The 57,671-nt window shown below is 58.1% G+C and carries 52 protein-coding genes (1 of these 52 running past the window's edge); 43 read left to right on the top strand and 9 right to left on the bottom strand.

Translation table 11 applies throughout. The features are described from left to right. Together KHU33_RS03000 and KHU33_RS02995 are read left to right on the top strand one after the other, a co-directional pair. Positions 1–430, top strand: partial view of an NAD(P)H-binding protein gene (locus KHU33_RS03000; RefSeq protein ID WP_211461027.1) — the 3' portion only. The gene continues 458 nt to the left of window position 1, outside the view; 430 of the gene's 888 nt are visible here — the last part of the coding sequence; the start codon falls outside the window, past its left edge; it ends in the stop codon at positions 428–430. Between the two features lie 44 nt (positions 431–474). Next, the gene (locus tag KHU33_RS02995; protein WP_230414017.1) at positions 475–885 is read left to right on the top strand and encodes a MoaF-related domain-containing protein; all 411 of its coding nucleotides are present in this window, start codon (positions 475–477) and stop codon (positions 883–885) included. Between the two features lie 77 nt (positions 886–962). Here KHU33_RS02995 and KHU33_RS02990 read toward each other — a convergent pair whose 3' ends face one another. Further along, entirely contained in the window at positions 963–1,592 is a 630-nt protein-coding gene (locus tag KHU33_RS02990; protein ID WP_211461026.1) for a TetR/AcrR family transcriptional regulator, read from the bottom strand. A 199-nt stretch (positions 1,593–1,791) separates the two neighbouring features. On the opposite strand from KHU33_RS02990, the gene KHU33_RS02985 reads away from it, so the two are divergent. From KHU33_RS02985 to KHU33_RS02975, 3 genes are all read left to right on the top strand, one after another. After that, positions 1,792–3,237 carry an efflux transporter outer membrane subunit gene (locus KHU33_RS02985; protein WP_230414016.1) on the top strand — a complete coding sequence of 482 codons (1,446 nt, stop codon included), beginning with the start codon at positions 1,792–1,794 and terminating at the stop codon, positions 3,235–3,237. A gap of 88 nt (positions 3,238–3,325) precedes the next feature. Continuing rightward, the gene (locus tag KHU33_RS02980) at positions 3,326–4,495 is read left to right on the top strand and encodes an efflux RND transporter periplasmic adaptor subunit (protein WP_211461024.1); all 1,170 of its coding nucleotides are present in this window, start codon (positions 3,326–3,328) and stop codon (positions 4,493–4,495) included. Continuing rightward, positions 4,492–7,557: an efflux RND transporter permease subunit gene (locus KHU33_RS02975; RefSeq protein WP_211461023.1), complete on the top strand. Its 3,066-nt coding sequence runs from the start codon at positions 4,492–4,494 to the stop codon at positions 7,555–7,557. The genes KHU33_RS02980 and KHU33_RS02975 overlap by 4 nt, the downstream gene beginning before the upstream one ends. A gap of 293 nt (positions 7,558–7,850) precedes the next feature. On the opposite strand, the gene KHU33_RS02970 is transcribed toward KHU33_RS02975, so the two are convergent. The 3 genes from KHU33_RS02970 to KHU33_RS02960 form a co-directional block, all read right to left on the bottom strand. Then, a complete protein-coding gene (locus KHU33_RS02970) occupies positions 7,851–8,897 on the bottom strand; it encodes a porin (RefSeq protein ID WP_211461022.1) in 1,047 nt (348 codons plus the stop codon). A 145-nt stretch (positions 8,898–9,042) separates the two neighbouring features. Beyond that, entirely contained in the window at positions 9,043–10,386 is a 1,344-nt protein-coding gene (locus KHU33_RS02965) for an MFS transporter (protein WP_211461021.1), read from the bottom strand. 319 nt (positions 10,387–10,705) lie between these two features. Further along, on the bottom strand, positions 10,706–11,875 hold the full coding sequence (locus KHU33_RS02960; RefSeq protein WP_211461054.1) for a 4-hydroxybenzoate 3-monooxygenase: 1,170 nt from the start codon (positions 11,873–11,875) through the stop codon (positions 10,706–10,708). A 146-nt stretch (positions 11,876–12,021) separates the two neighbouring features. On the opposite strand from KHU33_RS02960, the gene KHU33_RS02955 reads away from it, so the two are divergent. Next, positions 12,022–12,951: a helix-turn-helix domain-containing protein gene (locus tag KHU33_RS02955; RefSeq protein ID WP_211461020.1), complete on the top strand. Its 930-nt coding sequence runs from the start codon at positions 12,022–12,024 to the stop codon at positions 12,949–12,951. Between the two features lie 134 nt (positions 12,952–13,085). Beyond that, positions 13,086–14,276, top strand: a complete 1,191-nt coding sequence (locus KHU33_RS02950) for an acetyl-CoA C-acyltransferase family protein (protein ID WP_211461019.1) — start codon at positions 13,086–13,088, stop codon at positions 14,274–14,276. 121 nt (positions 14,277–14,397) lie between these two features. On the opposite strand, the gene KHU33_RS02945 is transcribed toward KHU33_RS02950, so the two are convergent. Both KHU33_RS02945 and KHU33_RS02940 read right to left on the bottom strand, forming a co-directional pair. After that, complete coding sequence (locus tag KHU33_RS02945; RefSeq protein ID WP_211461018.1) at positions 14,398–15,063, bottom strand: YcbK family protein; 666 nt, start codon at positions 15,061–15,063, stop codon at positions 14,398–14,400. A 95-nt stretch (positions 15,064–15,158) separates the two neighbouring features. Beyond that, the gene (locus KHU33_RS02940; RefSeq protein ID WP_211461017.1) at positions 15,159–15,863 is read right to left on the bottom strand and encodes a glutathione S-transferase N-terminal domain-containing protein; all 705 of its coding nucleotides are present in this window, start codon (positions 15,861–15,863) and stop codon (positions 15,159–15,161) included. 272 nt (positions 15,864–16,135) lie between these two features. Between KHU33_RS02940 and KHU33_RS02935 the strand changes: the two genes are divergently transcribed. From KHU33_RS02935 to KHU33_RS02915, 5 genes are all read left to right on the top strand, one after another. Then, positions 16,136–18,859, top strand: a complete 2,724-nt coding sequence (locus tag KHU33_RS02935; protein ID WP_230414015.1) for a TonB-dependent receptor domain-containing protein — start codon at positions 16,136–16,138, stop codon at positions 18,857–18,859. A gap of 75 nt (positions 18,860–18,934) precedes the next feature. After that, positions 18,935–20,500: a thioredoxin family protein gene (locus KHU33_RS02930; protein ID WP_211461016.1), complete on the top strand. Its 1,566-nt coding sequence runs from the start codon at positions 18,935–18,937 to the stop codon at positions 20,498–20,500. Between the two features lie 82 nt (positions 20,501–20,582). Further along, the gene (locus tag KHU33_RS02925; protein ID WP_211461015.1) at positions 20,583–21,254 is read left to right on the top strand and encodes a glutathione S-transferase; all 672 of its coding nucleotides are present in this window, start codon (positions 20,583–20,585) and stop codon (positions 21,252–21,254) included. A gap of 161 nt (positions 21,255–21,415) precedes the next feature. Next, the gene (locus KHU33_RS02920) at positions 21,416–22,909 is read left to right on the top strand and encodes an AMP nucleosidase (RefSeq protein WP_211461014.1); all 1,494 of its coding nucleotides are present in this window, start codon (positions 21,416–21,418) and stop codon (positions 22,907–22,909) included. Between the two features lie 286 nt (positions 22,910–23,195). Beyond that, on the top strand, positions 23,196–25,370 hold the full coding sequence (locus tag KHU33_RS02915) for a TonB-dependent receptor (RefSeq protein WP_211461013.1): 2,175 nt from the start codon (positions 23,196–23,198) through the stop codon (positions 25,368–25,370). 258 nt (positions 25,371–25,628) lie between these two features. Here KHU33_RS02915 and KHU33_RS02910 read toward each other — a convergent pair whose 3' ends face one another. Beyond that, positions 25,629–26,702 (bottom strand): NAD(P)H-dependent flavin oxidoreductase, encoded by a 1,074-nt coding sequence (locus KHU33_RS02910; RefSeq protein ID WP_211461012.1) that lies wholly within the window; start codon positions 26,700–26,702, stop codon positions 25,629–25,631. A 263-nt stretch (positions 26,703–26,965) separates the two neighbouring features. On the opposite strand from KHU33_RS02910, the gene KHU33_RS02905 reads away from it, so the two are divergent. The 26 genes from KHU33_RS02905 to tatC all read left to right on the top strand — a co-directional run bounded on the left by KHU33_RS02905 (position 26,966) and on the right by tatC (position 50,915). Next, positions 26,966–27,688 (top strand): transposase, encoded by a 723-nt coding sequence (locus tag KHU33_RS02905; protein WP_211461011.1) that lies wholly within the window; start codon positions 26,966–26,968, stop codon positions 27,686–27,688. Between the two features lie 178 nt (positions 27,689–27,866). Further along, positions 27,867–32,555 (top strand): glutamate synthase-related protein, encoded by a 4,689-nt coding sequence (locus KHU33_RS02900; RefSeq protein ID WP_211461052.1) that lies wholly within the window; start codon positions 27,867–27,869, stop codon positions 32,553–32,555. A 102-nt stretch (positions 32,556–32,657) separates the two neighbouring features. After that, positions 32,658–34,121 (top strand): glutamate synthase subunit beta, encoded by a 1,464-nt coding sequence (locus tag KHU33_RS02895; RefSeq protein WP_211461010.1) that lies wholly within the window; start codon positions 32,658–32,660, stop codon positions 34,119–34,121. Between the two features lie 239 nt (positions 34,122–34,360). Beyond that, entirely contained in the window at positions 34,361–35,164 is an 804-nt protein-coding gene (locus tag KHU33_RS02890; RefSeq protein ID WP_211461009.1) for an ABC transporter ATP-binding protein, read from the top strand. After that, positions 35,164–35,964, top strand: coding sequence for a lipid asymmetry maintenance ABC transporter permease subunit MlaE (gene mlaE / locus KHU33_RS02885; RefSeq protein ID WP_211461008.1), 801 nt, complete (start codon positions 35,164–35,166; stop codon positions 35,962–35,964). The genes KHU33_RS02890 and mlaE overlap by 1 nt, the downstream gene beginning before the upstream one ends. Before the next feature lie 124 nt (positions 35,965–36,088). Continuing rightward, complete coding sequence (gene mlaD, locus KHU33_RS02880) at positions 36,089–36,562, top strand: outer membrane lipid asymmetry maintenance protein MlaD (protein ID WP_211461007.1); 474 nt, start codon at positions 36,089–36,091, stop codon at positions 36,560–36,562. After that, entirely contained in the window at positions 36,559–37,290 is a 732-nt protein-coding gene (locus KHU33_RS02875; RefSeq protein WP_211461006.1) for an MlaA family lipoprotein, read from the top strand. Before mlaD ends, KHU33_RS02875 begins: the two co-directional genes overlap by 4 nt. A 105-nt stretch (positions 37,291–37,395) precedes the next feature. Further along, positions 37,396–38,025 (top strand): MlaC/ttg2D family ABC transporter substrate-binding protein, encoded by a 630-nt coding sequence (locus tag KHU33_RS02870; protein ID WP_211461005.1) that lies wholly within the window; start codon positions 37,396–37,398, stop codon positions 38,023–38,025. Between the two features lie 17 nt (positions 38,026–38,042). Next, the gene (locus tag KHU33_RS02865; protein ID WP_211461004.1) at positions 38,043–38,336 is read left to right on the top strand and encodes an STAS domain-containing protein; all 294 of its coding nucleotides are present in this window, start codon (positions 38,043–38,045) and stop codon (positions 38,334–38,336) included. 176 nt (positions 38,337–38,512) lie between these two features. Beyond that, on the top strand, positions 38,513–39,466 hold the full coding sequence (locus KHU33_RS02860; RefSeq protein ID WP_211461003.1) for an ABC transporter ATP-binding protein: 954 nt from the start codon (positions 38,513–38,515) through the stop codon (positions 39,464–39,466). Next, a complete protein-coding gene (locus KHU33_RS02855; protein WP_211461051.1) occupies positions 39,466–40,221 on the top strand; it encodes an ABC transporter permease in 756 nt (251 codons plus the stop codon). Before KHU33_RS02860 ends, KHU33_RS02855 begins: the two co-directional genes overlap by 1 nt. A 61-nt stretch (positions 40,222–40,282) precedes the next feature. Next, positions 40,283–40,534, top strand: a complete 252-nt coding sequence (locus tag KHU33_RS02850) for a BolA family protein (protein WP_211461002.1) — start codon at positions 40,283–40,285, stop codon at positions 40,532–40,534. Positions 40,535–40,616: 82 nt separating this feature from the next. Further along, positions 40,617–41,867: a UDP-N-acetylglucosamine 1-carboxyvinyltransferase gene (gene murA / locus KHU33_RS02845; RefSeq protein ID WP_211461001.1), complete on the top strand. Its 1,251-nt coding sequence runs from the start codon at positions 40,617–40,619 to the stop codon at positions 41,865–41,867. Then, complete coding sequence (gene hisG, locus KHU33_RS02840) at positions 41,864–42,511, top strand: ATP phosphoribosyltransferase (RefSeq protein WP_211461000.1); 648 nt, start codon at positions 41,864–41,866, stop codon at positions 42,509–42,511. Before murA ends, hisG begins: the two co-directional genes overlap by 4 nt. A 43-nt stretch (positions 42,512–42,554) precedes the next feature. After that, positions 42,555–43,880 carry a histidinol dehydrogenase gene (hisD, locus tag KHU33_RS02835; protein WP_211460999.1) on the top strand — a complete coding sequence of 442 codons (1,326 nt, stop codon included), beginning with the start codon at positions 42,555–42,557 and terminating at the stop codon, positions 43,878–43,880. 31 nt (positions 43,881–43,911) lie between these two features. After that, the gene (locus tag KHU33_RS02830; protein ID WP_211460998.1) at positions 43,912–44,700 is read left to right on the top strand and encodes a DNA-methyltransferase; all 789 of its coding nucleotides are present in this window, start codon (positions 43,912–43,914) and stop codon (positions 44,698–44,700) included. Between the two features lie 185 nt (positions 44,701–44,885). Next, a complete protein-coding gene (gene hisB / locus KHU33_RS02825; protein ID WP_211460997.1) occupies positions 44,886–45,482 on the top strand; it encodes an imidazoleglycerol-phosphate dehydratase HisB in 597 nt (198 codons plus the stop codon). 158 nt (positions 45,483–45,640) lie between these two features. Further along, positions 45,641–46,279 (top strand): imidazole glycerol phosphate synthase subunit HisH, encoded by a 639-nt coding sequence (gene hisH / locus KHU33_RS02820; RefSeq protein WP_211460996.1) that lies wholly within the window; start codon positions 45,641–45,643, stop codon positions 46,277–46,279. Between the two features lie 76 nt (positions 46,280–46,355). Continuing rightward, positions 46,356–47,180, top strand: coding sequence for a 1-(5-phosphoribosyl)-5-[(5-phosphoribosylamino)methylideneamino]imidazole-4-carboxamide isomerase (gene hisA, locus KHU33_RS02815; protein WP_211460995.1), 825 nt, complete (start codon positions 46,356–46,358; stop codon positions 47,178–47,180). After that, the gene (hisF, locus tag KHU33_RS02810) at positions 47,177–47,941 is read left to right on the top strand and encodes an imidazole glycerol phosphate synthase subunit HisF (protein WP_211460994.1); all 765 of its coding nucleotides are present in this window, start codon (positions 47,177–47,179) and stop codon (positions 47,939–47,941) included. The genes hisA and hisF overlap by 4 nt, the downstream gene beginning before the upstream one ends. Beyond that, the gene (gene hisI, locus KHU33_RS02805) at positions 47,938–48,336 is read left to right on the top strand and encodes a phosphoribosyl-AMP cyclohydrolase (protein WP_211460993.1); all 399 of its coding nucleotides are present in this window, start codon (positions 47,938–47,940) and stop codon (positions 48,334–48,336) included. Before hisF ends, hisI begins: the two co-directional genes overlap by 4 nt. 24 nt (positions 48,337–48,360) lie before the next feature. Then, positions 48,361–48,738, top strand: a complete 378-nt coding sequence (locus tag KHU33_RS02800) for a phosphoribosyl-ATP diphosphatase (protein ID WP_211460992.1) — start codon at positions 48,361–48,363, stop codon at positions 48,736–48,738. A gap of 45 nt (positions 48,739–48,783) precedes the next feature. Further along, the gene (locus KHU33_RS02795; protein WP_211460991.1) at positions 48,784–49,155 is read left to right on the top strand and encodes a histidine triad nucleotide-binding protein; all 372 of its coding nucleotides are present in this window, start codon (positions 48,784–48,786) and stop codon (positions 49,153–49,155) included. Positions 49,156–49,276: 121 nt separating this feature from the next. Next, entirely contained in the window at positions 49,277–49,489 is a 213-nt protein-coding gene (gene tatA, locus KHU33_RS02790) for a Sec-independent protein translocase subunit TatA (protein WP_211460990.1), read from the top strand. A gap of 61 nt (positions 49,490–49,550) precedes the next feature. Beyond that, positions 49,551–50,051, top strand: coding sequence for a Sec-independent protein translocase protein TatB (gene tatB, locus KHU33_RS02785; RefSeq protein ID WP_211460989.1), 501 nt, complete (start codon positions 49,551–49,553; stop codon positions 50,049–50,051). A 78-nt stretch (positions 50,052–50,129) separates the two neighbouring features. Then, positions 50,130–50,915: a twin-arginine translocase subunit TatC gene (tatC, locus tag KHU33_RS02780; protein ID WP_211460988.1), complete on the top strand. Its 786-nt coding sequence runs from the start codon at positions 50,130–50,132 to the stop codon at positions 50,913–50,915. Positions 50,916–50,953: 38 nt separating this feature from the next. Here the strand turns inward: tatC and KHU33_RS02775 are convergent, their stop codons facing one another. Beyond that, a complete protein-coding gene (locus tag KHU33_RS02775) occupies positions 50,954–51,640 on the bottom strand; it encodes a DUF2461 domain-containing protein (protein ID WP_211460987.1) in 687 nt (228 codons plus the stop codon). A 44-nt stretch (positions 51,641–51,684) separates the two neighbouring features. Beyond that, entirely contained in the window at positions 51,685–52,851 is a 1,167-nt protein-coding gene (locus KHU33_RS02770; protein ID WP_211460986.1) for a Do family serine endopeptidase, read from the bottom strand. Between the two features lie 109 nt (positions 52,852–52,960). On the opposite strand from KHU33_RS02770, the gene KHU33_RS02765 reads away from it, so the two are divergent. The 5 genes from KHU33_RS02765 to KHU33_RS02745 all read left to right on the top strand — a co-directional run. Continuing rightward, a complete protein-coding gene (locus tag KHU33_RS02765) occupies positions 52,961–53,713 on the top strand; it encodes a Nif3-like dinuclear metal center hexameric protein (RefSeq protein WP_329956013.1) in 753 nt (250 codons plus the stop codon). A 55-nt stretch (positions 53,714–53,768) separates the two neighbouring features. Then, positions 53,769–54,155, top strand: coding sequence for an RNA-binding S4 domain-containing protein (locus KHU33_RS02760; RefSeq protein WP_211460984.1), 387 nt, complete (start codon positions 53,769–53,771; stop codon positions 54,153–54,155). Positions 54,156–54,516: 361 nt separating this feature from the next. After that, on the top strand, positions 54,517–55,173 hold the full coding sequence (locus tag KHU33_RS02755) for a TetR/AcrR family transcriptional regulator (protein WP_211461050.1): 657 nt from the start codon (positions 54,517–54,519) through the stop codon (positions 55,171–55,173). Positions 55,174–55,212: 39 nt separating this feature from the next. Further along, positions 55,213–57,003 carry an acyl-CoA dehydrogenase C-terminal domain-containing protein gene (locus KHU33_RS02750; RefSeq protein ID WP_211460983.1) on the top strand — a complete coding sequence of 597 codons (1,791 nt, stop codon included), beginning with the start codon at positions 55,213–55,215 and terminating at the stop codon, positions 57,001–57,003. A 159-nt stretch (positions 57,004–57,162) separates the two neighbouring features. Then, the coding region (locus tag KHU33_RS02745; protein WP_211460982.1) for a 3-hydroxyacyl-CoA dehydrogenase family protein at positions 57,163–57,671 on the top strand (509 nt) is incomplete at its 3' end.

Raw genomic sequence — 57,671 nt, 5'->3', positions numbered from 1 at the left:
GATCGGCCCAATGCAGCATTTCGGCGTCTTCCCGGACATGATGGACGGCGACGTTCCATTTCCTATGGTTTGTACGGCGGATATTGCTCTCGCAGCAGCTACTGCCTTGATGCAACCGGACTTCAGCGGCAAGTCGGCGCAATACTTGCTCGGCAATCGCGATTACACCATGCGCGAGAGTGCATCGATTCTTGCTGCTGCGGTCGGGCGACCGGACATCCCCTACGTACAAGCTGCGCCGGCCGATGCCAAGGCAGCGCTGGTGGCGAATGGTTTTTCTATCGACGTGGCGAACAAGTTTGAAGAAATGGCCATGGCATTGAGCAGTCGCCGGATTCAGGATTGCGTGACCCGCACCGCCGGCAACAGTACGACGACATCGCTGGAAACCTGGTCATCCGTATTCGCTGCTGCTTATCGCAGCAGTTAAGAGTCTGTTTATACGTAATAACGCATTCAAATCGAGGATTAAACATGAAAAAAATGGCAGCCGCCGCTCTCGTGGCAGCAAGCAGCTTCTCGTTATTGCCAATGGTGCACGCACAGGTGACGGTGGATGAACATGCGGTGCCAACCGTAGCTGTTGGCGCATTTCCTGCGGTGGGGCATTCCTATGCAGTCGATTTCGGGAAGCAGAAATTTCGGCTCGATTTCAAATCCGAGACGGAGATGACGTTCACCTCGCCTGATGGAAAAAACACACAGTCGGTACAAATTGTCGTCACGCAGGTCGGTCCGAAGATGTTCATGGTGTATTGGTCGCGCCGGGCCGGTCAACATGTGGTGCATGTCGAGGATTTCGAAAACAACGTCGCGTATTCCAATATCTTTTTACCGGACGGCACTGCTGAAAGACTCAAAGGGACTTTGATCCCGATCAAGTGATTTTTGAGGCTGAGTCTCCGTGCACCTTGCCGGCGGCCTCTGCCATGCTAATCATGCGTTGCAAGGCTTTCGGTGATTTATTTACTTGAGCCGGGCGCCAGAAAGCGCTTGATCAGCGTGGTCAGCATATCCAGTTCCTTTTTCATATCGTGGCCGGGATCGCGGATCGTCATCTTGCCGACGCCTTCAAATGTGCCCAGCAAAAGGGCGGCGGCGACATCTGCATCGAGCGCCTGATCGATCTGCCCACGTTCCTGGGCAGCTCTCAGAAGAGTTGCCAGCATGCCGTTTATTTTTGCAGAATGCTTTCTTACAATTTCTGCCATTGCAGGATTGCGGCCGGCTTCGGCAAGCATGTCCAGATGCAGTTGTTTCTTGGCGCGCATGTCGGCGTGATGTCGTTGCTCGATGCAACTCTGGCTGCTGGCTTGCTCGATTTCCGCTATGACTCCTTCGATGGGATTGTCGCTTTTCATCAGATGATGAAAGCGCACTTCCGCATGTTCCAGGCCGACTTCGGCCATGGCCTCGATGATCGCTTCCTTGCTGACGAAATAATGATAGAGATGCCCGGAACTGATTTTCGCTTCAGAGCATATATTTGAAATGCTGGCGCCGCGGAACCCGTCTTTGGCAAAACAACGGCCTGCGGCTTCGAGAATATCGCGCCGCTTTTGCTCGTGTTTAACCGGGTCGATTTTACGCATGCCGTCTCCTGATAACCAAATAGATACAAAATAGAGTGATCAATCTAACATAATTTGACGGCTGCTCATTCCTGCATATAATAGATAGATTGTTCGATCTATTATATAGATCGGCATGACCGGAGCCGATTGGCTCCAGCTAAAGCGGGAATGGATTGCTACGAATATGCCGAAATTATTTGCACTACCCGGATCTCGCATGAGATTGTTCGCCGTCGCGGCGATTGCTCTGGCCTTGACGGCGTGCGCGACCCAGCCCGCGTATTCGCCGCCCAAGTCGCGGCTTCCTGCCGACTGGGAAAATATGCCGCTCCGCGGAAAGCCGGACAGTGTCGCCGCGACCGGTCAGTGGTGGACGCAATTGGGCGATCAGGCTATCGATAGCCTGATCGCATCCGCGTTTGCCGACAACCCTACATTGGCCCAGGCCGTTGCCAGGGTAGACCAGGCCAAGGCCGCAGCCGGTGTGGCAAATGCACAGCGCTTGCCTGCGGTAAATGGCAGCGCAAATGCTACGCGGGCACAAACCCAGAACACCGCGGGTGTCGGCAGCTCTACCACCATGATCGAGAGTTCCTCGTCCATCGGCGCCGACTTCAGCTGGGAGATCGACCTTTGGGGACGCATAAGGGAGTCCGTCGCCGCCGCGCAACGACGGCTGGATGCACGGACAGCGGATGCGCAAGGCGCCCGTCTTTCGCTGGCGGCACAAGTCGCCAATACCAGTCTCTCCCTGCGCGCTTGCGCCTATTCGCTGCAAGTGCGCGACGCCGACATCGCTTCGAGGGAAACCGAACTGGCCCTCACACGCAAGCGGCGTGAGGTCGGCTATATCGCACCTTCGGCGGAATTCAGCGCGCTGACCAACCTGGCCAACGCGCGTACCGCACGGATCAGCCAGCAGGAGCAGTGCACGCGCAATGTCGATGCGTTGGTGGCGCTGACCGGACAGCCGGCGGCAGCGGTGCGCGGCCTGCTGCTGCCGCCAGCGACCAGCGCCGATCCGAAGGAAAGCAGCGAGATTCTTGACGATGTCGCGCATGTCATGCCGACTCCGCCGGCAATCCAGCCGGTGCTGCCGGCAACCGTGCTGCGCGACCACCCGAGCCTGGTGTCGGCCGAACGGTCGCTGGCGGCGGCATGGTCGGATATCGCCGTGGCGAGGGCGCAGCGGCTGCCGGCAATCAGCCTCAGCGCAGCCTTGTCCGGCCAGTGGCTGCGCGCCGTCGGCAATTCCGTCGGTTTCACCAGCTGGTCGGCAGGGCCGGCGTTGACCGTTCCTTTGTTCGACGGCGGCGCCGGAGCGGCCAATGTGGATGCCGCGACCGGGCGCTACCAGGAAGCGGCCGCGACATTGCAGGCAACTTTACGCACCGTCGTGCAGAACGTGGAGGATGCGCTGGCCTTCCAGACATCGGCCGAAGAGCGCGTGAAATCGTCGCAGGATGCGGTAGACGCCGCGCAGCGCAGTTTCCGCGCCAGCCAGGCGCAGTGGCGGGCCGGGGCCATCAGCATGTTCGAGCTGGAAGACGCCAGGCGGCAGCGCCAGACTGCCGAAGAGAATTTCATTGCCGCCAAACGCGACCAGGGACAAGCCTGGATCAGCCTGATGCAGGCGACCGGACAAATCGATAACCCGAGCTAGCGTCCGGCTGTGCCTCTTCACGCGACTCATGCAACTCATGCAACCGTAATCCACAACAATACGATAGCCATACACCAGGAACTCATCCATGAATGCGTCTGAACCATCGATAGTGCAAGTCAAATCCTCCCCACGGCGCAAGAACATCGCCGTCGTCGTCGCCATCGCTTTTGCCGTTGCTGCGATCGGCGCTGGCGTGATCATGACGGTGAAGTCCGGAAAAGCCGAAGCAAAGCCGGTCCAGACCACGCCGGCACTGACAGTGACAATCGCCCGGCCGGTCCAGGTCAGCTGGGCCGAGACCCTGAACGCATCCGGCGCCGTTGCGCCCTGGCAGGAAGCGATCATAGGCAGTCAGATCGGCGGCTATCAACTGGACCAGGTACGCGTCAATGTCGGCGACCATGTCAAAAAAGGGCAGATCCTGGCACGCCTCAATCCCGATCTGCTGCGCGCCGAAGAGGCGCAACTGGTCGCCGCTTACGAGCAAGCCGAAGCCAACGCCAAACGCGCTATCTCCCTGCAGGGCAGCGGCGGCATCAGCGACCAGGATGTGCTGCAATCGACCACGCTGGCGAAGACGGCGCGCGCGCAACTTGCGTTCAAACAGTTGCAGTTGCGTTATACCGATGTGACCGCCGCCGACGACGGCGTCATCAGCGCGCGCTCCGCCACCCCCGGTTCCGTGGTGTCGACCGGACAGGAATTATTCAGGATGATCTTGAAAGGGCGCCTGGAGTGGCGCGGCGAAGTGACGGCGGAACAGCTGGCTCGCATTGCGGCCAGCCAGCGGGTGGCGCTGGCGTTGCCGGACGGCGCCACGGCGTCTGCCGTGGTGCGCCAGACGGCGCCGTCGCTGGACAGCGCATTGCGGCTCGGCACGGTCTATGCCGATATCGCCGACGGCCAGGCGGTGCGGGCCGGGATGTATGCAAACGGTTCGATTGCGCTCGATCCAACGCCGGCGCTAGTGGTTCCGGCGCAGAGCATCGTCATCCGCGACGGTCATGCTTATGTGCTCAAGCTGCGCAGCGACGGCAGCAACAAGGTGGAGCGGCTGGCGGTCGTCACCGGGCGCCGGCAAGGGACCGACATCGAGATTGTGAAAGGCGTTGCGCAAGCGGATCAGGTGGTCGTGCTCGGCGCCGGCTTCCTCAATGAGGGCGATACCGTGCGGGTTGCCAGCGCTGATCCCAGTACCGATCCAAGTACCGATCCAAGTGCCGGTGCAACGCCGGCAGCGAAGGAGACCAAATGAATTTCGCAACCTGGTCCATCCGCAATCCGATTCCGGCGATCCTGCTGTTTGCCTTGTTGACGATAGCCGGCATCATGGGTTTCCATAAACTGCCGATTCAAAATCTGCCGGACATCGATCTGCCAACCGTCAATATCACCTTGACGCAGCCGGGCGCGGCGCCGGCGCAGCTGGAAACCGAGGTGGCGCGGAAAGTAGAAAACGCGCTGGCCACCATGAGCGGGCTCAAGCATCTGCGTACCTCGATTACCGACGGCCAGGTGCAGATCACGGTGGAATTCGTGCTGGAGAAAAATATCTCGGATGCCCTGATCGACGCCAAGAACGCGGTCGACAGCGTGCGCTCCCAATTGCCGACGGATCTGCAGCAACCGACCGTCAGCGCGGTGACCGTCGGCGGCGATGCGGTGCTGGTGTATGCCATCGGCGCCGGCGATATGGACGAAGAGTCGCTGTCCTGGTTCGTCGACGATACGGTCGGCAAGGCAATCCTGGCGGTGCCAGGCGTCGGCCGCATGGACCGGGTGGGCGGCTTGACGCGTCAGGTCCGTGTCGCCGTCGATCCGGTCCGCATGGCGGCGCAGGGAGTGACTGCCGCCGACGTCTCGCAGGCGTTACGCAATATGCAGCAGGAATCGTCGGGCGGCCGCGGCCAGTTCGGCCTGGAAGAACAATCGGCGCGCGTGATCGCGACAGTGCGCCAGGCTTCCGAGCTGGCGGCATTTCCGGTGACCCTGGCCAACGGCCGCAAACTCAGGCTCGATCAAATCGCGACCATCAGCGACGCCAGCGCAGAGCGGGCCCAGATTGCATTATTGGACGGCAAGCCGGTGGTTGGCTTCAAGGTGTTCCGCGCCAAGGGCTACGACGAAACCGTGATTGCGAAAAACGTCGCCGCCGCGCTGGAAAAGCTGCAAGTCAACAACCATGCCTTGAAATTTACGCGCATTTCGGGAACCGTCGGCTATACCAAGGAGCAATATGAAGGCTCGATGGATATGCTGTACGAGGGCTCCATCCTGGCGGTGCTGGTGGTGTGGTGGTTCCTGCGCGACTGGCGCGCGACCTTGGTCGCCGCCTCGGCGCTGCCCTTGTCGATCCTGCCGGCCTTTGCCGCCATGGCATGGTTCGGTTTTTCCCTGAACACCTTGACCTTGCTGGCGCTGGCGGTGATCGTCGGCATCCTGGTCGACGATGCGATTGTCGAGGTCGAAAATATCGAGCGCCATGCGCATATGGGCAAGCCTATCCTGCAGGCTGCCGGCGATGCGGTGACGGAAATCGCACTGGCCGTGATTGCCACCACCATGACCCTGGTCGTGGTGTTTCTGCCGACGGCCATGATGAGCGGCATTCCGGGCCTGTTCTTCAAGCAGTTCGGCTGGACCGCGGTCATCGCTGTCCTGACGTCGCTGCTGGTGGCGCGTATCCTGACGCCGATGATGGCCGCCTATCTGCTGAAGGCTAAGCATGCGGTCGAGCAGCAGGACGGCAAGATCATGCGCAGGTATCTGCATGCGGTGCGCTGGTGTCTCGCACACCGCAAGACCACCATGCTGGCTGCAACGCTGTTCTTTGTCGGTTCGGTCGCGCTGATTCCCTTCATTTCCAGCGGCTTGATGCCGCCGGCCGACCGCGGGTATACGACGGTCAATGTCGAACTGCCGCCAGGCAGCTCACTGAAAAATACGCTGGCGGCTGCCGAGAGGGCGCGCGGCGCGCTGGGCAGCGTCGGCGGCATCGATAATATTTTTACGACGGTGGGCGTGTCGCAGGTGGTCGGCGGCGGCCAGCTTCAGGCCGGCGAAGTACGCAACGGATCGCTCACACTTTCCTTGGCGGATCGCGCCAAACGTCCGGTCCAGACCGAAATCGAAAGGGCTGTGCGGCGGGCCTTGCTGAATGTTCCGGGCGCCCGTTTCACGGTGGGCGCGGGCGGCCCCGGCGAGAAGATGCAGCTGATCCTTGCCGGCGACAATGAAAATGCGCTGAAGGCCACTGCCCAGGCGATGGAGCGCCAGCTGCGCGGCGTCGGCACGCTGTCGAATATCAGTTCCACCGCCAGCCTGGAACGCCCGGAAATCATCGTCCGGCCCGACCTCCAGCGCGCCAGCGAACTGGGCGTGTCGACCGCCGCCATCGGCCAGGTGGTGCGCATCGCCACAGCCGGCGATTTCTCGGCAAATCTTGCCAAGCTGAACCTGGACAACCGGCAGGTTGATATCAATGTCAGCATGCCGGACGCCGACCGCCAGAGCGTGAGTACCTTTGCCAATCTGCATGTGCTGGGCCGTAACGGCCTGGTGCCGCTGGCCTCGGTGGCAAGTTTATCGGTGGAAAGCGGGCCGTCGAAAATCGAAAGATACGACCGCCGGCGCTACGTCACGGTCAGCGCCGATCTCGGCGGCATGCCTTTGGGCGAAGCCCTGGCGGCAGCGAAGGCGCTGCCGGCGGTCAAGCAGATGCCGTCCAGCGTGCAGCTGATCCAGACCGGCGATGCGGAAATAGCGGCGGAGCTGGGCGCCGGCTTTATCATGGCGATCATTATCGGCGTGCTGTGCGTGTTCTGCGTGCTGGTGCTGCTATTCCGGGATTTCCTGCAGCCGGTCACCATTCTGTCCGCCATCCCCTTGTCGCTCGGCGGCGCCTTCCTGGCGCTGCTTATGGCGCATAGCGAACTGGATATTCCATCGATGATCGGTCTGGTCATGCTGATGGGCATCGTGACCAAGAACTCGATACTGCTGGTCGAATACACCATCGTCGGCAAGCGCGACCGCGGCTTGTCGGTGTTCGATGCATTGATGGACGCCTGTCATAAACGAGCCCGGCCGATCGTGATGACAACCGTCGCCATGATCGCCGGCATGGCGCCGATTGCCTTGGGGTTTGGCGCTGACGCAAGCTTTCGGCAACCAATGGCGGTTGCCGTCATCGGCGGTTTGCTGACTTCGACAGCCTTGAGTTTATTGGTGGTGCCGGTGGTATTTACCTATATCGATGAGTTCGAGCATTGGTTCAAAAACCTGTTTGCACGGAAGCGCGATGTCCAGGTCGTCTAGCGGCCAGTTCGCAATTTTAGTCATGCCACCCCGTTCGGCGCCAACTGTATTGCAGCGGTACGCACGGCGGTGGAAACGCTGGGTTATCCGCATCAGGATATCGTCAGCGGCGCCGGCCGCGATGTATTGCTCAATGCCGTGTTATCCCGCGCAAAACACCGCCCATCGACATCAAACCATCCGTTGGGCGGGGAAGATTTTCTATAGGAATAATCTGGTAAGTCGGATCTGTTTTTATAAAGCGCGAACAAACCGGACGGAGCCGTTGCGGCTCCGTCTTGCATAATTTCTTGCTAGAACTTGTGACGTATGCCGAACACGACGGCGCGCGGATCGGCGCCTGGATTGGCGGCTGCGACTTCGTTGCCATTTGCCGAGCCGACGCCAAAACTCGCTTTCGCATCGTTATTGACCCGAGAGTAGCCGGTGTACAAGGTAGTCCGTTTGGACAGATCGTAGTCATACACCAGGCCGTAACTGCGCGAATTGGCATTGGCAGCGCTTTTATTTTTCAGGCTGCCGTAGCTGAAATTGATCCTGCCGCCGCCCAGCGGAACATCCAGCGCCACCGACCAGAAATCGTAATCCGGAATCGCCGCACTGCTGAAATCATTGCGCACCGTTTCGAGCACCAGATACGGTTTCATGAAAGAAAAATCGTAGGACACGGCCGCCGCCAGATTTTTGGTCAGGTTATCCGGTACCGACGGCGTCTTTCTCTTGGAGGCGTAGCTGAGCGCGGCAGACAAGGGGCCGTTGTCGTAATTGGCGTGGATGTTGAACAGATTGCCGTAGGACTGGCTAACGTTCGGCACGGTCGTATTTTCGCCGAACGCATAGAACAGCGACAGCGTGACACCCGCGAAGACCGGCGATACATACTTGACCGAATTGTCCAGCCGCACATCTTCGAGCGCCGGCACGTAGGCGGCGGCGGCATCGCCGAAACCGACTGCGTGCGTGCTGAACTTGACGTGCATCGAATGCAGCGGCTCATATTGACGCCCCAGCGTGACGGCGCCGGCCGCGGAGCTCAAGCCGACGAAGGCCTGGCGGCCGAACAACAGGCCGCTCTGGGCCAACGCGCCATTGTCGACGTTGAAGCCGTTTTCAAGCGTGAATAAGGCTTTCAATCCGCCGCCCAGATCTTCAGTGCCGGTAAACCCGATCCGGCTCTGGCTCAGATTGCCGCTTTGTACGCGGTTCAATTTATCCTTGCCGTTGTTGGCGGACTCAATGGCGGCATCGACAATGCCGTAGATAGTGACGTTGCTGCTTTGGGCGCGCACCGTGCTGGTAGCTGCGGCGAGAACGGACAAGATGACAATTGCCTTTTTCATAAATATGTCTCCAGATATTTTTATAGTCAGGTGCTGCTGCGATACCTCAAGAATCGGCGGGCATGCTGCATCCCGCCATTCAATCGGCGTAAAGGGCGATACCGGGTCTTAGCGAAGCGTGATCTTCGCCGCTAGGTAGAGTTGCTCAGACTGCCATGCTGAGTTGCCCGCGCGATCTCAAATGGAGATGCTTGAATAGCAGCGCGGCGGCGGCAACGAAAGCCGGCAGCGCCAGCAGGCTGAAGATGGCGCTCAAACTCCAGCCGAATTGCAGCAGCTGGCCGCCGATGGTTGCGCCCAGGATGCCGCCGGGACGGCCGATGCCGAGCATCCAGGCGACGCCGGTAGCGCGCCCCTGGGTTGGATAAAAACCGGCGGCCAGCGCCGGCATCGAGGATTGCGCGCCGTTCATGCACAAGCCGGCAATGAACATCAACACGCCGAGCAGCACGGCGTCGCCGGTGCCGCGGCCGATGGCGTAGACAAAAATCCCGGTCAGCACATAGGTAATCGCAATCGCCTTATGCGCACTCATGCGATCCATCAGCCAGCCGACCGCCAAGGTGCCGATCACTCCGCCCAAGGGAAACAAGGCGGTGATGGTGCTGGCTTGCGACAATGAAAATCCGGCGTTCTTGATGAGTGTCGGCATCCAGCTGGTCAGCAGATAAAAAATCAGCAAACCCATGAAATACGTCAGCCACAGCATCAGCGTGCCAAACCGATAGCGCGCCGAAAAAATCACCGCCAGCGCGGTTTTTCCCGCCAGGGCGACCAGCTCAGGAACGGTAAAGCGCGTCTCGGTGGTAATCGAGCCAGGAGCAATCCGGTTCAATACGTCGGCGATTTTTTTATCCGGCCAGCGCCGCACCACCATGAACCGTGGCGATTCCGGCAGTTGCAGCAACAGTAGTGCGAGCAGCAGCGGCAAGCAGCCGCCGACGATGAACATGCTGTGCCAGCCGTAATGCGGAATCATCCAGGCCGCGACAAAGCCGCCCAGCGCCGAGCCCAGGGTGAAGCCGCAAAACATGGTATTGACGATCATCGAGCGCTTGCGTTGCGGCGCATATTCCGACATCAGCGTGACCGCATTCGGCATCGCTGCGCCCAATCCCAGGCCGGTCAGAAAGCGCAAGGCAGTGAGGATCTGGATCGAGCCGGCGAAGGCTGACATCAGCGTCCAGAAACCGAACAGCAAGACCGACGCCAGCAACACTTTCTTGCGGCCGATGCGGTCCGCCAGCGGTCCTGCCAGCAGCGCGCCGATCGCCAATCCCACCAGCGCCGCGCTCAACACCGGCACTAGAGCCGCTTTCTCGACACCCCATTCCTGGCTCAAGGCCGGCGCCAGGAAGCCGATGATTGCAGTGTCAAAACCGTCAATCGCGATGATCAGGAAACACAGCCCCAGGATCAGCCATTGATAGAGAGAAAACGGTTTGTCGTCGATGAACTGTTGTACGTCGATGGTCTGTTTGGCCGTCATGCTGGACTCCTGGCGCACGGCTGGAAAACCGTCAGGTTGCGAACAGCATGAAAGATAGGGACGGCACGCGGCCGCCGCGAACGGATGGTGGTAGGCATTGCATTGTCTCCTGATTTTATATTTTTATATTTAAGTCGCCAGAGCACGGTCGAGCGTACTACCGGTTCGCTGAATACTAGGGCTTGCACTACCTCGTAACAAGACGCCGATGTTGCGCAGTAAGCGTTTATCGCCCGTATTGTGCGATAGACGCCCAAATCCACATGTTTTTCAGGACTGCGGATCGGTGTTGATTACAGGAAATACAATAAGCTTGTCGTTAAAATTCCATGCCGACATAGTTTTCCGCCAGCGCTGTGGCGGCGGCGCGTGAAGCGACCACATATTCCAGTTCGGCCCGCTGCAACTGCTGCTGAAACGGCGAGGCGTCCGAAAAATTGTGCAGCACGCTGGTCATCCACCAGGAAAAATGTTCGGCGCGCCAGACACGCTTGAGCGCCGTTTCGGTGTAGCTGGCCAGCAAGTCCTGTTGGCCTTTTTTATAGAATTGCTCAAATCCAAGCGCTAACAGGCGCACATCCGAGACGGCAAGATTCAAGCCCTTGGCGCCGGTTGGCGGCACGATATGAGCGGCGTCGCCGGCCAGGAACAACCGTCCGTATTGCATCGGCGTCGAGACAAAGCTGCGCATGCCGATGATGTTTTTCTGGAATATTTTTCCTTCTTTCAGCGCCCAGCCGTCTTCACACGCCAAACGCGTATTCAGTTCCGACCAGATGCGGTCATCGGACCAGTTATTCACATCGTCCTTGGGATCGCATTGGAAATACAAGCGCTGCACAGTCGGCGAACGGGTGCTTACCAGGGCGAAGCCGCGTTGATGCTGGGCATAGATCAGTTCGTCCGAAGAAGGCGGCGCCTCGACCAGGATGCCGAACCAGCCGAAAGGATAGTTGCGCTGGAAATCCTGGCGCGGATTCTCGGGGATGCAGGGCCGCGAAATGCCGTGAAAGCCATCGCAGCCGATCACGAAATCTGCTTGCAGCAAAGCCGGTTCTCCCAGCTGCGTATAACGCACTGAAGGGGCTGTGCTCTGGATATCGTGCAGGCTGACATCGCTCACTTCGAATAGGATTTTTCCGTCGGCGGCGAGGCGTGCGGCAACCAGATCCTTGATCACTTCATGCTGCGCATAGACAGTGATTGAGCGTCCGGTAAGTTCGGTCAAATCGATACGATGACGGCGGCCGCCGAAAGCCAGTTCGATGCCGTGGTGCACTACGCCCTCGCGTTGCATCCTGGCGCCGACGCCGCTTTGGTTCAGGATATCCATCGTGCCCTGTTCCAGCACGCCGGCGCGGATAGTGGCTTCGATCTCGGTGCGGCTACGGCTTTCCAGTACGACAGATTCGATGCCGTTCAGATGCAGCAGATGCGATAGCAAAAGACCTGCCGGTCCGGCGCCGATAATCGCTGCTTGCGTTTTCATTGCGTGCATTTGTCTTCTCCATTTTTAATGATTTTTGTGTAACACCGATGGCTATAGATGCTAGTCCAGACGGGCTCAGTTAAAAATGGATGAAACGCAGAATAACTTGTACTATTTTGACAGTCACTTGTTTTGGGAAGCAAACCATGGGCGCTCGGCATGCAATTAAAAAAGTCATAAAAAAAGAGATTCCGCAATTCGCTTTATATGGCGAAAACACGGCGGCTGAGAACGCCGAATTTGTCCATATCGAGTTGATAGAAACGCGCAGCCGGCTGCACGACTGGCATATTCAAAGCCACACGCACCGCGGCTTGTTTCAGATCCTCTTTTTGTTCGGCGGCCACGTCCGCGCCGAGATCGACGCCGGGTTATGGGAATGCGAGGGGCCGGTGGCGCTCACCATCCACCCATCGGTAGTGCATGGTTTCGATTTCTCAAAGGAAGCACAGGGTTTTGTCTTGACGGTCGACCAGAATTTGTTGTTTGGCGACAAACTGGGCGTTGATGCAGCCTTGTTTTCCACCATCTTCGTGGAGCCGCTGGCGATAGCTCTGACTGCGGTCGATGAAAGCCGGCAACGCATCGAAATCTTGCTAAAACAACTGATGACCGAATCGTCCTGGCCGCGCGCCGGGCATACCCTTATGCTGGAATGGCTGGCGCGCAGCGTGTTGCTGCTGCTGGTGCGCCTGCATTCCGATCATCGCTCGGCGGACCGCACCGGCCGTCACGATTTCGAATTGTTCAGCCGTTTCCGGGTGTTGGTTGAAGAGCATTACAAAGAACAATGGCAGGTAGGCCGTTGTGCGGCACAGTTGCGCGTTACCGAGAGCCGCCTGAACCGCCTGTGCGTCAGGCTCACCGGTAAATCGGCGTTTGACATGATGCAGCACCGCCTGATGCTGGAAGCCAGGCGCAAACTGACTTACGTGCCGTCCGCCGTGGCCAGCATTGCGTACGAGTTAGGCTTTCAGGATCCGGCTTACTTCAGCCGTGTCTTTAAACGGCATACCGGCCTGACACCGAAGCAATTCCGTTTACAGACGACGCCTGAAGGAGGCGACTTTCACTAGATAGAGTTTGAACTTCGCAAGCGCGTCTGCGCTAATATGATTGTCTGCATTCAGCGGCGCTGTCAGGCCGCTGCAAGGTCGCCCGTACGGATTGATATCACATCGCTAAACCGCAAACCAACCAGGAGATAAACATGGCTAACATCAGAGACGTAGTAATTGTCGGCGCTGCCCGCACTGCGATTGGCGCATATGGCGGCGCATTGAAGGATCTGGCGCCAGGCGAACTGGGCGCGATTGCGGTCAAGGAAGCATTTGCGCGTGCCAGGATCGAGCCGACCCAAGCTGGACAGATCATATTCGGCAACGTCATCCACACTGAAGCGCGCGATATGTATGTGTCGCGCGTGGTCGGTCTGAATGCCGGCATGGGCAAGGATTCCACGGCGCTGACGCTGAACCGCCTGTGCGGCTCGGGCCTGCAAGCCATCATCACGGCCGCCAACGCCATCCAGCTCGAAGAGACCGATATTGCAGTCGGCGGCGGCGTCGAAAGCATGAGCCGTTCGCTGTACGCCACGCAAGCCGCTCGCTTTGGTGCGCGCATGGGCGATATCAAGATGATCGACATGATGGTCGGCGCTTTGTCGGACCCTTTCGGCGCCGGTCACATGGGTGTCACTGCTGAAAACGTGGCTGAGAAATACGGCATCTCGCGCCAAGAGCAGGACGCCTTCGCACTGGAAAGCCAGAGACGCGCGACTGCGGCCATCGCCGCCGGTTACTTCAAATCGCAGATCGTGCCGGTCGAAATCAAGACGCGTAAAGGCGTCACATTATTCGACACCGACGAATATCCGAAGGCCGACGCCACCATGGAATCGCTGGCTAAGCTGAAGCCGGCATTCAAGAAAGAGGGCGGCACGGTCACCGCCGGCAATGCCTCCGGCATCAACGACGGTGCGGCAGCCTGCGTCTTGATGGCGGCTGAGGCTGCGGCGCGCGCCGGACTGACGCCATTGGCGCGTGTGGTTTCTTATGGGGTGGCCGGGGTTGATCCAACGATTATGGGAACCGGCCCGATTCCGGCGGTTCAGCTGGCCTTGAAGCGCGCCGGTCTCAATCTTGACGATATGGATGTGATCGAATCCAACGAAGCCTTTGCCGCGCAGTCGCTGGGTGTGTGCAAAGGCTTGGGCCTTGATCCGGCGCGCACCAATGTCAACGGCGGCGCCATCGCGCTCGGCCATCCTCTGGGTGCGAGCGGCGGCATCATCGCAATCAAATGCCTGTATGAGTTGATACGCACTAATAAGCGCTATGGTTTGATCACCATGTGCATTGGCGGTGGTCAAGGCATAGCCATGATCATCGAGCGTATTTGAAGGTGATTTTTTCTCAGCAGGGAGCAACACTGTCGAGCTGAAAAAGCGCGTCAATGCGGCGAATCAATGCGGCAGACAAGCCACATTGATTCGCCTGAAATTACGCAGCGCCGAAACGCAATCACCCTTTCCAGGTGCGTTGCAGCCCCGTGTCGGCGTGAATCCAGCCGCCATTTTTCCCTGGCCGGTAATAGAAGCCGACTCCGCCCTGGCGGAAGCTGCGGATCAAGCCGCCCAGCACGTCCGCATCTAACTGCGTGAGGCGGATGTCGGCTGCGCGGCCTTCCAAATGCAAGGATTTGCGCGCCGCCGGCACGCCGGTTTCGATCAGGTGCTGGTTGGTCGCGGCGGTACGGAATCCCGACAGGATTTCCAGAGGCTGGACAATGCCGTAGCGCGCAATAAAAGCCTGGGTGCCCCACAGGGTCTCAAGCAGCTTGGGATCTATCGGCGCGGTTTGCTTGCCCTGGACATCCCGCAGCAGATGGCATAGCTGCTGATAGGCGGACTCTTGCACTTCCCCATCTTTCCAATACAGAAGCTTGGCGCGTTCGCCGCTGGCAGGGCGCGTCACTTCGATCACTCGCGGTTTGAGCCAGAATTCCATGTCGACCAGTTGCGCGTCAAAGATGTCCGGCGGCGGGTCCATCGCCGGCAAGGCGTCAGAAGAGGTGGCGGGCGCTTCCTTGGCGAGCGCTGTCTGCGCTGCAAATGGGAGCTGGCTGGAAAAGAGGCCGGAGGCGGTCAGGAACAAGCTCTTTTGCAGGAATTTTCGGCGCGAAGACATGGAGATCCAAATGTGGTGGGATGCGCAATTTTATCGCACCGTCCCCGGCTTGAGTAGCCGCCGGGAGCGGTTCCTTGATTCGGCTTATCTCAACATCAGCCGCGCTTTGGAATCGTCAGGCCTTTTGCCACCGCCGGCCGCGCAACAAACGCATCGAGCGCCCGCGTGACATGCGGGAAATCGGCAATGCCCACCAGATCGCCTGCCTCGTAGAAACCGATCAGGTTGCGTACCCAGGGGAAGGTGGCGATGTCGGCGATGGTATAGGTATCCCCCATGATCCAGTGGCTGTCCGCAAGGCGTTGGTTGAGTACCGCCAGCAGGCGCTTCGATTCTGCGACGTAGCGGTCGCGCGGGCGCTTGTCTTCGTAATCCTTGCCAGCGAATTTATTGAAAAATCCAAGCTGGCCGAACATCGGCCCGATGCCGCCCATCTGGAACATCAGCCACTGGATCGTCTGGTAGCGTCCGGCGCGGTCATGCGGCAAGAAGCGCTCGCTTTTGTCCGCCAGATAAATCAGGATCGCGCCTGATTCAAACAGCGGCAGCGGTTTGCCGTCCGGCCCATTGGGATCGAGGATGGCCGGGATCTTGTTATTCGGATTGAGCGACAGGAACTCGGGCGAGGTCTGGTCGTTGCTGTCGAAGCTGACCAGGTGCGGCTCGTAAGGCAGGCCGGTTTCCTCCAGCATGATAGATACTTTGACGCCGTTGGGAGTTGGCAAGGAATACAGCTGGATCCGTTCGGGATGGCGGGCCGGCCATTTCTTGGTGATAGGGAAGAGGGAAAGATCAGTCATGCAAGCTCCTTTTTTGTTGGTATCGGTCTGTCTGGAAATTTACTAACCGCCATTAGCAGGCGAAAAAAATACTCAGTCTAAAGCAAGCTGAGCAAGGATGCTTTGAGCGTGGCTGCTGCATTCAAGTTTGCGGAAAGTGCCTTCCAACATGTAGCGCATATAGATATGTAAAACCATCAGTTCGTATTGCCGTCTGCCTACTATATTCTCGTTCCCCATTAAAGAGCGACACAGTTCTTTACAAAAGAATATATGCGAAGGAATGGCAATACATGCTGAGATTCAAAACCCTGCCTGCGCAGACTGCGCTGTCGCTGTTGATTGCTTATGTAATACCAAACTTCTATCAAACAGCTAATGCCCAAGCCGCGGAAGATAACGCGGCAGCCGGCGACACCAAAGCGGTGGTGGTCACCGGCTCGCGGATTCCACGCGCCAGCAAGGAAGGGCCGACCAGCGTTACGGTGATCACCGGCGAGGATATCGAAAAGCAGGGTTATCGCAATGTGTTTGAAGCCCTCAGTGCGCAGACCCAGAATACCGGCATGACCCAGGGCGCCGACTACGGCAACACCTTCACGCCTGCGGCGAATACCATCAGCTTGCGCGGCCTCGGTCCGAATCACACGCTGATCCTGCTGAACGGCAGGCGGATTGCCGACTATCCGGTGGCTTATGAAGGTTCGGTCAATTTCGTCAATCTGGCGAATATTCCTTCGGCGCTGGTGGAGCGGATCGAGATATTGAACAGCGGCGCCTCGGCGGTGTATGGATCGGATGCGATTGCCGGCGTGGTCAACATCATTACGAAAAAGCAAATCAGCGGTTTCGACTTCAACATCAAGGCCGGTGGCACTAAAGACGGCGGCGCTAACCAGCGGATCCAGTTCACCGGTGGCGGCAGCAGCGGGAATTTGAGCGGGGTGTTTGGCATAGAGCTGAGCCGGACCCAGCCGATCTGGGCCCGCCAGCGCGATTTCATGTCATCGGTTTCATCCGACGGCACGACGCCGACAGCGGTATTTTCACGGCTCAATGTCGACAGCAATAAATACATCGATCCGGGCGCCGATACTTGCGGCCAGCTCGGCAACCTGTTCTACGACAGCGTGGTAAGGATGCAGGCAAAAAAAGGCGTGTATTGCGGCAGCGGCAAGGCGAGGCCGGCGTATTGGACCACCATGACTCAGAACCAAAGCGAGAATCTGTTCGGCAGCTTGAGCTATCAACTGAGCGGCAAGACCGAATTGTTCAGCGATCTGATGCTGGGATTTAACTCCACGGAAAATAATACGCGCGGCCCTAACTGGACCTCGGAAGCCGCCGGCAGCAGCTATTTCTATAACCAGAATAGCGGCCGTAACGAAAGCTGGGCACGCCGGATTTCGCCTGAAGAAATTGGCGGAGTCACTCGTTACAACAGCAAATGGCATGACGTTGCGGCTAATCTGACGCTAGGCGTACGCGGCGATGTGCCGTCGACCAGCAGCTGGAATTATGAAGCGGCTTACAATATCTCCGCCTATACCAGCCGCAGAACCACGCCTTTGCTGCTGAAGAATGTCGACAGCTTTTTCCTCGGTCCGCGTCTGGGCTACGACGCCGACGGTGTCGCCATCTATGCGCCGGATCCGAAAAGACTGTACCAGCCGCTGACCCCGGATCAGTTCAACTCCATCACCGGCGAAGCAACCAGCCGCAACAAATCCTGGACCCAGACCTTGAGCCTGAGCGCTAACGGCGATCTGTTCAATTTGCCGGCCGGGCCGGTGCGGCTGGCGGCGGTGACTGAGTTCGGCAGCCAGGGTTTCAGCAACACGCCGGACCCGCAATTCAATCAAGGCGTGTTCTTCAACCAGGCAGCTGCCGAAGGCGCTAGCGGATCGCGCAAACGCTACGCCTTGGGCGCAGAGTTGAATATTCCGATCATCAAACAGTTGATCGCCACCGTCGCCGGACGTTACGACGAGTACAGCTTTGCCGGCCGCAACGACGGCAAATTCACCTATAACACCGGGCTCGAATTCCGGCCCGCCAAGACCTTGCTGTTCCGTGGTAACTATGCGACCAGTTTCCGCGCACCCGACATGAACTACATCTATTCGAGCACCACTCGCGGCTATTATGCGTCGACCACCGACTATTACCGCTGCCAGCTGGCGGGACAGGCGTTGGCCGGCTGTGAGTTCAACAATTATTCGCCGGGCGCGAATTATATCCAGACCGGCAGCAAGGATCTGAAATCCGAAAACGGTAAATCGTGGAGTTACGGCGTGGTGTGGTCGCCAAGTTCCAACTTCGATATTTCGGCCGATTTCTGGCGGATCCAGATCGATAACCTGGTCACCAATCTCGACTCCGATATTATTTTGCACAACGAGGCCAATTGCCGCGCCGGCCAGCTCGACATCAATTCGCCGACCTGCGTCGATGCGCTGGCCCGGGTGCACCGCAATCCGGCCAATGCGCCGCTCAATCCGAACGCCATCCAGGAAATTCTTGTGAATCCGATCAATGCTGCGCAAGAACGCACCAGCGGTCTCGATGTGAGCGGCAAGTGGCGCATCAAGGCCGGCGCTATCGGCGATTTCCTGCTGAAGGCGAATTACACCAAGGTGCTCAGCCATCATTACCGGCAGTTTGCCAGCGATCCCGATCAGGACTTGTTGAATGCGCTGACCAATCCGGACTGGGGTTCCAAGGTCAACGCCAGCGTGACCTGGCTGCGCGACAAGTGGACCGGCACGGTGCAAGTCACGCGTTACGGCAGCTTGCCCAGCGCCGACCAGACCCGCCGCATCTCGCCCTTTGCACTGGTTAATCTGAGCGCCAGCTATCAGATCAACCCACGCGCATCGGTGGCGCTGATCGTCAACAATGTGTTTAACTCGGTGAAGCAAGACAATACCGGCGGCTGGCCGTATTATCCTACCGGTAACTACAATCCCTATGGCCGTCAGGGATGGCTGGAATTCAATTATCACTTTGGTTCGTAGAAGATATTTTCATGGCTGCATAGGGATGGACTTTGCCTATCCCTATGCGGTTTCAACCGTTGACGTGAGCAAAAAATGAAGACCTTATCAGCTGCCGCCGCCATGTTTGCCACGCTGATGTGCGCCACCGCGCCGGCCACGGCCCTGACCGCCACCGCCAAGCCCGCAGCGGCCGATGCGACCACAACTGCCGAGGGCATCAACTGGTATGACGGCGATGTCGACGCCGCCTTCGCTTTTGCCAAGGCGCATAACAAGCCCTTGTTCCTGTATTGGGGCGCGAGCTGGTGTCCGCCTTGCAATCAGGTAAAAGCCACGATTTTCAATCGGCAGGGATTTATCGAGCGCTCGCGTTTTTTTGTGCCGGTACACATCGACGGCGATAGCGCCGGTGCGCAAAAACTCGGCGAGCGTTTCAAGGTGCGCGGTTATCCGACCATGATCCTGTTCAAGCCGGACGGCACTGAAATCACCCGTTTGCCGGGAGAGATCGACGCCGACCGTTATCTGCAGACGCTGACGCTCGGCATCAGCGCCAACCGCCCGGTCAAGCAGACTTTGCAGGCAGCGCTGGCCGGCGCCAAGCTGACTGCGGACGAATGGCGTTTGCTGGCCTACTACTCATGGGATACGGATGAACAGCAGCTGGTCGGCAGCAAGGAATTATGGTCTACGCTGAAGCGTTTGGCGGCAGCTTGTCCGGCTGGCGATAGCGCCAATCGCCTGGCCTTAAGCGCGCTGGTAGCCGCTGCCAAGCCGGGCGAGACCGCCGGCGTTGATAAAACGTCGGCGGCAGCGCAATTGACGAAAGCAGTGGCGGATGCGCGTGTTGCGCGCGAGAACATGGATATCTTGACCAACTATCCGGCTGAACTGGTGCAACTGGCGACCTCGCCGAAATCGCCGGCCCGCGCCAAATTGATCGCGGCCTGGAATCTCGCCATGCAGCGCCTGTCCGGCGACCGCACTTTATCCAAGACTGATCGCTTGCAGGCAACGGCAGCGCAAGTATCGCTGGCGCGTATCGACACGCCGGACGGTGCGCTGGCGCCAGCCTTGCTCAAAGATGTGCGGCAAAGCGTGGCGCAAGCCGACAGTGCAACTACCGATGCCTATGAACGGCAATCGGTGATCAATGCCGGCGCCCATGCCTTGAGCGACGCCGGCTTGCTGGACGATTCGGATAGTTTGCTCAAGGCGGAGTTGAAGCGCTCGCATGCGCCTTACTATTTCATGCTCAGCCTGGCTTCGAACGCCAAGAAGCGCGGCGATAAAACCGGCGCCATCAATTGGTATGAGCAAGCTTATCAGGCGGCGCAGGGGCCGGCGACGCGCTTGCAATGGGGCGCGGCGTATTTGTCGGGCTTGCTGGAACTGACGCCGCAAGACGAAGGGCGGATAGAGAAGGTTGCGCGTACTGTGCTGCAAGAACTGGGCGGCACTCAGAATGCGTTTTACGAACGTAACCGCACGGTGCTGGAACGCCTGGCGAAAAAGCTCAACGCCTGGAATGGCGACGGCAAGCATCAAGCGGTGCTGGGGCGTTTGCGGCAGCAACTCGATACGGTGTGCGGCAAGCTGCCGGCGGCAGACGCACAGCGCGCAACTTGCCAAGGTTTGCTGAGTCCAACCCGGGTTTAGCAAAGACGGGATCATCCCCCGGTAAATCGGTTACGCTAGCAGGACTGTAATTTCTCCTGCTACCTGACCGGACTTGCCGACCATGATCATCGTTCACCATCTCAACAATTCCCGTTCGCAGCGCGTGCTGTGGCTGCTCGAAGAGCTGGGGCTGGATTATGAGATCAAGCCCTATCGGCGCGATCCAAAAACCATGCTGGCGCCGGCTGCGCTGAAGGCAGTTCATCCCCTGGGCAAAGCGCCGGTGATCACGGACGGCGATAACACGATCGCCGAATCCGGCGCGATTGTCGAATACCTGCTGCAGCAATATGGCGGCGGCCGCCTGATCCCGGCGGCGGGCAGCAAGGACCGCCGGCGCTACACCTACTGGCTGCATTACGCCGAAGGTTCGGCCATGCCGCCATTACTGATGAAGCTGATCTTCGGCCGCCTGGCGCGGCCGCCCATGCCTGCTATTCTGCGGCCGCTGGCGCGCATGATCGCTGACGGCGTGCAGCGCAACTACATCGATCCGCAACTCAAGACGCATCTGGATTTCATGGAAGGCGAGCTAGGCAAATCGACCTGGTTTGCCGGTGAAGAATTCAGCGCTGCCGACATCCAGATGAGCTTCCCGCTGGAAGCCTCGCAATCGCGCGGCGGCCTGGACGCCAGCCGGCCGCGCTTGCTTGCCTTTTTGCAGCGTATCCACGAGCGGCCGGCGTATCAGCGCGCAATCGAAAAGGGCGGCAAGTACGATTTGCTGAAGTAATGCCGTACTTGCTGCACTTGCTATAACTTGCCATAGCTTTCGGCTCCCGCTCTCGCGCCAATCCCAGTAGAATTGAACTGTAAGGTCCGGATAAAAAGTCCGGACCATGACGCCAGCGCGTCTGGCGTCCCGCTATGTGTCGATACCGCTATGGAGATTCAATGTTCCCGACTGAGCAATTTACCGATCCCCACGCCGCCGTCGTCCGCGTGCAAGAAATTTACGAACACCACACCGCCTTGTTGCGTGAAGCTTTCAAGCGCTTTGCAAATGGCGCTTCGATGCCGGAACGAGTGCGCGCCTGCTATCCGTTTGTACGCGTCACGACCGAGTTCAATACCCGGGCCGATACCCGCCATTCCTTTGGTTTTGTCTCTGGTCCCGGCGTCTACGAAACTACGCTGACCCGGCCGGAGCTGTACACCAATTACCTGGTCAGCCAGTTCAAACTGCTGCGCGATAACCACGACGTACCGCTCGAAATCGGCGTCAGCGACATGCCGATCCCGGTGCACTTCGCCTTCCCCGAAGGCATCCATGTCGAAGGTAATCTCGATCCCGATCATTTGCGTACGCTGCCGGATGTGTTCGACCTGCCCAACCTGGCGACCATGGACGACCGCATCGTCAACGGCACGTTTGAAGAGCTGCCGGGCGATCCGCATCCGCTGTCCTTGTTTACCGCGCCGCGCATCGATTATTCGCTGCACCGGCTGAAGCACTATACGGCGACCTCGCCCGATCGTTTCCAGCGCTATGTGTTGTTTACCAACTACGCGTTCTACGTCGACGAATTCATCCGCATGGGGCGCGAGCTGATGCAAGCCAGCAGCGATCCGGTGCAGCGCGAATATCGCCAGCAATACACGGCATTTGTCGAGCCGGGCGATCTGACCACCTGGAACGCCAACCTCGACGATCTGCCGTCCGATCGCGCACTCACCGGCATTGCGCCGGCGCGGCAGCCGCAGATGCCGGCCTATCATTTGCAACGCGCCGATGGTTCCGGCATCACGCTGATCAATATCGGCGTCGGCCCGTCGAATGCCAAAACCATTACCGACCATGTTGCTGTGCTGCGCCCGCACGGCTGGATCATGCTGGGCCATTGCGCCGGCTTGTCGACCTCGCAGCGGATGGGCGACTACGTGCTGGCGCATGCTTATGTGCGCGACGATCATGTGCTGGACGACGACTTGCCGCTGTGGGTGCCGGTGCCTGCGCTGGCCGAGGTGCAACTGGCTTTGCAAGATGCGGTGGCCGCCATCACCCAGCTGGAGGGCTATGAACTGAAGCGCATCATGCGTACCGGCACAGTGGCGTCGATCGACGATCGCAACTGGGAACTGCGCGATCATCGCAAGCCTTTGCTGCGCTTCAATCAAAGCCGGGCTATCGCGCTGGATATGGAAAGCGCGACGGTGGCGGCCAACGGTTTCCGCTTCCGCGTCCCTTACGGCACTTTGCTGTGCGTCTCGGACAAGCCGCTGCACGGCGAAATAAAATTGCCCGGGATGGCGAATCGCTTTTACGAGCAACGCGTCAACCAGCATTTGAAGATCGGCATCAAGGCGCTGGAATTGCTGCGCAATCAGGGCGTAGAGCAATTGCATAGCCGCAAACTGCGCAGTTTCAGCGAGCCGGCTTTCCGATAAGAGTGTCTGTAAAACAGTAGCGCCATCTTTGGGAACGCCCTCTGCGAGGGCGTCTCCCACGCCGTCGATTGATTTACGGTTCCTTGCCTCTCTCTTTCTGAGCGATTGAAAAATAAACAAGTATTCTCTACCAAAACTGGATGAGAACGGTTATCATTTGTAATTACATGTATAAATTGATAACTTTATCCGCGCCATTGAAAAGCGTGCGCGTAAAGAACTTGATTTACAGGCCTAGCACTGGCGGCCTACGTGCATCGTCATTTTTCAAACGAAAGGATATCGCATGGATACCTCATCCACACCCACCCCGCAATCTGCCGACGCTGCCGAACAGCCTTCCAGGCAAGGTAGAAATATGGCGCTCAGCATTGCTTTCAGCAGCCTGTTTGCCCCGGCTATAACCGCCGCCGGCGTGCCTGAGGCCGAGCTGCCTTCAGTCAACGTCCGCAGCGAGCGCGAAGGAAGCTATAAGGTCGACCGCTCCGCGTCCGATAAATTTACCGCGCCGCTGCTGGATACGCCCAAGACAATCACAGTGATCAACCAGGAGCTGATCGAGGAACGCGGCGCGACTTCACTTGTCGAGGTGCTGCGAACCACGCCCGGGATTACGCTGGGCGCCGGCGAAGGCGGTACGCCGATTGGCGACCGGCCTTTCATCCGCGGCTACGATGCCAGTACCGATCTGATGGTCGACGGCATGCGCGACCTTGGCCGTGTTTCGCACGAGGCATTCAACATCGAGCAGATCGAGATCGTCAAAGGCCCGGGCTCTGCCTATACCGGCCGCGGATCGACCGGCGGCAGCATCAACCTGGTCAGCAAGGCACCGAAAAAAGAAAATTTTTATGCCGGCAGCGCCATGCTTGGCACCGATCAGACCCGACGCCTGACTGGCGACGCCAACTGGCTGCTGGGAGATCAAGCTGCGTTGCGCCTGAACCTGATGAAGCACGAAGCCAATGTGGCTGGCCGCGATGGCCCCACGGTCAGCCGCTGGGGCGTGGCGCCGTCGCTGACGTTCGGACTGCACGGCAAGACCCAGGCAACGTTGAGCTATTACGCCTTGCGCACCGACGACATTCCCGATCAGGGAATCCCGTTCGACACCGTCAACAATACCGGCTTGCCGGCGCAGGTCGATCGCAGGAATTTTTACGGACTGACCGGCCGCGACTACCGCCGCACCGGCGCCGATCTTGCCACGGTGGATGTATCTCATCAGATGGAAGGAGGCGGCAAGCTGCGCAACGTCACGCGCTACAGTAAAAGCAGCAACGAATACGTGGTGTCGCGGCCAACCATGCAAAACGCTCCTAAGCTACCCGGCTATGGCATGGTGACCCGGCGTGGCGTAGGACGGGCGCTGGAAAACACTACGCTGCTCAATCAAACCGAATTGACCGGCAAGTTGCACACTGGCGGCATTGAGCATAGCTATGCGGCCGGGCTTGAGTTCAGCCGCGAGATCACTTACAACAAGGGTTTCAGCATAAGCAATACCGCGCCGATTGCCGATCTGTACCGGCCTGACCCCGGGCAGCCCTTCATCGGGACCATCGTCAAGGATGCGCTGGCAGTTCGGACCAAACACAATACTCGCGCAGCCTACGTGTTCGATACGATGCGCCTGACGCCGAAATGGGAGCTCAACGGCGGGTTGCGCTACGACGCATATGATGTGTCAACCAGTTCCGGAAGACGCGGCAGCTGGGATTTCGTGAACTATCAGGCCGGGATTGTCTTTAAGCCGCTGCCCAATGCCAGTATCTATGCATCGTACGGAACGTCATCCAATCCTTCGGGCGAGGCAGAAGGTCAAATTGGCGGTGCTGACGGTGTCGCCGGCGGCGGCCTGCGCCAACCGCCGACACCGCCGGAATCGAACCGCAGTGTCGAAGTGGGCACCAAATGGAATGTGCTGGACGACCGGCTGATGCTGACCGCAGCGGTGTTCCGCACTGAAAAAGTCAACGGCCGCGCAATTGAACCGACTACCGGCCTGGTCGAGCTGATCGGCAACAGCCGGGTCGACGGCATTGAGGTGGGCGCCGCCGGGAACCTCACGCCAGCCTGGACGGTGTTCGGCGGCTATACCTATTTGCGCCCGGTCTTGCGTGCCGACGGCGCGGGCGGCAACAGCGGCAAGCAGCTCAAATATGTAGCGCCAAACAGCTTCAGCGCATGGACAACGTATAAATTGACGAGCCAGCTGACTGTTGGCGGCGGCGGCAACTATATGTCGGAACGTTTTGTCGACGACAGCAATGCGCGCAAATTGCCGTCTTACTGGCGCTACGATGCGATGGTCAGTTACAAGGTCAGCAAACATCTGGATTTCAGGCTCAATCTTTTGAATCTGAGCAATGCCACGATTTATGACGCTTCACATGTCGGCATCTACGCCACCATCGCACCCGGCCGTTCCGCTTTGCTGACGGCGAATTTCAAGTATTGAGCCGGCTCCGCATTAGCGGACTTTTGAGCCTCCGTCCCGTTCAGGGATGGGGGTGATTTTCGGTGTGACGGAAAGATGTTTTATGCCGAGATATCACCCTCGTGTATCTGTCGTGCATGCCGACTGGCCTGAAACATCCATCCGAATAATAAGGCGCCGGCCAACGCCGTGCGCCAGGCTTCGCGGCCCTGGTCGATATTGGCTCAATCATGGCGGCTGCAGTTTTCCGATCTTTACGCACGTCGCTTCTCTTCGCGGCTAGCAATTGCCGACAGCTTGCAGTTCAGTTGCCAGCGTTGCTACCAGTTGAGCCGCCGGCATGGGGCGCGACATCGCCACCCCTTGGCCAGCCCATAGCGACATGAATTCCGGACGCCCGAGTTTGGCTGCGGTTTGGCGTATTTCGGCGCTCAGCGCATTTTGAATCGGGTAGGGCGGCACCGCACTTTCATGCGTCCGCATCTGCTCCATGAACGGATTGACGATGCCGCGTGCGTATCTGCCGGAGAAGCTACGGGTCAGGCGTGTGCTGTCGCTTTTCGCACTTGCCAGCTGTTCTCGCCAGGCCGGCGCTATGCCCGATTCCGGGCTCGCCAGGAAAGCCGTGCCAAGTTGCGCAGCCTGTGCGCCCAGCAGCATGGCGGCGGCGATGCCGCGCCCGTCCATGATGCCGCCGGCGGCGATCACCGGCACTTTCACTGCTGCAACAACCTGTGGAATCAACGTCATCAAGCCAATGCAGGATTGCTCGATATCGCCGATAAATGTCGCTCTGTGGCCGCCGGCTTCGCTACCTTGGACGCAGATGAAATCGGCGCCAGCTTGTTCCCAGGCCAGCGCTTCGGCAACATTGGTCACCGTGCCGATGACCTTGCAGCCCTTGCGTTGAAACTGCGCCACCGTTTCGGCATCGAGTATGCCGAAGGTGAAACTGACCACCGGCGGCGCGGCCTCCAGCAGGGCGGCCAGTTGCTCCTGGAAGCTTTCGCTGAATTTCTGCGGTGTGGTTGCCGGGCCAAGACCGAGCGCAGTGCGGAACGGCAGCAGCAGAGCTTGCGCGGCGTCGAGTTCGGCCGCACTTGTCTGGATTGACTCCAGAACGAATAGATTGACGTTGAACGGCCGTGAGGTGAGGGCGCGGATTTTCTTCACCGCATCAATGATTGCCTTGGGCGACAACAGGGCGGCGGCAAATGACCCCAGGCCTCCGGCATTGCTGACGGCAGTCACCAGCTCAACCGGCGAGCCGCCATTCATCGGCCCTTGCACGATCGGATAGCGGATGCCGAGCGTTGCAGTGAATGCCTTGGGGCCTGTATTGGTGTCGGACATGCTGATCCTCCTGAAAATAGGTGAGTGACCCGGTGGGCTGAAGCGGGTGACTGCTTTCAGCCATTATTGTTTATGCTACCTTGACAGCGTTATTCTGAAAAATGAATAATAAAAATGTCATTCATCTTTAATTGAGATGAATTATGGATTTGTTATCTCTGGGAATAATTGGGGTCAGAGTCGATTTATTCGGTAGGGAATAATTGGGGTCAGAGTCGATTTATTCGGTAAAATAAGCACACCAATAGTCACTCTCTTGCCCTATGGCCCGCCTGCCTCGACTCGTCATTCCCAACCAGCCGCATCACCTGATTCAGCGTGGCGTCGATCGCCAGGCAATTTTTCGTGAGACGGAAGACTACGTGAATTTTCTCGGCCGCTTGCGCGACGCTGCCAAGCAATTCAAGGTAGCCATCCATGCGTATGTGCTGATGAGCAACCATGTGCATTTGCTGGCGACGCCCTCCGACGCCGAAGGTTTGGCAAAGATGATGCAATGGGTGGGGCGCTTCTACGTGCCTTATTTCAATCAAAAATATGGGCGAGTCGGGACTCTGTGGCAAGGACGCTACAGGGCGACGGTGATAGATTCAGAGCCATATTTCATGTTGTGCAGCTGCTATATCGACCAGAATCCGGTGCGCGCAGGCATAGTTGCGACTCCGGGCGAGTACCCATGGTCGAGCTATTTGCACCATGTTGGGGTCAAGCCGGACCCGCTGGTGGTGGACCATGCCCTGTATTGGGCCTTGGGCAACACGCCATTCGACCGTGAAGCTGCGTATAAGCAAATGGCGGAGCAGGCACTTACTTCTGACCAGTCGCGTCAACTGATAGAGGCTACCAACAAGGGCTGGCCGCTGGGCTCGGAAAAATTCAAATCGCATCTTGAGAAGCAGGGCAATCAAAGAGTGCGCCCGGCCAGGCGTGGGCGCCCTTTTAAGGCGCTGCCTGAAGTGGCCGATCCTTTAGCGAAGCACAAATAAAAAATCACCAGCAGGGCAGCAACACCATCAAATGCACCAAATTGACTCTGTCCCTATTTAATTTTTGTGCAGAAATTAACCTGGTTAATTTGACTCTGACCCCATTTGTTGTGATTGAAGTCTGGATCTGTCTGCATTATTCTTAATGTCCTTACTCTCAAAGTGGTGGAGCAACGTTATGCATGCGCAAGGTTTATACGATCCGGCTAATGAACATGATGCCTGTGGCGTCGGTTTTATTGCTCATATCAAAGGCAAGAAGAGCCACTCGGCGATTGAGCAGGGTTTGCTGATCCTGAAGAATCTGGATCATCGGGGTGCGGTCGGGGCGGATAAGCTGATGGGCGACGGCGCCGGGATACTGATTCAGGTGCCGGACCAGTTCTATCGCGAAGAAATGGCGAAGCTGGGCGTGATCTTGCCGCCGCCGGGCGAGTTCGGCGTCGGCATGGTGTTCCTGCCGAAGGAGAATGCTTCGCGCATTGCTTGCGAACAGGAAATCGAGCGCGCAGTGCTGGCTGAAGGCCAGGTCGTGCTGGGCTGGCGCGATGTGCCGGTGGATATCGAGATGCCGATGTCGCCGACCGTGCGTGACAAGGAACCGGTGATCCGCCAGATCTTCATCGGCCGCGGTCCTGACATCATGGTGACCGATGCGCTGGAGCGTAAGTTATACGTGATCCGTAAATCGTCAGGCCACGCGATCCAGGCGCTGAACCTGTTGCATGGCAAGGAATTCTTTGTGCCGTCGATGTCGGCGCGCACCGTGGTCTACAAGGGCTTGCTGCTGGCTGACCAGGTCGGCGTGTACTACAAGGATCTGCAAGATCCGCGTTGCCTGTCGGCGCTGGCGCTGGTGCACCAACGCTTCTCTACCAATACTTTCCCCGAGTGGCCGCTGGCCCACCCGTATCGCCTGCTGGCGCATAACGGTGAAATCAACACCGTCAAAGGTAACTTCAACTGGATGCGCGCACGCGAAGGCGTGATGAAGTCGCACGTGCTGGGCGACGATCTGCGCAAGCTGTTCCCGCTGATTTATGAAGGCCAGTCCGACACCGCCTGTTTCGACAATGCGCTCGAACTGTTGCTGATGGCGGGCTATCCGATTGCGCAAGCGATGATGATGATGATTCCGGAAGCGTGGGAAAACCACGCGACCATGGATGACAACCGCCGCGCTTTCTACGAATATCACGCTGCGATGATGGAGCCGTGGGACGGCCCGGCAGCGATGGCGTTTACCGACGGCCGTCATATCGGCGGCACGCTGGATCGTAACGGCTTGCGTCCGGCGCGTTATATCGTCACCGACGACGATTTCGTGGTGATGGCTTCCGAATCTGGCGTGTTGCCGATCCCGGAATCCAAGATCATCCAGAAATGGCGTCTGCAGCCAGGCAAGATGTTCCTGATCGACCTCGACGCCGGTCGCATCATCGACGACAAGGAATTGAAAGACACTTTCGCCAACGCCAAGCCATACAAGCAATGGATTGAGTCGGTGCGGGTCAAGCTGGACGAGCTGGAGTCGGAGCCGTCGGAATCGGGTTCGACCATCCCGCTGCTGGATCGCCAGCAGCTGTTCGGTTACACGCAAGAAGACATCAAGTTCCTGATGTCGCCGATGGCGGCCGCCGCTGAAGAAGCGATCGGCTCGATGGGTAACGACTCGCCGCTAGCGGTCATGTCCAGCAAGAACAAGACGCTGTACAACTATTTCAAGCAACTGTTCGCGCAAGTCACCAACCCGCCTATCGATCCGATTCGCGAGGCGATGGTGATGTCGCTGGTGTCCTTTATCGGACCGAAGCCGAACATGCTGGACACCAACAACATCAACCCGCCGATGCGTCTGGAAGTGTCGCAGCCGATTTTGAACTACGACGATATCGCCAAGCTGCGCAACATCGGCGCCCACACCGGCGGCAAGTTCAAGTCGTACGAACTGAACATCTGCTATCCGGTTGCCTGGGGCAAGGAAGGCATCGAAGCGCGCCTGGCGTCGCTGTGCGCCAAGGCGGTCGATGCGGTCAAATCCGGTCATAACATCCTGATCGTGTCGGACCGCAAGGTCGACGCCGAACAGGTGGCGATCCCGGCATTGCTGGCCACTTCCGCGATTCACCAGCACTTGGTGAGCAAGGGTCTGCGCACGTCAACCGGCCTGGTGGTCGAAACCGGTTCGGCGCGCGAGACCCATCACTTTGCGTTGCTGGCAGGTTACGGCGCCGAAGCGATCCACCCCTACCTGGCGATGGATACCCTGACCGAACTGGCGCACGGCTTGCCGGGCGCATTGTCGCCGGAAAAGGCAATCTACAATTTCCAGAAGGCGATCGGCAAGGGCTTGCTGAAGGTCATGTCGAAGATGGGCATTTCGACTTACATGTCGTATTGCGGCGCGCAGATTTTCGAAGCGATCGGTCTCAACAAGAGCATGACCCAGAAATACTTCAAGGGTACCGCATCGAATGTTGAAGGCATCGGCGTATTTGAAGTGGCGGAAGAAGCCTTGCGCCTGCACCGCGCTGCATTCAGCGACGATCCGGTGCTGGCCAACGCGCTCGACGCCGGCGGCGAATATGCGTTCCGCATCCGCGGTGAAGAGCATATGTGGACGCCGGATGCGATCGCCAAATTGCAGCACTCGACCCGCGCCAACAATTTCAACAGCTACAAGGAATACGCGCAGCTGATCAATGATCAATCGAAGCGCCACATGACTTTGCGCGGCTTGTTTGAATTCAAGATCGATCCAAGCAAGGCGATTCCGTTGGATGAAGTCGAGCCGGCCAAGGAAATCGTCAAGCGTTTTGCTACTGGCGCGATGTCGCTCGGCTCGATTTCGACCGAAGCGCATGCGACGCTGGCAGTGGCGATGAACCGCATCGGCGGCAAATCCAACACCGGCGAAGGCGGCGAAGACGAGAACCGTTATCGCCAGGAGCTGAAGGGCATCCCGATCAAGCAGGGTGAAACCCTGGCATCGGTGATCGGCAAGGATCGTATCGAAGTCGACATTCCGTTGCTGGCGGGTGATTCGCTGCGCTCGAAGATCAAGCAAGTGGCGTCCGGCCGTTTCGGCGTGACTGCCGAATACCTGATTTCCGCCGACCAGATCCAGATCAAGATGGCGCAGGGCGCAAAGCCGGGCGAGGGCGGCCAGTTGCCGGGACATAAAGTGTCCGAGTACATCGCCAAGCTACGTTTCTCGGTGCCGGGCGTCGGCTTGATTTCGCCGCCGCCGCATCACGATATTTATTCGATCGAAGATTTGGCGCAGCTGATTCACGATCTGAAAAACGTCAACCCGCGTGCTTCGATTTCAGTCAAGCTGGTGTCCGAAGTCGGTGTCGGCACCGTGGCTGCGGGTGTTGCCAAGGCCAAATCGGATCACGTGGTGATCGCCGGCCATGACGGCGGTACCGGCGCTTCGCCGCTGTCGTCGATCAAGCATGCCGGCACGCCTTGGGAACTGGGTCTGGCGGAAACCCAGCAAACGCTGGTGCTGAACGGTTTGCGGAATCGTATCCGGGTTCAGGCCGATGGCCAGATGAAGACCGGCCGCGACGTTGTAATCGGCGCTTTGCTGGGCGCGGATGAGTTCGGTTTTGCTACCGCACCGCTGGTGGTCGAAGGCTGCATCATGATGCGCAAATGCCATCTGAACACCTGCCCGGTCGGCGTCGCCACGCAAGATCCGGTGCTGCGCGCCAAGTTCTCCGGCAAACCGGAGCATGTGGTCAACTTCTTCTTCTTCATCGCCGAAGAAGTGCGGCAGATCATGGCGCAGCTGGGCATCCGCAGTTTCAACGAACTGATCGGCCGCGCCGACCTGCTCGACAAGTCGCGCGCAATCACGCACTGGAAGGCGCAAGGCCTGGATTTCAGCCGCATCTTCTATCAACCGGCACTGCCTGAAGGCGGCGTGTATTACCACACCGAAGAACAGGATCACGGTCTGAACAAGGCGCTCGATCACAAATTGATCGCGCAAGCCAAAGCCGCGCTGGATAAGGGCGAGCGCGTCTCGTTCATTTCGCCGATCAAGAATCTGAACCGTACCGTCGGCGCCATGCTGTCAGGCGAAGTGGCGAAAAAATACGGTCACGAGGGTCTGCCCGACGACACCATCCACATCCAGTTGCAAGGAACGGCGGGCCAGTCGGCAGGCGCGTTCCTGGCGCAGGGCGTGACATTGGATCTGGTCGGCGAGGGCAATGACTACGTCGGCAAGGGCTTGTCGGGCGGCCGCATTATCGTGCGTCCGAATACCGAATTCCGCGGCCGTGCGGTCGACAACATCATCGCCGGCAATACGGTGCTGTACGGTGCGATTGCCGGTGAGGCCTTCCTCAACGGCGTCGCCGGCGAGCGCTTCGCGGTGCGTAATTCAGGCGCGATTGCAGTGGTGGAGGGCACCGGCGATCATGGCTGCGAATACATGACCGGCGGCACGGTTGTGGTGCTGGGCGACACCGGCCGTAACTTCGGCGCCGGCATGTCTGGCGGCCTGGCCTATGTCTACGATCCGGACGGCACATTTGCGGCGCAATGCAATATGGCGATGGTGACGCTGGAACCGGTGCTGAGCCAGGGCGAGCAGGAAGCCACGATCGATAAAGCGATCTGGCACAGCACCGTACGCGGCGGCGAGGTACAGGCTGACGAGGCGATCTTGAAAGGCTTGATCGAGCGTCACTTCAAGTACACCGGCAGCACGCGTGCCCGCAACTTGCTGGACAACTGGGTTGCCTCGCGCAGCAAATTTGTCAAAGTGTTCCCGACTGAATACAAACGGGCGCTGGGCGAGTTGAATGCGGCCCGCAGTGCTGCGCCAGCCAAAGAAAAAGTCGCTGCCTAATAGGCGCCGGAAACAAGCGATTAAGCCAAGTAACGATAAGAATCGCGGAGGACCTGGCAGTGCCGGATCCTCTGCATTCTGTAGCCAGAATGCGAGTGAGAAATGGGAAAAGTAACGGGTTTTATGGAGTTTGAGCGGGTCGGCGAAACGTATGAAGCGCCGCTGACGCGCAAGAAGCATTACAAGGAGTTCATCCTGAGTCTGAGCAATGACGAAGCCAAGACCCAGGGCGCGCGCTGCATGGATTGCGGGATTCCTTTCTGCAACAACGGTTGCCCGGTGAATAACATCATTCCGGACTGGAACGATCTGGTGTATCGCGGCGCTTATCACGAGGCGCTGGAGACTCTGCACTCGACCAATAATTTTCCGGAGTTCACCGGCCGTATCTGTCCGGCGCCCTGCGAAAGCGCCTGTACCTTGGGCATCAATAGCGACCCGGTGGGCATCAAGTCGATCGAGCATTTCATTGTCGACAAGGGCTGGGAAAACGGCTGGATCGTGCCGCAACCGGCCTTGGTCAAAACCGGCAAGAAGGTCGCCGTGGTAGGTTCCGGCCCTGCCGGCTTGGCGGCGGCGCAGCAGCTGGCGCGTATCGGCCACGATGTCACCGTATTTGAAAAGAGCGATCGCGTCGGCGGTTTGCTGCGTTACGGGATTCCCGATTTCAAGATGGAGAAATCGCATATCGACCGCCGCGTCGAGCAGATGGAAGCAGAAGGCGTGACTTTCCGCACCGGCGTTCTGGTCGGCAAGGATTTCCCTGCCAATGTGAACAACTGGGCCAAGAAGACCGTTTCTCCGGAAGAATTGAAGGCTGAATTCGACGCCGTGGTGATTGCCGGCGGCGCTGAGCAGCCGCGCGACCTGCCGGTGCCGGGGCGTGAACTGAAGGGCGTGCATTTCGCCATGGATTTCCTGCCGCAGCAAAACAAGATCAACGCCGGCGACAAGGTCAAGGATCAGATCCTGGCCGGCGGCAAGCACGTGGTGGTGATCGGCGGCGGCGATACCGGTTCCGATTGCGTCGGCACTTCCAACCGCCAGGGCGCGCTATCGATCCAGCAGTTTGAACTGATGCCGCAGCCGCCTGAGCAGGAAAACAAGCCGCTGGTATGGCCTTACTGGCCGACCAAGCTGCGCACTTCGTCCTCGCATGAAGAAGGTTGCGATCGTGATTGGGCAGTGGCCACCAAGCGGTTGGAAGGCAAGAACGGCAAGGTCGAGAAACTGATCGCCGCCCGCGTCGAATGGAAAGACGGCAAGATGCAGGAAGTGCCCAATTCCGAATTCGAAATGAAGGCCGACCTGGTGTTCCTGGCCATGGGTTTCGTGTCGCCGGTGGCGCAGGTGCTGGAAGCGTTTGGCGTCGACAAGGATGCGCGCGGCAACGCCAAGGCTACTACCGACGGCGACGCCTGCTACAAGACCTCAGCCGATAAAGTGTTCGCAGCCGGCGACATGCGGCGCGGCCAGTCGCTGGTGGTCTGGGCCATCCGCGAAGGCCGCCAATGCGCACGCGCAGTCGATGAGTTCCTGATGGGGGCCTCCGTATTGCCGCGTTAATGTTGTCGCAACGATAGCCAAAGCAATTACCGCAGCGGTCTTGCTGCACCTAAAGAAAGAGCATGTCAGTGGCAACACCGGCGTGCTCTTTTTTCTGCAACGGATGTTTTGCTCATGCATTCAGGCAATAGTCAAACTGTTGTAATGGCGGCACATGTCAGACTATCTACTATTGCCTGGCTCTGAACGATTGTCGCATTTGCACTACAATAGCCCCTTTGATTTATTCGGTGGATGGTGTGGCAAATATCGTCGAAATTCGTGATCTGCAATTTAGCTATGGAGAGAGGTCGATTTTATCGGGTCTCAACATGGACTTTGCGCGTGGCAAAGTGATCGCCGTCATGGGCGGTTCAGGTTCCGGCAAGACCACTATATTGCGGCTGATCGGCGGCCAGTTGAGTCCGCAGGCTGGTAGCGTCAAGGTCGACGGCGAAACGGTGCACACACTGTCGACCCCTGCCTTGTATGCGCTGCGGCGCAAGATGGGCATGTTGTTTCAGAGCGGGGCGTTGTTTACCGACCTCACTGCATTTGAGAATGTAGCGTTTCCGCTGCGCGAGCATACCGATTTGTCGCCAGAGTTATTAAACAGGCTGGTGCTGTTGAAATTGAATGCGGTAGGTTTGCGCAATGCGGCGCAACTGAAGCCGTCCGAGATTTCCGGCGGCATGGCCAGGCGGGTAGCGCTGGCGCGGGCCATCGCGCTGGATCCGTCGCTGATCATGTATGACGAGCCGTTCGCCGGCCTCGATCCGATTTCCATGGGCGTGACGGCTAATCTGATTCGCAAGCTGAATGACGCGCTGGGTTCGACCAGCGTCCTGGTGTCGCACGACGTCCATGAATCGTTCGGCATTGCCGACTATGTGTATTTCCTGTCGCAGGGAGAAATCGTGGCGCAAGGCACGCCGGCAGAGATGCAGGCGTCGACCCATCCGTACGTGAAACAATTCGTCAACGCCGAACCCGATGGTCCGGTGCCATTCCATTATCCGGGCAAGTCGCTGGCCGAGGATATGGGATTGAAGGGGCAGGCTTAATGCGTAATGGCGTAACTAAGTTTGTAAGCAATTGCCTGGCTGCGATAGGGCGCACCTTGCGCGAGTCGGTCACCGGCCTGGGGATGGCTGCGCGCATGTTCTTTGCGATCTTGCGCGCCTCGCTCGGCCTGTGGCGGCGTCCTCGGCTGATTACCGACCAGATCCATTTCATTGGCAATTACTCGCTGATCATCATTGGCGTATCGGGCTTGTTTGTCGGTTTCGTGCTGGGTCTGCAAGGGTATTACACGCTCAATAAATATGGTTCCGAGCAGGCGCTGGGTTTGCTGGTGGCGCTATCGCTGGTGCGTGAACTGGGGCCGGTAGTGACGGCTCTTTTGTTCGCTGGCCGCGCCGGTACTTCCCTGACTGCGGAAATCGGCTTGATGAAAGCCGGCGAGCAATTGTCGGCGATGGAAATGATGGCGGTCGACCCGCTGCAAAGAGTGGTGGCGCCGCGTTTCTGGGCCGGCGTGGTGGCGATGCCGGTGTTGGCGGCCTTGTTCAGCGCCTTGGGTATCTTTGGCGGCTACCTGGTCGGGGTGCAGCTGATCGGGGTCGACGAAGGGGCGTTCTGGTCGCAAATGCAGGGCGGAGTGGATGTCTGGCAAGATGTCGCCAATGGTGTGTTGAAGAGTATCGTATTTGGCGTCGCCGTGACTTTCGTTGCGGTATGGCAGGGATATGAGGCGAAACCGACGCCGGAAGGGGTTTCCAGGGCAACTACCAGCACCGTGGTGATCGCGTCGCTGGCGGTATTGGGGCTGGACTTCCTGCTGACCGCTTTGATGTTTAATTAATTATTTGCGCGGCGAATTAGGCGTGGTGAATTAGACGTGGACTGAGCGCTGCAGCGCGTTTACTTCTCGTTACTATTTTCTTCCCGGGATTTTATTCGCGGTGGTATTTTTAAGGTGATGAATCATGCAACAAAAAACCGTAGACGTATGGGTGGGCATATTTGTTCTGGTCGGGATACTGGCTTTGGGCTTTTTGGCGCTGAAAGCCGGCAACCTGAGCAGCTCGACTTTCAACAAAACCTATCCGGTAACCACCAAGTTCGACAATATCGGCGGCCTCAAGGTACGCGCTTCGGTCAGAAGCGCCGGCGTGGTGGTCGGACGCGTTGCTTCGATTAATTTCGACGACAAGAATTTCCAGGCGGTGGTGACCTTGAATCTGGACCAGCGCTATCAGTTTCCAGAAGACAGTTCGGCTAAGATTCTGACGGCAGGCTTGTTAGGCGAGCAATATATCGGTATCGAACCGGGCGGCGCCACCAAAAATCTGGTTGCCGGCGATCGTATTAAATTAACGCAATCCGCGATTGTGCTGGAGAATCTGATCAGTCAGTTCTTGTACAGCAAAGCTGCGGATGTAAAGGACACGGAACAATGAAAATCATGACTCGCCTGGGTTCGCTGGCCCTGGTTGCAGCGCTGGCCGGCTGCGCCACTACGGCCAACAATCCGCAAGACCCGCTGGAGGGCTTCAACCGCGCCATGTTCAGCTTCAACGACACGCTTGACAAGGTTGCCCTGAAACCGGTTGCCACCGCTTACCGGTCCTGGCTGCCAAGCTTCGTCCAGACCGGCATCAACAACTTCTTCGGTAATCTGGGCGATGTCTGGAGTTCGGTAAACGGTTTTTTGCAAGGAAATGTTGCAGACGGCACGTCGGACGTGATGCGGGTTGCAGTGAACTCCACGCTTGGCCTGGGCGGTTTGCTGGATATCGGCTCGGAAGCCGGCTTGCAAAAACACAACAAGGATTTCGGCCAGACGCTAGGCAAGTGGGGCGTCGGCTCCGGTCCTTACCTGGTGCTGCCGCTGTTCGGATCGTCGAATATTCGTGATGCTGCCGCCTTGCCGGTCGATTTCTACGGCGACATATGGTCATACAAATACCCGGTGCGTTGGCGTAATACCGGTTCGGTGGTACGTTTGATCGACAAGCGCGCCAATCTGCTGGATGCCGGTGAGTTGCTGGAGGACGCAGCCCTGGACAAGTATGAATTTGTGCGCGATGCCTACACCCAGCGCCGTCAAAGCCAGATTCGCGGCAATAGCGACGACAACGATACCGGGGATAAGGCGGACAAGCCGGCCAAGACCAAACCGGAATGATTATCGGCGCCGGTTGGAACCGGCGCTTGAAATTGTCGTCTTAGGGCTGCATACACGCCGCATCTAAGGCATCTTCTGACAACTATTGAGATTGTTAAAACATACATGAAAATTCTGAAAAAATACCTGGCGCTGTCGCTGACTGTCGGCAGCCTCTTATTCACCGCAGCTGCTCATGCGCAAGAAGCGCCCGACGCGCTGGTCAAGCGCATCAGCCAGGACGTGCTGGATACCGCCAAGAACGATAAAAGCATTCAGGGCGGCGATCAAAAGCACATCCTGACTTTGGTCGAAGAAAAAATCATTCCTTACGTCGACTTTGAGCGCATGACTTCGCTGGCGGCCGGCCGCTATTGGCGCGATGCGACTGATGATCAGAAGAAACAGCTGATCACCCAGTTCCGCAGCTTGCTGATCTACACCTATTCCGGCGCGTTGTCGCAAGTGCGCGACCAGAAGATCGATTTCAAGCCAATGCGCGGCGATCCGGCTGATGCTGACGTCGAAGTGCGTTCGCAGGTGATTCAGCCGCGCGGCGAGCCGATCCAGTTGAATTATCGTATGGAAAAAGCCGGCACAAGCTGGAAGATTTATGATGTCAACGTATTGGGCGCCTGGCTCGTTGAATCATACAAGGGTACTTTCGCCTCGGAAATCGGCAGATCCGGCATTGACGGCCTGATCAAGGTGCTGACGGACAAGAACAAGCAGCGCGCTGCCCGTGGCCTTAAATAATTAGTTGATTGACTATCATGTTCAGACCATCTCACTCGCTTACTGTCGGTAACGCCAAAGTCACTCTGGAAGAGGGCTTGCGCGCGATCGCCGGGGGCGAGACCGAGATCGATCTGGGCGATGTGGTGGCGGTCGACTCGGCCGCCGTTGCTACCTTGCTGGCATGGCAATGCGCCGCCCTCAATCAAGGGCTGACCCTGCATTTTTCCAGCTTGCCGGCCAATCTGGAAAGCCTGATCGAGTTGTACGGCGTCACCGAATTGCTAGCACCCGCCGCTGCGACTGTTGTCGTCAGTACACTGCATCATTGAGCTCTCCCTTTCCCCTTCCTAGCAGCTTGCCGGGTTTGTCGTTGCCGCCCGGCCCCCGCAGCAAAAATCCAATATAATCAAGGGTTACGCCACCGGTCTGGGCCAGCAAGGCGCCAGCGGAGGAATCGGCAGCGTTGCCGCGGCGTCCCCAATTGAAGAATATTTAGCAAGGCACTATGGCGGCCATTCAAATCACCAATGTCAAGAAGCGTTACCAGTCCCTGCAGGCTCTGGGCGGCGTTTCCCTGACCATCGAAGAGGGCGAATTCTTTGGTCTGCTGGGCCCAAACGGCGCAGGTAAGACCACCTTGATTTCGATCATCGCCGGCCTCAACCGGCCCGATTCCGGCAACGTCACGATTCATGGCCACGATGTCGTCAGCGATTATCGCGCCGCGCGCCGCAATCTCGGCGTGGTGCCGCAAGAGCTGGTGTTCGATCCGTTTTTCACGGTGCGCGAAACGCTGCGCATGCAATCCGGCTATTACGGTTTGAAAAACAATGACAAGTGGATCGACGAGGTGATGGAAAACCTCGATCTGACCAGCAAGGCCGACACCAATATGCGCGCCCTGTCGGGCGGCATGAAACGGCGCGTGCTGGTGGCGCAAGCCTTGGTGCACAAACCGCCGGTGATCGTGCTGGATGAGCCGACCGCCGGCGTCGACGTCGAATTGCGGCAGACCCTGTGGCGTTTCATTTCGCGCCTGAATCGCGAAGGCCACACCGTGGTCTTGACCACCCACTATCTGGAAGAAGCGCAAGAGCAGTGCAACCGGATTGCCATGCTCAAGCTGGGCCAGGTGGTGGCGCTCGATTCGACCTCGGCGCTGATCAAGCGCATCGCCGGTTCGCAACTGCTGATACATCTGTCCAGCGGCAGTTTGCCGGCAGCGCTGCAGCCGCTGGTATTGCATGCGGACGGCGGCAGGTTTTCGCTGCGGGTCAATGAATACGGCGATGTCGAGCCCATTCTCGGCGCCTTGCGCCAGGCCGGCGCGGTGATTGAAGACATGCAGCTGCAGCAGGCCGATCTGGAAGATGTGTTTTTGCAGATCATGGACAGCAAGGTCAGCGCCAATGGCTTTAATGTTTTTGCCGATGAATACAGCGCGGGCGGTGTCAAATGATGGTTGGTTTTCAAACCCTGTTTTACAAGGAAGTACTGCGTTTCTGGAAAGTCGCGACGCAAACCATTTGCGCCCCGATTCTGACTGCGATGTTGTATCTGCTGATTTTCGGCCATACCCTGAAAGATCACGTTGAAGTCTATCCCGGCGTGCAGTACACCGCGTTCCTGATTCCCGGCCTGGTGATGATGAGCGTGTTGCAAAATGCCTTCGCCAATACGTCGTCATCGTTGACACAGTCCAAAATGACCGGCAATCTGGTGTTCGTCCTGTTGCCTCCCTTGTCGCATTGGGAATTGTTCGGCGGTTACGTGCTGGCCGCAGTGGTACGCGGCGTGGCGGTCGGTCTGGGCGTATTTGCGATTACCGCCTGGTTTGTCGATTTGTCGTTTGTAGCGCCTTGGTGGATCGTGATCTTCGCACTGTTGGGAGCTGCCATGCTGGGCACCATGGGTCTGATCGCGGGAATCTGGGCTGACAAATTCGACCAGCTGGCCGCGTTCCAGAATTTCCTGATCATGCCTGCCACCTTTCTTGCCGGCGTGTTTTATTCGATACATTCCTTGCCGCCGTTTTGGCAAACCGTCTCGCATTTGAATCCGTTCTTTTATATGATCGATGGCTTCCGCTACGGCTTTTTCGGTCAGTCCGACGTCAATCCGCTGATCAGCCTGCTGGTGATCGGCGCGTTTCTGGTGTTGTTGTCGATACTGGCGGTGCAGATGCTGAAACGCGGCTATAAATTGAGACACTGAGTACGCCGCTGGGCAAGCCACCGAATACGCCACTGAATTTAAAGAGAAGTAAGAAAAGATTATGTTCCCTACACCCGATCTCGTTAAAAGTTACATCGCCGCCGGCCTCGAATGTTCGCATCTGGACGTCGAAGGCGACGGCCAGCATTTCAAGGCGGTGATAGTGTCCGCGGCATTTGCCGGCAAACGCCCGATACAGCGCCATCAAATCGTCTATGCGGCGCTGGGCGACCGCATGCGCGAAGAAATTCATGCCTTGTCGATGAAGACACTGACCCCTGAAGAGTTCGATTCGTCGCAGGACAAAATTTAAGAGCAGTCCAGCTAACCTTGCGGCGAATTATTCCGCCGCCAACTGACCAGATACAACGAATAAATTACAGCGAGAAGTAATCATGGATAAATTATTGATCAAAGGCGGCAACCGCCTTTCCGGCGAAATCACCATTTCCGGCGCAAAAAATGCGGCGCTGCCAATCCTGTGCGCCGGTTTGCTGAGCTCCGACCAGCTGCAACTGAGCAACGTGCCGAACCTGCACGATGTATCGACCATCTTGAAGCTGCTGCGCCAGATGGGATTGAAAGCGACCCAGGACGGCCATTTCGTGACCTTGCAAGGCGATGCCATTACTAATCTGGAAGCGCCGTACGAGATGGTGAAAACCATGCGTGCGTCGATCCTGGTGCTGGGCCCGCTGCTGGCGCGCTTCGGCGAGGCGCGGGTGTCGTTGCCGGGCGGCTGCGGCATCGGTTCGCGCCCGGTCGATCAGCACATCAAAGGCTTGCAGGCGATGGGCGCCGAGATTTCGATCGAAGCAGGCTACATCCATGCCAAGGCCAAGAAGCTGAAAGGCACGCGTGTCGTGACTGACATGATTACCGTCACCGGCACTGAAAACCTGTTGATGGCGGCGACCCTGGCCGATGGTGAAACGGTTCTGGAAAACGCCGCGCGCGAACCCGAGGTCAGCGATCTGGCGCACCTGCTGGTAGCGATGGGCGCGAAGATCGACGGCATCGGCACCGATCGCCTGACGATTCAAGGCGTTGATAAGCTGCACGGCGCCGAGCACTCGGTAATTGCCGACCGCATCGAGACCGGCACCTTCCTGTGCGCAGTGGCGGCTGCCGGCGGCGACGTCATGCTGAAAAACACCCGCAGCCACATCCTCGACGCTGTGCTCGACAAGCTGCGCGAAGCCGGCGTGATCCTGACTTCCGGCGACGACTGGATCCGCGTGCAAATGGCGGCGCGGCCGAAGGCAGTCAGCTTCCGCACCACCGAATACCCGGGTTTCCCGACCGATATGCAAGCCCAGTTCATGGCCATGAACAGCATCGCCGACGGCACCAGCCACGTCACCGAAACGATCTTCGAAAATCGTTTCATGCACGTGCAGGAAATGAACCGTCTCGGCGCCGCCATCGATGTCCAGGGCAATACCGCCATCATCAAAGGCGTCGACAAGCTGGTCGGTGCGCCGGTCATGGCGACCGATTTGCGCGCTTCTGCCTCGCTGGTGATCGCCGGCCTGGTGGCGCAGGGTGAAACCCTGATCGAGCGTGTCTATCATCTGGATCGCGGCTACGATCAGATGGAACGCAAGTTGTCGGCAGTCGGCGCGAATATCGAAAGAATCAAATGAGCCAGAAGTTAACCCTGGCCCTGTCCAAGGGCCGCATTTTTGAAGAAACCTTGCCGTTGCTGAAGGCGGCCGGCATCGAGGTCACCGAGGATCCGGAAACCTCGCGCAAGCTGATCCTGCAGACCAACGATCCGCAGGTGAACGTGATTATCGTGCGCGCTTCCGATGTGCCGACCTATGTGCAGTACGGCGCCGCCGATTTCGGCGTGGCCGGCAAGGACGTGCTGCTGGAGCATGGCGGCGAGGGCCTGTATCAACCGATCGATCTGGAGATCGCCAAATGCCGCATGTCGGTGGCGGTCTCGGCCGGCTTCGACTACGCTAGCGCGATCCGGCAAGGCGCGCGCTTGCGGGTCGCCACCAAATACCTGCTGACCGCACGCGAACACTTCGCGGCTAAAGGCATGCACGTCGACCTGATCAAATTGTACGGTTCGATGGAGCTGGCGCCGCTGGTCGGGCTGGCAGACGCGATTGTCGATCTGGTCAGCACCGGCGGCACTTTGCGCGCCAATAATCTGGTTGAAGTCGAACACATCATGGATATTTCATCGCGGCTGGTGGTGAACCAGGCCGCCTTGAAGCTGAAGCGCGAGCGGCTGCAGCCGATCCTGGACGCTTTCGAAAAAGCTTCAGTTCAATAAGACGCCGCCGTTACGGAACCGCACATAGCAAACTGGAAGCAACATGAGCATAGCAATCAGAAAACTCGATGCAGGACTGCCGAATTTCCAGGCGCAACTGACTGCGCTGCTGGCGTTCGAGGCGAGCGAAGACGAAGCCATCGACCAGGCCGCAGCGCGCATCCTGGCCGACGTCAAGGCACGTGGCGACGCCGCCGTGCTGGAATACACCAATCGTTTCGACCGCCTCAGCGCAAACAGCGTCAGCTTGCTGGAAATCGGCCGGCAGGAATTGCAGGCGGCGCTGGCCGAGCTTTCTCCTGAACGCCGCAGCGCCTTGCAGACCGCCGCTGACCGCGTGCGCAGCTATCACCAGCGCCAGAAAATCGAGTGCGGCTCCGTCGGCTTCAGCTACACCGAAGCCGACGGCACCGTGCTGGGACAAAAAGTCACCCCGCTGGACCGTGTCGGCATCTACGTCCCCGGCGGCAAGGCGGCTTATCCCTCATCGGTATTGATGAATGCGATTCCGGCCAAGGTCGCCGGCGTGCAGGAAATCATCATGGTGGTGCCAACCCCGGACGGGATTAAAAATCCGCTGGTGCTGGCGGCGGCCGCCATCGCCGGCGTCGACCGCGTGTTTACCATCGGCGGCGCGCAAGCGGTTGCTGCGCTGGCCTACGGCACTGCCACCATTCCCCAGGTCGACAAGATTGTCGGGCCTGGCAATGCTTATGTCGCCGCTGCCAAGCGCCGGGTATTCGGCACGGTGGGCATCGACATGATTGCCGGGCCGTCTGAAATCCTGGTGCTGTGCGACGGTACTACCGATCCTGACTGGATCGCGATGGATCTGTTTTCGCAAGCAGAGCACGATGAACTGGCGCAGTCGATTCTGCTGTGCCCGGACGCCGCATATATCGCCGCCGTCGAAGCCAGCATCAACCGGCAGTTGCCGCTGATGCCGCGGCATGAAGTGATCCGCACTTCGCTCACCAATCGCGGTGCGCTGGTGCAGGTGCGCGACATGGCGCAAGCTTGCGAAATCGCCAACTACATCGCGGCTGAGCATCTGGAAATCTCTGCCGAAAATCCGCAGCGCTGGGCTGAGCAGATTCGTCACGCCGGCGCCATGTTCCTGGGCCGTTTTTCATCGGAAGCACTGGGCGATTACTGCGCCGGACCGAATCACGTGTTGCCGACTTCGCGCACGGCGCGTTTCTCGTCGCCGCTCGGCGTCTACGATTTCCAGAAGCGTTCCAGCATCATCAACATCAGCGAGGCCGGCGCCCAGACACTGGGCAAGGTCGCGGCAGAACTGGCGTACGGTGAAGGTTTGCAGGCCCATGCCCGCTCCGCAGAATACCGCTTGAAAGATAGTTCTCAATGACAGCGGCTGCAGTTGGGCCTACGTGGCAGCTATGAGCAACGACTGGATCGATCGCGTCTATGGTGAGGATGCGCTGCAAGGTTTGCAGCGTATCCCGGACGGTTCGGTCGACCTGCTGCTGGCCGATCCGCCCTACGGCCTGGGCAAGGATTACGGCAACGATTCCGACAAGCTCGACACGGCGGCCTACCTGCGCTGGAGCGAAGAATGGATAGACGCCGCCTTGCCGAAACTGAAACCGAACGGCAGCCTCTACATCTTTTTGACCTGGCGTTTCTCGCCCGAGATTTTCGTCATGCTGAAGCAGCGCATGATCATGAATAACGAAATCATCTGGGACCGGCGGGTGCCGTCGATGGGCGGCGGCACCCGGCGCTTTTCGTCGGTGCACGACACGATTGGTTTCTTTGCCTGCGCCAAAGACTATTATTTCGACCTTGACGCCATCCGCATTCCTTACGACGCGGAAACCAAGAAAGCCCGTTCGCGTTCGATTTTTGTCGGCGCCAAATGGCTGGAGCTGGGGTACAACCCGAAGGATGTCTGGAGCGTCTCGCGCCTGCACCGCGAACATCGCGAACGGGCCGATCATCCGACCCAGAAGCCGCTGGAAATCGTCGAGCGCATGATCAAGGCATCCTGTCCGCCGGGCGGAATTGTGCTGGATCCCTTCATGGGCAGCGGCACCACTGCGGTGGCGGCACGCCGCTGCGGCCGTCGGTTTGTCGGTTTTGAACTGAATCCGGAGTATTGCGCGCTGATTGAACAGCGGCTGGCGCAACTGGATAGTCAAGAGCCGGACCAACGGGCGCTGGCCTGATGTTGCCTTAGATGGCAACATCGATAAAGATTATAAGGGCGGCTCTTTGCTGGAAAGCCAGAAAATGCCGGTAAAATGGCGGTGCGGCCCCAAAGCTTCAATAGCGGAGAAGCGGTAATATTTAGTACACTTACCTCCACGACGCCTGTGCGTCATCACATAGCAACTTTAGTCTCAAGCTCAACATGTCTACGCCTCGAACTGCATCGATTACGCGCAATACCAACGAAACGCAAATCCGCGTCTCCATCAATCTGGACGGCAGCGGCCAGCAAAAACTGAATACCGGCGTGCCGTTCCTGGACCATATGCTGGATCAGATTGCGCGGCACGGCCTGATCGATCTGGATATCGAAGCCAATGGCGACCTGCACATCGATGCCCATCACACTGTGGAAGACGTCGGCATTACTTTGGGGCAAGCATTTGCCAAGGCGATCGGCGACAAGAAGGGTATCCGCCGCTATGGCCACAGTTATGTACCGCTGGATGAAGCGCTGTCGCGCGTGGTGATCGACTTTTCCGGCCGGCCCGGACTTGAATTCCACGTACCGTTCAAGCGCGCCATGATAGGCGGCTTCGACGTCGATCTGACCCACGAATTTTTCCAGGGTTTTGTCAATCATGCACTGGTGTCTTTGCATATCGACAACCTGCGCGGCGAAAATGCCCACCATCAATGCGAAACCGTATTCAAGGCCTTTGGCCGCGCGCTACGCATGGCCGCGGAGCTGGATCCGCGTTCCGCCGGCACCATTCCTTCGACTAAAGGCAGTCTTTAAGCAGAGTTGATTAATCACTGGTTTAATCAGTAATGTGACGCTTCGATCCCTTGCCGCCGTCTGCGTGTTGCAGGTTTTCACTGGCGATGTGTTTGGCGCAAAGGCCCTTACGCAAAAGCTTATTTACCCGGACTTTTCCCCGGATTTGAATCTTTATCATGAACAAAATTGTTGTGGTTGACTATGGCATGGGCAACTTGCGCTCGGTGGCGCAAGCGCTGCGCCAGGTAGCGCCGGAAGCCGAGGTCCTTATTTCGGGTACGATTGCCGATATCCAGGCAGCCGACCGGCTGGTCTTGCCAGGCCAGGGCGCGATGCCGGATTGCATGCGCAGCTTGCGCGAATCCGGGCTGCAGGAAGCCTTGCTGGAGGCGGCGCGCAACAAGCCGCTGTTGGGTGTCTGCGTCGGCGAGCAGATGTTGTTCGACCTGAGCGAGGAGGGCAATACCGCCGGTCTGGGTTTGTTGCCCGGCAAGGTAGTGCGCTTCCGCCTGGACGGCCAGTTGCAAGACGACGGTTCGCGCTTCAAAGTGCCGCAGATGGGCTGGAACCGAGTCCGCCAGGCGCAGTCTCACCCGCTCTGGAATGGCGTTGCCGACCAGGATTATTTTTATTTCGTCCATAGTTATTACGCCGAACCGGCCAATGCGGCACATACTTTCGGCGAGACCGAATACGGCGCGGCGTTTAGCTGCGCGGTTGGCCGTGATAATATTTTTGCGACACAGTTTCATCCGGAAAAAAGCGCCAGTGCCGGTTTGCAGTTGTACAAGAACTTTGTGCAATGGAAACCTTGAGTTTCTCCGGCGCTTTTTCCTGCATCTATTCCGATACTTAATTCAGATTTTTAACTGACCTCATACTACTGTAGCCATGCTGCTCATACCTGCCATCGACCTCAAAGACGGTCACTGCGTACGCCTGAAACAAGGCGATATGGACCAAGCCACTGTGTTTTCCGACGATCCGGGCGAAATGGCCCGCCATTGGCTGGCACAGGGCGCACGTCGCCTGCATCTGGTTGACTTGAACGGCGCGTTTGCCGGCAAGCCAAAGAACGAACCGGCGGTCAAGGCCATCATCAAGGCGGTGCGCGAGTTCGCCGTGCTCAACGGCGTCGAAGAAATTCCGGTGCAACTGGGCGGCGGCATCCGCGACCTGGACACCATCGAACGCTATCTCGACGACGGCCTGAGCTACATCATCATCGGTACTGCCGCGGTCAAGAATCCGGGCTTTTTGCACGATGCCTGCAGCGCGTTTCCAGGTCAGATCATCGTTGGCCTGGACGCCAAGGACGGCAAGGTAGCGACTGACGGCTGGAGCAAATTGTCGGGCCACGAAGTGATCGACCTGGCCAAGAAATTCGAAGACTACGGTTGCGCCTCGATCGTATACACCGACATCGGCCGCGACGGCATGATGGGCGGCGTCAACATCGAAGCCACCGTCAAGCTGGCGCAAAGCATGACTATCCCGGTGATCGCCTCCGGCGGCGTGCATAACGTCAAGGATGTCGAGGCCCTGTGCGCGGTGCAGGATGAAGGCATCGAGGCGGTGATTTGCGGTCGTTCGATTTATGAAGGCACGCTTGATTTGCGTTCGGCGCAGGAACGGGCCGATGAACTGACTGACGAACTGAGCGGCGAATTCAGCGACGAAGACTTATCGGAGCAGCCCGACGCTGGCCAGCCATGACTCTCGCCAAACGTATCAGTCCCTGTCTCGATGTGACCAACGGCCGGGTGGTCAAGGGCGTCAATTTCCTTGAGCTGCGCGATGCCGGCGATCCGGTGGAAATCGCCCGCCGTTACGACGAGCAGGGCGCCGACGAAATCACCTTTCTCGACATCACCGCCTCGTCCGACGGCCGTGACCTGATCCTGCCGATCATCGAAGCGGTCGCCTCGCAGGTCTTTATCCCGCTGACGGTGGGCGGCGGCGTCCGCGCCGTGGAAGACGTGCGGCGTTTGCTGAACGCCGGCGCCGACAAGGTCGGCATCAATACTTCCGCGGTCACCAATCCGCAACTGGTGGCCGACGCCGCCGCCAAGTACGGTTCGCAATGTATCGTGGTCGCGATCGACGCCAAGCAGGTCGCGCCGGGCAAATGGGAAGTGTTTACCCATGGCGGGCGCAAGGCCACCGGCCTCGATGCGATCGAATGGGCGCAAAAGATGGAGCAACTGGGAGCCGGTGAAATCCTGCTCACCAGCATGGACCGCGACGGCACCAAGGTCGGTTTCGATCTGGCCTTGACCAGCAGCGTCTCCAACGCCGTGACGATTCCGGTGATCGCCTCCGGCGGCGTCGGCGGTTTGCAGGATCTGGCTGACGGCATCAAGATCGGGCGTGCCGACGCAGTGCTGGCAGCGAGCATTTTCCACTATGGTCAACATACTGTGCAGGAAGCCAAGCGATTCATGGCGGCACAACAGATTCCAATGAGGCTAGCATGAGCGCACTCTGGTTAAACAAGGTGAGATGGGACGAGCATGGCCTGGTGCCGGTGATTGCCCAGGAGCTCGGGTCGAATGACGTATTGATGTTCGCCTGGATGAATCGCGACGCTTTGGCGAAGACCGTGGCGTTGGGCGAGGCGGTTTACTGGAGCCGCTCGCGCAAGAAACTGTGGCACAAGGGCGAAGAGTCCGGCCATGTGCAGAAAGTGCATGAAATCCGCCTCGATTGCGATGAGGACGTGGTGTTGCTGAAAGTGACCCAGGCCGGCGACATCGCCTGCCACACCGGCCGCCATTCCTGCTTCTTTCAGAAATTTGAAAACGATAGCAAGAGCTGGGAAGCGGTCGAACCGGTGTTGAAAGAGCCGGATGATATTTACAAGCAACCTTGAACCATCAGCGGATCTGAAACAATCATGAGTGAAACTCTACAACGCCTGGCTGCGGTCATTGAATCGCGCAAACCAGCAAACGGCGGCGACCCTGCAACATCGTATGTCGCCCGTCTGTTCTCCAAGGGCGACGATGCGATTTTGAAAAAAATCGGCGAAGAAGCCACGGAAACCGTGATGGCGGCCAAGGACGCGCGGGTGGACGGCGACGTTTCCCATGTGCTGTACGAATGCGCCGATCTGTGGTTCCACTCGATGATCATGCTGGCCCAGTTCAATCTGACACCGCAAGATGTGCTGCAGGAACTGGCGCGGCGCGAAGGTTTGTCCGGGATCGAAGAGAAAGCCAATCGCAAGCTGACGGTGCGCGAGCAGCAGGAAACTGATCAAGGCAAGATCTGAATCGTTTAAGCAGCGTTGAAGAATCGTCTAAGACCCGGAGATAATTTGGAAAATTGTATTTTTTGCAAAATTGCTGCCAAGCAGATTCCTACAAAAGCGATCTATGAAGACGATGACCTGATCGTCTTCCATGACATTAATCCGGCCGCGCCTATCCATTTCCTGATTGTGCCCAAGCAGCACATCCCGACTCTCGCCGATTGTAATGAGGCGCACGCTGCTTTGTTGGGTAAAATGCTGCTGCTGGCGCCGCGTCTGGCGCAAGAACAGGGCTGCGGTTATCAGCTGGACGGGCAAGGCCACGCCAGCGGCGGCTACAAGACGATGTTCAACGTCGGGCCTGATGGCGGCCAAGAGGTGTACCATTTGCATATGCACGTCATTGGCGGACCAAGGCCGTGGCGCGGACAGCGCTGAATCCGCTGGATTCGCGTTCAGCGGCAGCGACAACTGCAGAGGGTTGGCAAGGGCTTAACGGTTAACTTAACGGTTAATTTTATTTGGCAGGATCGGGCGATTGTCCGACAAGGAGAAAGAAATGGGTTCGTTCAGCATTTGGCACTGGTTGATCGTGCTGGTTATTGTCATGTTGGTATTTGGCACCAAGAAAATCAGCAACATGGGTTCCGATCTGGGCAAGGCAGTCAAAGGCTTCAAGGACGGCGTCAAGGGCGAGGAAGAAAAGCCGGCCGCCACTGACAAGCCGACGATTGATGTCGCCGCCAAAGAAAAGGACAAGTCCGGCAACTGAGTCATGGTTGCCGGCGCATGCGTATGACGCCGGCCCGACTTAAGGTTTGCCGCAGCTCTCCATGATCGATATTGGTCTTACTAAACTCGCTCTGATCGGCGTCGTTGCACTGGTTGTCATCGGGCCGGAGAAATTGCCGACCGTAGCCCGCATGGCGGGGTCTCTGTTCGGCCGTGCGCAACGCTACATCAATGAAGTCAAATCGGAAGTCAGTCGTGAGATTGAACTGGAAGAATTGCGCAAGATGCAGCAAGAGGTGCAGGAAGCCGCCAACGATATCGAGCAAAGCATATCTAGTAGCGTGTCAGATGCCAAAGACTCGCTGCACGCCGCCTGGAACGATAGCAGCAGCGTCAGCTCCTCCGCCGACAGTTTCAATGTCGAGCAACTGGCGATCAAGGCCAAGAGTTTTCGCAAGAAAAAGCTGGCGCGCACCAGCGCCATTCCCGCCTGGTACAAACAACAAAGCGGCCAAAAGGCGCGCGTCTTGTCCGGCGCCGCACGCGTTGCCAAATATCGCCCGGCCAGCCAAGGCAAGACGTCCGGTTCATTTTTTTCATGATTTCACGCATCGCCTCAAGGCAATCGAGGCCAATGCTGATATCCGCAGATCCGTTTGTTTGCAAAACACCGTGCTCCCATGACTGAAGAACAGAAAACCAGCGGTTTCGAGAAAACCGGCGGCGTCGAAGAGACGTTCATTTCGCATCTGGTGGAATTGCGTAACCGCATCATGAAGGCGTCGATCGCGGTGATCGTGGTCTTCCTGTGCCTGATGCCTTGGGCCGCGCATATCTACGATTTGCTGGCGGCGCCGATGCTGGCGGCTTTGCCGGTGGGCAGCAAGATGATCGCCACCGGCGTCATCACGCCGTTCCTGATCCCGGTCAAGGTGACTCTGCTGCTGGCTTTTGTCATCGCCCTGCCGTGGGTGCTGTACCAGTTGTGGGCGTTTATTGCGCCAGGCTTGTATGCGCATGAAAAGAAACTGATCGCACCGCTGGTGATTTCATCGTCTGTATTGTTCATCACCGGCGTCGCCTTTTGCTATTACCTGGTGTTCGGCGTGATCTTCCGCTTCATTAACAATTTTGCGCCGAAGTCGGTCTCGGTGGCGCCGGATATCGATAGTTATTTCGATTTCGTGATGACCATGTTTCTCGCCTTCGGCATGACTTTCGAAGTGCCTATCGTGGTGATCGTGCTGGTGCGCATGGGCCTGGTTTCGCTGGAAAAGCTGAAATCGATCCGTCCATATGTGATTGTGGGCGCCTTCGTGGTAGCAGCAGTGGTGACGCCGCCGGACATCATGAGCCAGTTGCTGCTGGCCGTACCGCTATGCCTGCTGTACGAGATCGGCTTGCTGGTGGCGCCGCTGTTCGTCAAAGCGACGCAGGCGCCGGCTGAATCGGAAGAGAGCATCTGAACCCGCTGAGCGGCTGCCTGGCCGCTCAGCGCCCAACATCACTCGGCGATCGGGGTCTTGATCTGCCGTAACCAGCTTACCAGCGGGTAGGCGTCTTTAAAGCCCGCCACCAGTTCTTTCTCCAGCGCGTCCGACAACATCTTCTTCAGCGCCTGCTCTTTCCAGACGATAAAGTTTTTCAGCTTGATATATTCGATGTGCGGCGAGTCCGCGTCGAAGCCTTTGGGCGGACGCGTCAGCTGGCCCTCGGTCTGCAAATTCCCGTAAGTCGCCATCAATTTCTTGTTTTTCAACAGCTTGCCAAAGCCGCTGGCATCGGCGACCACTTGCTGGCGGATCGCCCGCAAGCGGTCGGCCGGCGGCATGTATTCGCCGCCGGCGATAAGCAAGGTGCCGCTGGCGTCGATATGGAAATAATAAGCAGGGCCGCCGCCTTGGCTGGGTTTCTTCAGGCCGCTGGCCGTGATGGATGCCGAGAAATAGGTCTTGTAAGGACTCTTGTCGTGCGAGAAGCGCATGTCGCGGTTAATCCGGAACAGTGCTTTTTTTGGATTGCAGCCGGCAATCGCCGGATCGAATTTGCTGATCTGCGCGATCAGGCGCACCACCAGTTCGAGGAATTCTGCGCGCAAGATATCGTAGCGCGGCTTGTTCATCACAAACCAGGCCCGGTTGTTGTTCTCCGACAGTTCGGCGAGGTATTGGGTCAGATCACGTACGTGCATTGCGTGTTTCCTTTGTGCGATTGCGGGCGGGCAGCCTGGCCCATTTATTCTGTCTCACGTTTCATCGGCGGCCGCTTGCCGATAATGGCTTCTACCGTAGTTTCCTTGGTTTTGCGCAATACCGTCAATTTTGCCTTGCTGCCAGGCTGCAATTGGGCAATCAGATTGGTCATGTCGGTGCTGTCGGCGATCGGCTTGCCTTCGATCGCCACCAGGATATCGCCCGGTTTCAAGCCCGCCTTGTCGGCCGGGCCATTCTTGATCACGCCGGCGATGATGGCGCCGGTGCTTCTGTTCAGGCCAAAGCTTTCCGCCAGTTCCGGCGTGATGTCCTGCGGTTCTACGCCAATGTAGCCGCGCACCATGTGGCCGGTGTTGATGATGGATTCCATCACGGCTTTTGCGGTAGTCATGGGCACCGCGAAACCGATCCCGAGCGAGCCGCCGGTGCGTGAATAGATGGCGGTATTGATGCCGATCAGGTTGCCGTTGGTGTCGATCAAGGCGCCGCCGGAATTGCCGGGATTGATCGCGGCGTCGGTCTGGATGAAGTTTTCAAACTGATTGATGCCAAGATGACTTCTGCCCAGCGCCGAAATAATTCCCATCGTGACGGTCTGACCGACCCCAAACGGGTTGCCGATGGCCAGCACGACGTCGCCGACGCTGGCCTGGTCGGCACGGCCCAGGGTGATCGCAGGCAGGTTCGGCATATCGATCTTGATCACCGCCAAGTCGGTTTCCGGATCGGTGCCGACCACCTTGGCGTTGGCGGTGCGGCCGTCGGCCAGCGCCACTTCGATTTCATCGGCAGCTTCGACCACATGGTTATTGGTCAGGATATAGCCTTGCGAACTGACGATAACGCCTGAGCCGAGGCTGGACTGCTTCTCTTCCGCATCGTCGCCGCGATCGCCGAAAAACTTCCGGAGCAGAGGATCCTCCAGCACTTCAGGGCTGACCGGCTTGGCGTCTTTGCTGGTGAACACATTGACCACCGACGGCATCGCCCGTTGCGCGGCCTGACGATACGAACCCGGCGCAGGGGTTCCCGGCGCTGCTTCTTGCAGCGGTATCTTGGAGGCGGAGATATGCAAGGGCGAGCTGGTCAGGGCGCCGTTTATCCAATCCGGCTTCAAGGTCGTTACAATGAACCAGATCGCTAAACCGATGGTGATGGTTTGCGCAAATAACAGCCAGAAACGTCGCATAGTGAAGTCTTAAGTGGGGTCGGAAGTCGGGAATCAAAAAATCGGAAATCAGAAATCGGGAGTCGAAAATCGGGAGTCGAAAATCGTGAGCCAAAAATCGGTAAATCCGGTGAGTCGTATCAAACTGGCAGAGTATCTTGCCGAAGCATTAAATATTACACAGTTCCGTGATTATTGCCCAAATGGCTTGCAGGTGGAAGGACGGCCTGAAATCAGGCGTCTGGTCACCGGCGTCACCGCCAGCCTTGCTTTGCTGGAGGCCGCCGTGGACAGCGGCGCAGACGCGGTCCTGGTGCACCATGGCTATTTCTGGCGCGGCGAGGATGCGCGTGTCATCGGTTCCAAATATAAGCGTCTGAAATTGTTGTTAACGCACGATATCAATTTATTTGCCTATCATTTACCGCTCGATGCCCATGCGGAGTTCGGCAACAATGTGCAATTGGCACAGCAGCTGGGGCTGCTGCCCAACGGCCGCTTCGGCGAGGATAATCTGGGCTGGCTGGGACGCGTGAGCGATCCGCAGGTAAGCACGGTGGGTGAGCTGGCGGGCCTGATCGAACGCCAGCTGCATCGTGCCCCGGTCCTGATCGGCGACCCGTCCCAGCGTTTGGCGCAAATTGCCTGGTGCACCGGCGCTGCGCAAAACTTGCTGGGCGATGCGATTGCCGCCGGCGCCGGGGTCTACATCAGCGGCGAGATTTCCGAACCGACCGTGCATCTGGCGCGTGAAGCCGGCGTGGCTTACCTGGCGGCCGGCCATCACGCCACCGAACGTTACGGCGTGCAAGCCCTGGGCCGCCATCTGGCTGAGCGCTTCGGCTTGCAACATCAATTCATCGATATCGATAACCCGGTTTAAACGCACGGTGCGGACCATTGTGCGCGGACCATTGATACAGACGGCAGATCACAGCATGAGTAAAACAGTCGAAGCAGTACGTATCGACAAATGGCTTTGGGCGGCGCGGTTTTTCAAGACCCGCACGCTGGCGAGCGACGCCATCGATAGCGGCAAGGTCAGGTTGAACGATGAGCGTACCAAGCCGGCGCGAAATCTCAAGACCGGCGATATCCTGGCGATCGATAATGGCGCCAGCGTCTGGCAGGTGGTGGTGCTGCAACTGGCCGATAAGCGCAGTGCGGCGGCGATTGCGCAGACGCTGTATCAGGAAACGGAAGAAAGCGTGGCCCGCCGCGCTGCGCTGGCGGAAGACCGCAAGTTCTTCCGCGAACCGACGATGCAGATCAAAGGGCGGCCGACCAAGCGCGACCGCCGTTTGCTGGATAAGACGCAATCATAGCAAACCATTATCTGATGGCGATTTGATATCGCTTTCGCGCAATTTTCCCGCTAGTTTGAAGATGCCCGGAACATTTGCAAGCGCCGGTTCTCTGAGCCAGGCCGTATAAATCGTGACCTGTTGGTGGTCTATTAAGCCTCCGTTAAGCCTCCGTTAAATTTCGAATCAGCTCTCGGTAGAACTGCCCCTCTAAGTCGCTGTTTGACATTTGGATTCTGGTGCATAATAGTACGAGCGTTCGCATTATTGCTGGCATCAGCCGTCAAGCAAGCCGACGCTGAATTTATCCAGGCTTATTATTCAGACATAACCAGACAGAGACAGGACTATCGTGGCACATACTGACATGCCGCCGAAATTCATGCGTAAAGGCGAAATGACGCGCGCAGCGATTCTGGACGTCGCCATCACGCTGGCGAGCCGGGACGGCCTTGAAGGTCTGACGATTGGCTTGCTGGCCGAAAAGATGAACATGAGCAAATCCGGCGTGTTTGCCCATTTCGGCTCGCGCGAAGATCTGCAGATCGAAGTGGTGAAGCTGTACCACCGCCAGTTCGAACAGGAAGTGTTCTATCCGAGCATCAAGGAAGCACGCGGCCTGCCGCGCCTGGAAGCCATGTTTGCGCGCTGGATCCGGCAGGTGACGATTGAGATCGCCTCCGGTTGCATCTATATCAGCGGCGCGGTGGAGTACGACGACCGTCCCGGTGAAATCCGCGAGCAGCTGGTGACCATGGTGCGGACCTGGCAGCAGGCTTTGCATCGTTGCGCGGTGCAAGCAATCGAAGCCGGTCATCTGCGTGCCGATACCGACGCCGACCAGCTGGTCTACGAGATGTACGGCTTGATCCTGGGCTTGCATCACGATGCACGTTTCCTGAAAAAAGCCGGCAGCGTGGAGCGCGCTCAAAAAGGCTTTGATCGCCTGATTGACAGTTATCGCAACGCCAAGCCGCTTTCGGCTGTAAAGAAATCCGCACAAACGAATCAAAAAATCGCTGCCAAAACGGCGGCTTGATCGAATCAATCCAATAAATCCAATCATCAGGAGAGCACCATGGGTCAATACGTCGCGCCACTGCGGGATATGCAATTCGTCATGCACGAGTTGCTGCATGTAGAAGATGAACTGAAGCAGTTGCCAAAGCATGCCGAGATCGATGCCGACATCATCAATCAGGTGCTGGAAGAGGGCGGCAAGTTCACTTCTGAAGTGCTGTTCCCGCTGAACCATTCCGGCGATCGCGAAGGCTGCCGTCACGACAAGGCGACGCACACCGTGACCACGCCTAAGGGCTTCAAGGAAGCCTATAAGCAGTATGTGGAAGCCGGCTGGCCTTCATTGTCATGCGATCCGGAATTCGGTGGCCAGGGCCTGCCGCTGGTGATGAACAATTCATTCTATGAAATGATGAATTCGTCGAACCAGGCCTGGACCATGTACCCGGGTTTGTCGCACGGCGCTTACGAATGCCTGCACGCCCATGGCACGCCAGAGCAGCAAGCGCTGTACCTGCCGAAGCTGGTGTCCGGAGAATGGACCGGCACCATGTGCCTGACCGAAGCCCATTGCGGCACTGACCTCGGCCTGCTGCGCTCGAAAGCCGAGCCGCAGGACGACGGTTCTTACAAGATCACCGGCAGCAAGATTTTCATCTCGGCCGGCGAACACGACATGTCGGCCAACATCCTGCATCTGGTGCTGGCGCGTTTGCCAGGCGCACCGGAAGGTTCGAAAGGCATCTCGCTGTTCCTGGTGCCGAAATTCCTGCCGAATGCAGACGGCTCGCTGGGTGCACGCAATCCGATCACCTGCGGCGCGATCGAAGAAAAAATGGGCATCCACGGCAATTCGACTTGCCAGATGAATCTGGACGGCGCTACCGGCTGGATCATCGGCGATGCGCATAAGGGTTTGAACGCGATGTTCGTGTTCATGAACGCAGCCCGTCTCGGGGTCGGCATGCAAGGCCTGGGGCTGACAGAAATCGCCTACCAAAACGCATTGGTTTACGCCAAAGACCGGATCCAGATGCGCAGCCTGTCCGGCATCAAGGCCAAGGACAAGCCAGCCGATCCGATCATCGTCCACCCAGACGTGCGGCGCATGCTGCTGACCGCAAAAGCGTATGCAGAAGGCGCACGCGCATTCTGTTCTTACGTCGCGCTGCAGCTGGACAAGGAACTGAACCACCCGGACGAAGCAGTGCGCAAAGATGCGGCTGATGAAGTCGCGCTGCTGACGCCGGTGGTCAAGGCTTTCATCACCGACAACGCCTGGACCGCAACTTCGGAATGCATGCAGGTGTACGGCGGCCACGGTTTCATCGCCGAATGGGGCATGGAGCAATATGTACGCGACGCCCGCATCAACATGATTTACGAAGGCACCAACACCATCCAATCGCTTGATCTGCTGGGCCGCAAGGTGTTGATGGACAACGGCGCCAAGCTGAAGAAATTCGGCGCCAAGGTGCAGGCTTTCATCGAAGAGAACGGCGCCGACGAAGCGCTGTCGGAATTCATCACGCCACTGGCCGATCTGGGCGACAAGGTCAGCAAGCTGACCATGGAAATCGGTATGAAGGCTTTCCAGAATCCTGACGAAGCTGGCGCCGCAGCGGTGCCTTACCTGCGCGTGGTTGGCCATCTGGTGTATGCCTACTTCTTTGCGCAAATGGCAAAGATCGCGCTCGCCAAGCAAGACTCGGGCGACCAGTTCTACGTTTCCAAGCTGGCGACCGCACGTTTCTATTTCGCCCGTCTGCTGCCGGAAACGGCAATGCTGATTCGCCAGGCGCGTTCCGGTTCGGCCAGCTTGATGGCGCTAGACGCTGACTTGTTTTAATTCTTACTGCAAGATGAATCTGGAGGCCCAGGCTTCCAAAATTCATCGTGCAGCCTTTGCAGCAGAATTTGTATTTTTATTTTTGCGGGAAAGAGATAGCGCAATACCTGATTCGATCTAATCCGAATCGCTCTTTCCTCAACCAACCAGGAGACAACAGTGTCCAATTTCATCGTTAAAAAAGTCGCCGTTCTGGGTGCCGGCGTGATGGGCGCCCAAATTGCCGCCCACTGTCTGAACGCCAAGGTGCCGGTCGTACTGTTCGATCTGCCAGCCAAGGAAGGTCCGAAAAACGGCATCGTCCTGCGCGCTATCGAGAACCTGAAAAAACTCAGCCCGGCGCCGCTGGGCAACAAGGACGATGCCGCGCTGATCGAAGTCGCCAACTACGAAGACAACCTGGATGTGCTGGCCGGCTGCGATTTGATCATCGAAGCGATTGCCGAGCGCATGGACTGGAAGCATGACCTGTACAAGAAAGTCGCGCCGCATATTGCGCCAAACGCGATCTTCGCTTCCAACACTTCGGGTTTGTCGATCACTGCCTTGTCGGAAGGTTTCGACGCTGAACTGAAAGCGCGCTTCTGCGGCGTGCACTTCTTCAACCCGCCGCGCTACATGCACCTGGTCGAACTGATCCCGACCGCTGCCACCAAACCGGAAATCCT

The organism is Collimonas silvisoli (genome assembly GCF_018305005.1).
Taxonomy (GTDB): Bacteria; Pseudomonadota; Gammaproteobacteria; order Burkholderiales; family Burkholderiaceae_D; genus Collimonas; species Collimonas silvisoli.
Note: the sequence above shows the minus strand (reverse complement) of the source record. Positions and strands in the feature narration are given on the sequence as shown.

Coding starts and splice junctions, on each gene's coding strand:
- KHU33_RS02995 (WP_230414017.1), top strand. CDS start 475: ATGAAAAAAATGGCAGCCGCCGCTCTCGTGGCAGCAAGCAGCTTCTCG.
- KHU33_RS02990 (WP_211461026.1), bottom strand. CDS start 1,592: ATGCGTAAAATCGACCCGGTTAAACACGAGCAAAAGCGGCGCGATATT.
- KHU33_RS02985 (WP_230414016.1), top strand. CDS start 1,792: ATGAGATTGTTCGCCGTCGCGGCGATTGCTCTGGCCTTGACGGCGTGC.
- KHU33_RS02980 (WP_211461024.1), top strand. CDS start 3,326: ATGAATGCGTCTGAACCATCGATAGTGCAAGTCAAATCCTCCCCACGG.
- KHU33_RS02975 (WP_211461023.1), top strand. CDS start 4,492: ATGAATTTCGCAACCTGGTCCATCCGCAATCCGATTCCGGCGATCCTG.
- KHU33_RS02970 (WP_211461022.1), bottom strand. CDS start 8,897: ATGAAAAAGGCAATTGTCATCTTGTCCGTTCTCGCCGCAGCTACCAGC.
- KHU33_RS02965 (WP_211461021.1), bottom strand. CDS start 10,386: ATGACGGCCAAACAGACCATCGACGTACAACAGTTCATCGACGACAAA.
- KHU33_RS02960 (WP_211461054.1), bottom strand. CDS start 11,875: ATGAAAACGCAAGCAGCGATTATCGGCGCCGGACCGGCAGGTCTTTTG.
- KHU33_RS02955 (WP_211461020.1), top strand. CDS start 12,022: ATGGGCGCTCGGCATGCAATTAAAAAAGTCATAAAAAAAGAGATTCCG.
- KHU33_RS02950 (WP_211461019.1), top strand. CDS start 13,086: ATGGCTAACATCAGAGACGTAGTAATTGTCGGCGCTGCCCGCACTGCG.
- KHU33_RS02945 (WP_211461018.1), bottom strand. CDS start 15,063: ATGTCTTCGCGCCGAAAATTCCTGCAAAAGAGCTTGTTCCTGACCGCC.
- KHU33_RS02940 (WP_211461017.1), bottom strand. CDS start 15,863: ATGACTGATCTTTCCCTCTTCCCTATCACCAAGAAATGGCCGGCCCGC.
- KHU33_RS02935 (WP_230414015.1), top strand. CDS start 16,136: ATGCTGAGATTCAAAACCCTGCCTGCGCAGACTGCGCTGTCGCTGTTG.
- KHU33_RS02930 (WP_211461016.1), top strand. CDS start 18,935: ATGAAGACCTTATCAGCTGCCGCCGCCATGTTTGCCACGCTGATGTGC.
- KHU33_RS02925 (WP_211461015.1), top strand. CDS start 20,583: ATGATCATCGTTCACCATCTCAACAATTCCCGTTCGCAGCGCGTGCTG.
- KHU33_RS02920 (WP_211461014.1), top strand. CDS start 21,416: ATGTTCCCGACTGAGCAATTTACCGATCCCCACGCCGCCGTCGTCCGC.
- KHU33_RS02915 (WP_211461013.1), top strand. CDS start 23,196: ATGGATACCTCATCCACACCCACCCCGCAATCTGCCGACGCTGCCGAA.
- KHU33_RS02910 (WP_211461012.1), bottom strand. CDS start 26,702: ATGTCCGACACCAATACAGGCCCCAAGGCATTCACTGCAACGCTCGGC.
- KHU33_RS02905 (WP_211461011.1), top strand. CDS start 26,966: ATGGCCCGCCTGCCTCGACTCGTCATTCCCAACCAGCCGCATCACCTG.
- KHU33_RS02900 (WP_211461052.1), top strand. CDS start 27,867: ATGCATGCGCAAGGTTTATACGATCCGGCTAATGAACATGATGCCTGT.
- KHU33_RS02895 (WP_211461010.1), top strand. CDS start 32,658: ATGGGAAAAGTAACGGGTTTTATGGAGTTTGAGCGGGTCGGCGAAACG.
- mlaE (WP_211461008.1), top strand. CDS start 35,164: ATGCGTAATGGCGTAACTAAGTTTGTAAGCAATTGCCTGGCTGCGATA.
- mlaD (WP_211461007.1), top strand. CDS start 36,089: ATGCAACAAAAAACCGTAGACGTATGGGTGGGCATATTTGTTCTGGTC.
- KHU33_RS02875 (WP_211461006.1), top strand. CDS start 36,559: ATGAAAATCATGACTCGCCTGGGTTCGCTGGCCCTGGTTGCAGCGCTG.
- KHU33_RS02870 (WP_211461005.1), top strand. CDS start 37,396: ATGAAAATTCTGAAAAAATACCTGGCGCTGTCGCTGACTGTCGGCAGC.
- KHU33_RS02865 (WP_211461004.1), top strand. CDS start 38,043: ATGTTCAGACCATCTCACTCGCTTACTGTCGGTAACGCCAAAGTCACT.
- KHU33_RS02860 (WP_211461003.1), top strand. CDS start 38,513: ATGGCGGCCATTCAAATCACCAATGTCAAGAAGCGTTACCAGTCCCTG.
- KHU33_RS02855 (WP_211461051.1), top strand. CDS start 39,466: ATGGTTGGTTTTCAAACCCTGTTTTACAAGGAAGTACTGCGTTTCTGG.
- KHU33_RS02850 (WP_211461002.1), top strand. CDS start 40,283: ATGTTCCCTACACCCGATCTCGTTAAAAGTTACATCGCCGCCGGCCTC.
- murA (WP_211461001.1), top strand. CDS start 40,617: ATGGATAAATTATTGATCAAAGGCGGCAACCGCCTTTCCGGCGAAATC.
- hisG (WP_211461000.1), top strand. CDS start 41,864: ATGAGCCAGAAGTTAACCCTGGCCCTGTCCAAGGGCCGCATTTTTGAA.
- hisD (WP_211460999.1), top strand. CDS start 42,555: ATGAGCATAGCAATCAGAAAACTCGATGCAGGACTGCCGAATTTCCAG.
- KHU33_RS02830 (WP_211460998.1), top strand. CDS start 43,912: ATGAGCAACGACTGGATCGATCGCGTCTATGGTGAGGATGCGCTGCAA.
- hisB (WP_211460997.1), top strand. CDS start 44,886: ATGTCTACGCCTCGAACTGCATCGATTACGCGCAATACCAACGAAACG.
- hisH (WP_211460996.1), top strand. CDS start 45,641: ATGAACAAAATTGTTGTGGTTGACTATGGCATGGGCAACTTGCGCTCG.
- hisA (WP_211460995.1), top strand. CDS start 46,356: ATGCTGCTCATACCTGCCATCGACCTCAAAGACGGTCACTGCGTACGC.
- hisF (WP_211460994.1), top strand. CDS start 47,177: ATGACTCTCGCCAAACGTATCAGTCCCTGTCTCGATGTGACCAACGGC.
- hisI (WP_211460993.1), top strand. CDS start 47,938: ATGAGCGCACTCTGGTTAAACAAGGTGAGATGGGACGAGCATGGCCTG.
- KHU33_RS02800 (WP_211460992.1), top strand. CDS start 48,361: ATGAGTGAAACTCTACAACGCCTGGCTGCGGTCATTGAATCGCGCAAA.
- tatA (WP_211460990.1), top strand. CDS start 49,277: ATGGGTTCGTTCAGCATTTGGCACTGGTTGATCGTGCTGGTTATTGTC.
- tatB (WP_211460989.1), top strand. CDS start 49,551: ATGATCGATATTGGTCTTACTAAACTCGCTCTGATCGGCGTCGTTGCA.
- tatC (WP_211460988.1), top strand. CDS start 50,130: ATGACTGAAGAACAGAAAACCAGCGGTTTCGAGAAAACCGGCGGCGTC.
- KHU33_RS02775 (WP_211460987.1), bottom strand. CDS start 51,640: ATGCACGTACGTGATCTGACCCAATACCTCGCCGAACTGTCGGAGAAC.
- KHU33_RS02770 (WP_211460986.1), bottom strand. CDS start 52,851: ATGCGACGTTTCTGGCTGTTATTTGCGCAAACCATCACCATCGGTTTA.
- KHU33_RS02760 (WP_211460984.1), top strand. CDS start 53,769: ATGAGTAAAACAGTCGAAGCAGTACGTATCGACAAATGGCTTTGGGCG.
- KHU33_RS02755 (WP_211461050.1), top strand. CDS start 54,517: ATGCGTAAAGGCGAAATGACGCGCGCAGCGATTCTGGACGTCGCCATC.
- KHU33_RS02750 (WP_211460983.1), top strand. CDS start 55,213: ATGGGTCAATACGTCGCGCCACTGCGGGATATGCAATTCGTCATGCAC.